The organism is Herbaspirillum sp. NPDC101396, from assembly GCF_044767365.1.
Classification (GTDB): Bacteria; Pseudomonadota; Gammaproteobacteria; order Burkholderiales; family Burkholderiaceae_D; genus Herbaspirillum.
Genome location: NZ_JBIWNT010000005.1, coordinates 515,788 through 571,652 on the forward strand (window position 1 = coordinate 515,788; position 55,865 = coordinate 571,652).

The following is a 55,865-nucleotide window of genomic DNA, read 5'->3' on the forward strand; positions in this document are numbered from 1 at the left end:
AGATTACCTACGGGACTCATACGTGGGACTGTCGAACTCCCATCGATTTCGGTGAACGGAGTGAATTACGGACCGCAGATAATCCCTTTCAAGCAAGATACCTATTTCGAATTAGGCCCGATCAACTGTTAGTCCGCAATCGGCCAAAAGCGGACCAAATATTCATGAATATTAGTGATTAAAAAATGCCTTGGTTACCAATATATTCCACTGAAGCCGACTGGATGGAGCTAGTCAGCTATCTCAATGAAAATGAGGAAGTGGCATTCATTGTTTCTGCAGGCCCAGGAAAATGGATAGCGGTCCCACGTATTGAAACGTTGAAGCCGGGATCTTACTGCCTGTGGCACATACCTAGCGGACCGTTGCCTTTACTTAAAGCCTCCACCGAAGAGGACGGGGAGATCGGCAATCCATTTGATGCGTGGACTGAAATCCGTCCCGGAACAGATACTTCCGTTCCATATTTCGGTCCAGGCCATCCCGGAGTGATTTGGATAACTATCCGCAGCACGCAAACGGATACTCGTTCTCAAATTCAAACAATAGGGCTGTCAACCTTTCAATGGATTGGGAATCACTATCGCATGATAGGCATCGCGCCATTGGACACAACCGAAAAGTTCTGGAAGACATTGAGTCGATGGGTGAAGAAACAGACGCGAAAAGTACCGCGTGGTGGACTGAGCCAATCAACACGCCCCGAAATATGGGCGTTCCCCGAGGCATTCGAGATGTTAAACAGTGGTGCCGAGGGCGCAATGAATCCTTGAGCGCAGGACGGCCACAATCGGCCAAGAACAGACGTTCATGCTTCATGAGTTCTTAATATGACAATAGAAAACTCCTCGGTCATTGATGCTGTCGGTATCGACAAAGAAACCGGGAGTGTTGTCCTCAGCATCTTTGCCCATATGCCATGGGGTAGGGATAGCCTGCTATTGCTCGAGGAGAAAATAAATCGCTATCTTGGATTTATTGAGTCAGGGGAAATTTTCGAAGCCTATCCCGCAGCCAAGGGCCGACCTTTCGTCATTGAGATATATTGCCACTTTCGACCTACTGATGAAGCCCTACGTTTTCTTGACGCCGCTCTTTTGGTGGCGAAGGAGTATGGCTCGGTACTGCAATATACGCATGCCGGCCAAGGGTACATTGACGACGTCGGTTAATATCTTTAGGCCCGCAATCGGCCAGAATACGCAATTAAATCTGAGAACCAATTACCGAATGCTATGCCCGTTAAGCTAGTTATATTTGATTTGGACGAGACGTTAGTTCATGCGTGCTTGGAGCCCTTGGCGCAGTCTGCTGATTTGAGATTTGCTGACTATTTCATCTACATTCGACCATATGCGGCTGACCTAGTTAAATTCGCATCCGCGAAATTCTCAGTCGCAGTATGGTCTTCCGCAAGCCCTGAATACGTTGAGTTTATAAGTAATGCACTTTTTGGAGAACAACATGTTCTTCTCTTTCGCTGGGATGTGCAGAAATGTGTGCAAAAAGTAGACTCCCGCACCAATGGCTATGTGCACATCAAAGACCTTCGGAAGGTAATGAAGCATGGCTATCAAGTAGAGGAAATTGTTATTGTCGATGACAGCCCTGAGAAAATTCAACGACAACCTCGTTCTCACCTCGTTGTTAAGCCATTTCACGGTGACCAGGAAGATAAAGAATTGCACTCGGTCATAGCAAAGCTAGGAGAACTGGCTGTGTAGATGGCCGCAATCGGCCAGCAGCAGCCACTCAACTTGGAATCAGATAGCCATTTTTAAAGATCAAGACATGCATCAACCTCCATTTAGATCGCTGGCCAAATTATTTTCTTGCTCCCTAATCGTTTTTTTCTGCTCAGGGGACGGTGTTAGTAATGCGCAGCAGATATCAGAAAGAATAGATGGCCATGGTCGATGCGAATATGTAGAGACTGATGATGGCATCTGCGGATGGCTAAGTCCGCTTGAACGAAAAGAGAAATATGAATTTCTAATGACGTCCGCCTATGAGCGACTTCAAGTTCTTCTGCAAGAAATGCAAAGTGCTGATTCTGAAGTGATGGCCTCGTACTACGATAGGGTCATTTCCGACCTGAATTTTGCGCAAAAGACATGGGTAACTTACAACAGTTCCGAATGCGGTTTGGCCGGCACTCTGGCATTAGATGCCCGCCAAGCGGCATTTGATTGTGAGGTGGAGGGGCTTCGAATTCGCTTCCTAAAGATAAACCAGTCATTTGCCTGCTTAAAGGAGAAATCCGTACAAGAGCGAATTACCGAGATGCCTGGATGTCTTTCGAAATTTCTTCCACTCATCTACAGTGAAGGGCGAGGTTTCTAGCCTTTCATCTTATCAATCTACGTCCGCAACCGGCCAGAAGCGGGCATCTCCATTGAGTTACTTCCAAGGCAACATTTCTTAAATAAGGAAAACACATTTGACTCTCGGTAGAGAATATTCGCTTATCGAAGAGGAGTTGCGGATTAGCGTCAGAACTTTCGCTACCTCGTCAAACCTAGCTAACGAGCGAACCGTCCTCATGGCCGAACTCGTTCGCCTGACATCTCTCTTGCCGTCATCAAATATGGCTCGCTGGGAATACGTAATCCGTCGCGAACTCTCATTCGTAAAACATACGCTTGCCACTACTAAAAAGGCCAAGTGGTGGTCGCTCTTCTCAACTTCCGCAGAGAGCGTAGAGCGTGCCCGAATTCTGAGTTGGATTGACTTGGTTGATGCCAATGGTTATACCCGTGAACGCACTTTACGCACGCTAGCCGACGCCGCACCCAATGGCTTCTTCTTTGCATTAGCTGCCCGGCGCCTAAACGACTGGGTTGCGCAAGTCAGAAGCGCCGCCAGAGAGACTGTTCCAGAAATTGCGAGGGTGACTAACCCCAAACATGTAGCTGATGCAATATGTGCCTTACTCCCGGCGTGGTCTTCCTGGGGGCGTATGGATGAGTCTGACAGTCAAACGATCCTAAATCTCATCGCCATTAGAGGAGTTGCTTCAGAACTCATGGATCGAGTGATTTCATCTCCAATCGGGCCAATGCCTCAGGTCTTTGCTCAAATTTTAAGAACTTCCACTCTAGACGAGCATTTGACGGAAATTGCTATGCGCGCAGTTCAACCTGCCGTACGTGCGAAGGCCTATAGAGTGCTACTACTCGGGGAGGCAACATGGGTCGAGGGGGCTCGTTGGAGATGGACGGATGTGAGGTACTGCGAAGGCCGAGTGGAAAAAATCCATGGAACAAGGCTGCTGACGATTGCACCTGTACTGCTGGACGTCTTGAATGCAGCCGCATCGGACCGATCGTCAATCGTACGAGGTGTAGCCTCAGAGGCCCTCGTCAGGGAAATGAATACGCCTGGAATCCCCTCGCTCGCTCTGGCTCGCCGCTTCGCCGAAGATGACTCGTCGTCAGTGGCTGAACGCGGAAAGTTCGTGTTGAAGAAGCTTGGCGAGAGTGCTATTTCGGCGTAGTTTTTCGCTCATTGTCATCTAGTGTTCCGATAGCCTGCATGTCGGCTTCCGGCCAGAAGCAGCCAAATACCTAAATAAAAAAAGGGGATTCATGTTCTTTCTGTTCATCGCCTTGCCATCCGTGCTTGCAATAGGCTTCTCGTGCGTCACTTGGAACAGCCTCAATCGACCATGGTTGTTTGTCATTCTCTCGACCGTGGTCCTTAATATCATCTATGCCTTCGTGGCACTCACCTTCGGCCCGGGCACATCTGGCTTTTTAGAGTATAGAGACCCTGCCAGCGTTTCCTTGGATAAGCCGCTGCTTGGCCCCGATGCTGTATTCATGATTCAGTGTTCAGTAGTGGCAATTCTTCTACTGCTCGTGGCGTGGTATTTCTTCCGCAAAGCTACTTAGAGAGGTCCGCAATCGGCCAGTTGCGGACATAAGCCCGAATAGCAGTTCTGAACCTGGCGGCAGTCCAGACGACTGGTCGCAGGGTATCCCTGAACGAGCGTGCAACCCGGCTATTTCAACCAGGTCATCTCCGTTGTTTTCCCATCGAGATAGTCTGCATTGAGCTCGGCAATATCGCGCACGTAGTCCCAGAGCGCCCGGATGCGCGCCAGTTCGCGGCGCTCGGGCGGCGCGACCAGCCACAGCGAGCGGGTGATGTCGACCTTGTCCGGCAGGATCGGCACCAGGTCGTCCGTCACGCTGCCGAGGAAGCAGGGAATGATGGCGATTCCCAGCCCCGCTTTTACCGCTTGCGCCTGCGCGACGACGCTGGTGCTGCGCAGGCAACGCGGCAGCGATGAACTCCATTTGTGCAAATGGAATTGTTGCGGCGAGAACAGAAGGTCATCCACGAAATCGATCCAGCGGTGATCCTGAAAATCCTCGACGCGCCTGATCGGCGAATGGTGCTCCAGGTACTCGCGGCTTGCATAGGGCAGCAGGCGGTACTCGCCCAGCTTCCTGGTGACAAAACTGTTGGTCCTGGGGCGGTCCAGCGCGACCGAGGTATCGACTTCCCTTTTTGAAATATTCAGCGATCGCGGCAGCGGCAGGACATCCATGTTCACGGCCTGATGGCGCTGGCAGAAATTGGCGAGGTGCGGCATCAGGAAGAAGGTGCCGAAGGCTTCCGTGGCGCCGATCCTGATCTCTCCGCTCAGCTCCATGCGATCGCCCTGGGAGACCTGCGACTCGATCACGGACAGCGTGCTTTCGAGCTTCTCGGCGTGCTCCAAAAGATGATGTCCGGCCGTGGTCAGACGCAGCCCCTGGGCGCTGCGATCGAAGAGCTTCGCGCCGACGTCCTTTTCCAGTTTTCCCAGTCGCCGCGAAACGGTCGACTGACTCATCTTCAGCAGGTGGGACGCCTCGAGCCCCGACTGGGTGCGCGCTGCGGCAAGAAATACCCTGAAATCATCCCAATCGAAATTGCTCATTTTTTATCTCCCATGGCTATCCATATTTGCATAACCATCTTCCGTTTTCGTCTGTAGCAAATGCAAAATTTGCAAACTATGATGATTATCACTTTTTAAGAAAAAGCGGCAAGAAGAAAAATTTTCACAGACAGAGGCCGCGCAAAAACTGTCATCGACAGCACGCCGAATGTTTATTCAGCGATCTCTGAAGATCCTTATTTTGTTTTGCCCCGGAGACAATGTGACGAACATCACTCAGCATTTTGCCGACCTCGACGAGGTCACGCTGCACTACCTCATGGCCGGCAGCGGCTTCCCCGTCGTTTTGCTGCATGGCATTCCGCAGACCTCCCATGAATGGCGGTATGTGATGCCTCACCTGGCGCAGCACTATCGCGTGATCGCGCCCGATTTACGAGGCCTGGGCGACTCGTCCCGGCCAGCCGCCGGCTACGACAAGAAGACCGTGTCGAATGACGTATGGCGCTTGCTGAAGAAACTGGGTATCGACGCCTTCCATCTGGTCGGACATGACTGGGGTGGACCGACCGCTTTTTCGCTGGCGGCGCAGCATCGGGATGCAGTGAAGAAGCTGGCGATTCTGGACGTGGCGATTCCCGGCGACGGCGCCGACTTTTCGCAGAACGGCCGACGTTGGCACCACGCGCTCTTTCGCACACCGGATCTTCCGGAAGCGCTGTTCCAGGACCGGGAACATCTGATCATCAACTGGTTCTTCGAAAACTACGGCTACCGGCCGAACTGCATCAGCGAAGAGGACCGCAGGGAATACCTGCGCACTTATGTCAAACCGGGCGCGATGCGGGCGATGTATTCCTTCTATCGCGCACTTCCTCAGGATGCCGAAGACAACCAGGTGATGCTGCAGAAGGACGGAAAGTTGCAGATGCCGGTGCTGGCGCTTGGCGGCGCCAGAGGATTCGGTCGCGGGATGGAAACGCTGGAATCCCTGCAACGCGTTGCGGAAGATGTGCGGGGCGGATTGATTCCCGACGCCGGCCATTGGGTCACGGAAGAACAACCGGAGTTCATTGCCAACGAGCTCCTGAATTTTTTTGCCGAAAACTGAGCACAAAACGAAAACGAGGAGACAGACATGGACATCAACCGACGCAAGCTCATCCTTACCGGCGCAGCCGCCGCCGGCGCTTCAATCGCCTTCCCTTCGCTGGTCTGGGGGCAGGCGCAATTCAAGATGAAATGCGCCAACATCATGCCGGCCGATCACCCGCTCAATATACGGCTGACGGAGGCGAGCGCCAGGATCAGGGAGCAGACCAATGGCCAGGTCGAGATCGGCATTTTTCCGTCCAGCCAGCTCGGTACGGATGCGGACATGTTGTCGCAGGTGCGGGCCGGCGCGATCGACATTTTCGTCCAGTCGGGGCTGATCCTGGGATCGCTGGTCCCGGTGGCCGCCATCAACGGTATCGGCTTCGCCTTCTCCGACTATGCAAAGGTATGGCAGGCGATGGACGGTCCCTTGGGGAAAAACATCCAGGCGGCCTTCCTGAAGTCCAACCTGATTGCGTTCGACAAGATGTGGGACAACGGCTTCCGCCAGGTCCTGTCGTCGTCCAAACCCATTCGCACGCCGGACGACCTGAGAGCCTTCAAAATCCGCGTCCCGCCCAGCCCTTTGTGGACATCGTTGTTCAAGTCGCTTGGCTCCGCGCCGGTGTCGATTCCTTGGGCCGAGACTTATTCTGCACTGCAAACCCGGATGGCGGACGGTATCGAGAATGCGCTGGCGACCATCTACTTCTCCAAAATGTATGAGATCTCCAAATACGTCTCTTACACCAACCACATGTGGGACGGCTTCTGGACCGTCGCCAACAGGAAGTCATTCGAGTCGCTACCGGCATCGTCGCGCGATATCGTCGTCAAGGTATTCAACGAGGCGGCGGTGAAACAGCGCACCGATGTCGAAAAGCTGAATGGCGAACTCGCCGGCAACCTGGCGACCAAAGGGGTCCAGTTCACGAAGGTCGACCGGGCGCCGTTTCAGGAGAAATTGCGTCACGCCGGCTTTTACGGCGAATGGAAACGCCGCATGGGCGACGAAGCATGGTCCCTGCTGGAAGCCACCACGGGAAAGCTGGCCTGACTGCGGATCTCTTCGATGCCGGCGCCATCCTCCGCATCGCGCCCGGTGGCCAGCTGCGATCAATCACGACAGCGCCCCGGCGTTGACCAGGCATGTCGCTTGCGATGTGCCTTTTTTTCCCGGCACACTGCCACTTGCTTGCGCCGCGAAGACACCGGAACTTGCTATCCTGTGTTCCGTTATCAATCCTTTCCTCAACCGTCATGAAAACCAATTTGCCTGTCGCGCTGGTCACCGGATCAACCTCGGGCATTGGGGCCGCCATCGCCCGGAAGTTTTCTCAGAACGGCTTTGCCGTCGTGATTCACTCGAGGGCATCATCTGACGCGGGAAGGAAAATTGCGGAGGAATTGCCTGCCGCCTTCTACGTCCAGGCGGATCTCTCGGTCGACTCCGACCGGGAACGACTCGTCGCCGAAGCTGTTGCCCGCTGGGGGCGTCTCGACGTCCTGGTCAACAACGCAGGCATCAGCCGCGTCGTCCCTCACGATGATCTCATGGCAGCCAACTCAGCCATCTGGCGCGAATTGAATGAAGTGAACCTGATCGCGCCGTTCCACCTGACCGCGCTGGCGGAAACGGCGCTCCGCAATGCCGCAACCTCAGGCCGCCCCGCTTGCGTTGTCAATATCAGTTCGCATGCCGGCGTTCGTCCAAAAGGTGCATCGATTCCCTATGCGGCGACCAAAGCGGCGCTGAATCACGTCACGAAATTGCTGGCCCTCTCCCTCGCGCCGGACATCCGGGTCAATGCGATTGCTCCCGGATTGGTGGATACGCCGCTCACCGCCGAATGGGTTGCCGCGCAAGAGCTGTGGCGCACCCGCTCGCCCATGCGCAGAGCTGCCGCTCCGGAAGACATCGCCCAGTTGGTGATGATGCTGGTGGAGAGCGATTACCTTACCGGCGAGATATTGCTTGCAGATGGCGGCCTGAATTTGACGTGAGCGCAATGGGCTCAGGGCTGGATCAGTCACGATTCGTCAGAGACTGTCTTTGTCCGCCTGCCCACCACCCCTGCCCCCTACCCTGCTTCTGCTCATGCCGCTGCGACGTGAGCGGCCGCGCGCCCGCCGTGCAGGCCAGGCAAACCTGGTCGTTCCCATAAATTTTCAATTGGCATTGAACATTCTTCGGTGTGACGCGTTCATACCTGCTTTTGGCCGGAAGATCGGTCAATGCCACTATTTCAAAGACGACAAGGTTATCAATGCGAAGACGAATGCAATCGCTGGCGGCGCTCCTGCTGCTGTCCGCTTCCGGCGCTGCGCCCCTGGCTCTGGCAGCCGACGCCGCGGCGCTCTGCGCCGCCGATCTGAAGGTGGACAAGGAAAAGCTGGCGGCGCGCCTGCTGGCCGCTTATCCGGTGAGCACCGCCTACCTGGCGGTGGGTGAACATCCGGCGCCGCTGTCGTCCTACCGGGCGCTGGCGTCATGGCTGCTCAAGAAACGCGCCGCCGAAAAACCGTCGGGCGGCGCATGCAAAGGCGACAGTTGCAACGCCGACCACATTGCTGACGACCTGCAGAATCTGCTGGATGGCAAGGACGCTCAATTCAAGCCGACCGGTGGCGCCGATGCCAACACCTTCTTCGACGCCGACAATCAAAGCAGCCTGACCTGCGTCCAGAGCGACGCGCAGCTCAAGCTGCCGCATGCTGCGTCGGCCGCCGTCATGACCGCCGCGCCGGCTGCCGGGGCGGCCGCAGCGGCTCCTGCAGCCGCTCCCGCATCCGCATCCGCCGGTACCGCAGCGCCGGCAACGCCGACGTCGCATGAACCAAGCTGGATGGATCCGGTGCGCGTTCGCGGCAACCCCGATCAGCTGTCCATCGATCGCAGCAACCAGGCTGCGTATGCATCGGTCGACCGCGCCCACCTGACGCTGGCCAATGACGACGTGGCGCAATCGCGCACCAACGATATCGTGGTGTTCACCGGGTATTCTTTCGACAAGCGTCCCATGGACGGCAACGGCAGCACCTACGAGGCGGTGCCTTACGTCGGCTTCAAGCAGAACCGCATCACCAACTACAACGGCGGCGCCATCACGGTGGACACCACCCGTACCGGCCAGGCCGGCGTGCTCTCGTCATTCCACTTCGCCCATCCGGGGTCAGCCAATACCGAAGACCTGACGGCGCGGCCGGACTACCTCGTCAACAGTTCCGATGGCAGCCGCCTGCTGACCATCAACTTTACCTACACGATGGTGCGCCCCGGCATCCTCAACGATTTCATCCGCTGGAACAACGGCCTCGCCTTCAAGCCCATCCTGGTCGGCCAAAGCCGCAACGGTACGTATCTCGACCGCGGCGAAGCGGCGGTCTACGAACAGCACCAGGACTTCATCCGCCTGGGCGCACAGGCGGGCTTCACGCTGGCCTCGACCAATCCGAAGCTGCCATTCGACTTCACCACCACCTATACCGGCCTCAAGGCCTTGCAGGGTTCGCGCAGCATCCATTACTGGAAGGGCGCGCTGACCTACAACTTCAACCAGAACGTGGGTCTGAGCCTCGATTATTCGAACGGCCTGCTGCCGGACACGGGCGACGCCGAGCGCAAGTGGGGACTGGGCATCGCCACCAAGTTCTGAGTTACCCGCGCTCTTGCGGAGCCACAGCAAAAAGGGCACATGCACTTTCGGGAAAACCGAAGTGCACGTGCCCTTGCACGCTGGTGAGGACGTCAATAACGATGAATTGAAAAAGTCTCTTTACTTGTAGAAAGCTTCGACCTTGCCTTTGACCTTCGTCAGCAAGGGATTGCCTTTGCGATCGAGCGCTTTGCCGGCGGGGACCTTGATCCATCCTTCGCTGATGCAGTATTCGTCGACGTCGGTACGCTCTTTGTCGTTGAGCCTGATGCCGACTTCGTGTTCAAAGATGGCGGCATTGAAGTAAGGGCTGCGCGGATCGATCGAGAGCCGATCAGGGAGTGGGGGGCGTTGTGTAGTATCGTTCATGCCCATAATTATCGACGATAAGATTGCGCAAAACAATTTTTTGTTTTCTTGTCGGGTGGCGCCAGAGCGGCTGCATTGCTTTCCTTCAATTTTTCTCCTCATGTCATCACTGAAATACCTGAACGCTTATTCCGAACAAACACGCGAGCAAGTTTCGCAGTTGCTGGCGCAGGATCGCCTGCGCGAGGTGCTGATGAAGCGTTACCCGAAGGCGCATGATCTGCGCACCGACAAGTCGCTTTACCAGTATGTCCAGGATCTCAAAACCGAGTTCCTGCGCAATGCCGAACCGATCAACAAGGTCGGGTATGACAGCAAGATTCACGTGATCAATCACGCGCTGGGAATGCACACGTCGATTTCACGTATCCAGGGTGGAAAACTGAAGGCCAAACATGAAATTCGCGTCGCCGCCTTGTTCAAGGACGCGCCGATTGAATTCCTGCGCATGATCGCCGTCCACGAGCTGGCGCATATAAAAGAGAAAGAACACGACAAGGCGTTCTACAAACTCTGTTCGTACATGGAGCCCAACTACCATCAATACGAATTCGACATGCGCCTGTACCTCACGGAGCTGGACAATTCCGGACGACGCCTGTGGGGTGCGGAGAAATAAAGACGCTCACGCAGAGATGCGCGAATAAAAAAGCCCGCCACCGGCATGGGCCGGTTGCGGGCGAGGCAGCCGTGTCGGGCTGCGAGGAGATACGGTATCTGAGTCAGTGAGCGACGCGCTCTAAATATGGGCGTCGCGACCATGCTGCGACAGGTCCTTGAAAATGGGAATCAGACGCAGGCGATGGTCGTCTTCTTCCTCGGCCCGCTGATCTTCGGCGTCGAGGAATTTCAGATGCTTGTCGACCGAAAAACAGGCCCACACGAGGAGCACGTCGAGAAGAATGATTCCGATGCTGGTCAAGCTGATGCTGGAGCCCATGATTGAATCCTTTCGGTCGAATGTTGCGGTAGGAAACGCTGCATTTGAATCAATCATACTCATCAGAATGTAGTCGGCATATCAGTCAAATCCTGATTTCCGAAGGGCAATGATGTTGCCTCCATGAGAACGCGGCAGCCGGTGGCGCGCAACCATGCTCACCTTGCCCCAGGCGACCGGGGGCCGAGCGTCAGCCCCCCAAAAAAAAGCCCGCATGCGCGGGCTTTTTTCCTTGCGATCTGCCTGAAGCATCAGGCGCTGCGGCGTTCATCCCTGATCTGCAAAGCCGGGTTGACCACGTTGGCGTCGACGCCCAGCGGACGCAGCGGCACGATGCGGGCGGAGCCGGACAGCGCCGGATCTTCCAGGCTGAACACGCCGACTGCCTGGTTCAGCCTGCCGGCCTGGTCCTGCAATGTGCTGACGGCGGCGCTGGCTTGTTCCACCAGGGCGGCGTTCTGCTGCGTGACCTGGTCCATCAACGCGATGGCGCGGTGCACTTCTTCGATGCCGATGCTTTGCTCGTGGCTGGCGGCGGAGATTTCGCCGACCACGTCGGTGACGTGCTTCACGCTGGCGACGATCTGCTCCATGGTTTCGCCGGCCTGGCCGACCAGCGCGGCGCCGGTGTCGACCTTCTCAACCGAGTCATCGATGAGCGACTTGATTTCCTTGGCGGCGGCCGAGCTGCGTTGCGCCAGGCTGCGCACTTCGGTGGCGACCACGGCGAAGCCGCGGCCTTGTTCACCAGCACGTGCGGCTTCCACTGCGGCGTTCAGCGCCAGGATATTGGTCTGGAACGCGATGCCGTCAATCACGCCGATGATGTCGACGATCTTGCGCGAGGATGTATTGATGGAATCCATGGTGTGCACCACCTGGCCCACGATCGCGCCGCCCTGCATGGCGATTGCGGAAGCATTGCGCGCCAATTGGTTGGCTTGCTTGGCGTTGTCGTCGTTCTGCTTGACGGTGGAGGTCAGTTGCTCCATCGCCGAGGCGGTTTCTTCCAGCGAAGCGGCCTGGTCTTCGGTGCGTGCTGCGAGGTCGCGATTGCCTTCGGCGATCTGGGCGCTGATCTCGGTGACGTCGCTGGCGGCGTCGCGTACTTCAGCGACGGTGCGGCGCAGGTTGCTGCTCATTTCCGACAACGCAGCCATGATGCTGTCGCGTCCCTTGCCGAGATCCTTGTCCTGCTCGATGGCGTGGTAGAGCTCACCGCGGTCGACTGCGAAGGCCAGTTCCTTGACTTGTGCCGGTTCGGCGCCAAGTGCGCGGCGGATGTGACGGGTGATCAATGTCGCCAGCACGACGCCGGTGGCCATGGCAATCGCCAGCAGGACCAACATCAGCGCCTGGAAGCCGTGCGCCAGGTTGCGTGCACGGGCCGATTCAGCCTGGGTCATCTGTTCTTGCAGGTCGATGAACTTGTTGATCGACGCCAGCCATTCGACGAAAGCCGGCTTGCCTTGCTGCAGCATGATCTGGCGGGCGCCCTCGGTATCACCCGAGGTGCGGGCGACGATTATGCGTTGCACCAGCGGCATGGCGCGCGCTTCGATGGCCTTGATGGCGGCGAGGTCGGCGCGTTCTTCGGCGCGGATGTTCTTGCCTTTTTCACCGGAGAAGATAGCGTCCAGCGGTTGCGCCGATTGCTGGTAGTCGTTGTCCAGTTTGCTGATCAGGCCGGTGACGTCCTTGACTTCGGCGTCGCCCACCAGGGTCAGGTCGCGCAATGCGATGGCGCGATCGTGCACGCTGCCGCGGAAGTTGATCGCGTAACGCTGCTTGACGTTGTTGTCGTCGCTGATGGTGCTCAGGCTGCCTTCGATGGCATTGACCTTCATGATGCTGAGCACGGTGAGCGCCACCATCATGGCCAACACGATGGCGAAGCTGATTCCGAGGCGGGCTGCGACGCTGATGGCAGGCCGTGGCGATTGGTTCATGGTGATGCTCCCTGAGGTTGTACGCCGTCCGGAGTCGGCGCTTTTTATCTTGTTTTGGCGGTTGTTCGCATCTTGCGGTGCACAACAACCGCTAGCTGACGCAATCTTAGGGAATATCAATGAATAGTAAAAATTGATAGTTTTCATCAGTTCAATAGTTTTTATACACGACCCTTTCCAGTGCTGGATTAGCGCCGGATTTCCAGGTGGAAATGAGGTTGGACTGGCAGAAATGGTCAGAAATCTTTTTGCAAAAATACAAGAAAGAGCAATGAATGCCTGCGCGCGCTGCTCTGCCGACACTTTATGCAAAGAAATCATCGACCGCCGCCGGCCGGGCCTTGCGCATTACAATACGTTCCTGTTTGATTTCATTGCGCGCCATGCTGACCGTTGTCTCGATTCTCACCACGACCGCCCTGTTCAGCGTGGCGATGCTGCTGGTGCTGGGATCCCTGCTGCGTTCACCGGTGGCGGGTGTGCGCGAATGGTTTTTCGCCAACCTGGCAATGGTGGTGTCGCTTCCGTTGCTGGCCTTGCGCAATACAATTCCCGATGCCATTTCCATCGTCGTTGCCAACGTCATCGTGTCGCTGGCGGGCGCCTTCTATTACGCCGGCTGCGCGCGTCTTCTCGGCCGCCCGACGCGGTGGAAGCAGATGCTGGCCGGCGTGGCGCTGGTCGGCGTCGCCATGGTCGTGTGGCGCTACGTCGACGCCAACCTGCCGCTGCGCGTTGCCGCCTCCACGAGCTTCAACGCCATCATCTGTACTGCCGTCGGCGTGATCCTGCTGCGCCATCGCCCGCGCGATCGCAGTCCATATAATTTCTGGTTCGCGGCGCTGATGGCCTTCCTGTTCGCGGCGACGCAATTGGTGCGCGGCCTGTACTTCCTGACGCTGGCGCCGGACGAATCGCTGGCCATGCTCAACAGTGTCTGGAACATCAGCTTGCTGACCGTCGGCGCGGTAGTCATGCCGACGCTGACGATGATCGCGGTGATGATCGTGCATGACGCCATGCTGGCCAAGGTCGAACACGCGCTCAACCACGACCACCTGACCGGTGCGCTCACGCGCAAACGCTTCGAAACCATCGCGCGCGATTTGCTGGCGGGAGGGCAGCCGATACAGCCGACAGCGCCGCCGGTGCTGCTGCTGATCGACCTGGATCATTTCAAGCGCATCAACGACACCCATGGCCACGCCGGCGGCGACGACGTATTGCGCGCCTTCGTGCAGATGGCGCGCGGCGTCATGCGGCCGGGTGATGCGCTGGGGCGACTGGGCGGAGAAGAATTCGGCTTGCTGTTGCCGGCCACAAGCGCAGCCGATGCCGCTGCCATGGCGGAGTCGCTGCGCGCACAGGCGGAAGCCCAGATCGTGTCGGGCCAGTTCGGCGCCTGCCGCTACAGTATCAGCATCGGGGTCGCCTTTGCGCGACGCGACGACAGTCCCGACCGCCTCAACGCGCGCGCCGACCGCGCTCTGTACGTCGCCAAGAATGGCGGCCGAAACCGGGTGGCGATGGAAGAAATACAGCCGGAAACAAAACTGCCGGCAAACGCCGGCAGGAATGTGGTGCGGGCCTGACGCTGCCTGATCAATCGGCGGCGCGCAGCTTCTTCACTTCCGCGTCCGATGGTTGCAGGCTGGCGCCGTCGACGTACACGAAGCTGCTCATGATGCCCTTGCCGTCCTTGACGCCGGTGCGGCCGACGAAAGCACCCAGCGTCGACTGGTGATCCTGCGCGCGGTAGGTGATGGTCGCCACCGGCGTCTCCACCTTCAGACCTGAAAACGCTGCCGCCAGTTTGTCCGAATCGGCGCTGCCGGCTTTCTTCAGCCCGGCCGCAATCGACATCAGCGCGCTGTAACCGACCAGCGAACCGTTGCGTGGATAGTCATTGTATTTCTTGCGATAGGCGTCGACGAATTTCTTGTGCTCGGGCGTATTGATGGCGTACCACGGGTAGCCGGTCACGAGCCAGTTGCTGGGCGCTTCCGCGCGCAGCGGGTCGAGGTATTCCGGCTCGCCCGACAGCAGCGACACCACTTCGCGTCCTTCAAACAGACCGCGTGTATTGCCTTCGCGCACGAACTTGCCGAGGTCGGTCGCGAACAGCACGTTGAAGATCGCATCCGGCTTGGCGTCCGCCAGGGCTTGCGTGACCGCGCCGGCGTCGATCTTGCCCAGCGGCGCCGCCTGCTCGGCGACGAATTCGATGTCCGGCTGCGCCGCCTTCATCAGCGTCTTGAAGCTGGCGACGGCGGATTGGCCGTATTCATAATTCGGATAGACGATGGCCCAGCGCTTCTTCTTGAGCTTGGCGGCATCCTTGACCAGCGACGCCACCAGCATGTAGGTCGAAGGACGCAAACGATAGGTGTACTTGTTGCCGTTGTGCCAGACGATCTTGTCGGTCAGCGGTTCGGCCGCGAGGAAGAATATCTTGCGCTGCTTGGCGTAGTCGGTCAGCGCCAGACCGGTGTTGGACAGGAAGCCGCCGAACAGAAGCGACACCTGTTCGCGCTTGACCAGCTCTTCGGCCACGCGTACCGAGTCGCCCGGATTGCCGTTGTCGTCGCGCGAAATCACTTCCAGCTTCTTGCCGAGCACGCCGCCTGCGGCGTTGACTTCTTCCAGCGCCATTTCCCAGCCCTGGCGGTACGGCTCGAGGAAAGCCGGCTGCGCCTTGTAGCTGTTGATCTCGCCGATCTTGATGGTGGCTTGCGCTGCGGCGTTGCCGGAAAAACCTGCGGTGGCCAGCGCCGCCGCAACGGCGGTGAACTGCAGTATGTTCGTAAAGCGGAGTCGCGAATTCATGGTGTCCTTCCCGGTAAAGACGACAAGTATAGCGAGCGTCGGGAATTTGCACCTGTACGCGTCCTTGTTGCAGGAAGGAAAATATTCAGCATGTCAGCAACGGCGGACCCGGACGGCCGCATTGCAGGAAGCCATCTGCGCACGTATCATGGCGGAGTTTTGGTGCTCGCGGTCAGATTCCTTGACCGCAGTTAAACGGGAAACACGCGCTGTGTATTAGTTGTTGCAGCGGCAAACGTGTGCTGTCCCCGCAACGGTAAAACAGGCGTCGCGCATTGATGTAGCGCGACAGGTTTCCTCCATAGTCCACTGTGCCGCTTCAGATTTCAGGCATGGGAAGGCGAGGCGATCGGCCCTGTTAGCCCGGATACCGGCCAGAACGGATGGAAGCGAGCGGCCGGGGTATGTCGTGAACTGCGAAGCACTGCGCACTGCATACCGAATCCGTCATCCGCTCGACCGCCTCCGTTTGCGAGAGCTGTCGTCGCTTGCCGCATTCGTGCGTCCGCCGTCTTCGCACTTCACTCACTCACCGTTTTGCCCGTTTCCTTTGATCACAGCGCGCGGGGATGCGCGCCGTACAAAAACAGACCGCCACCATACACCACGCACCACGGATATGGCGGTCATCAAAGGGAAGCTCACATGAAACACTCTGCATCGCTGCGCACCGGCAAACCGCGCCTGTCTCATTTGCCGTATGCGCTGGCCGGCGCGTTCGGTACCTTTGCCGCCCTCCAGGCCGGCGCCGCCTTCGCACAAGCGACCGAGGCCTCGCTGCCCGAGATCACGGTATCGACCCAGGACGGCGGCAGCCTGAAGGCGCCCTCGACCGCCGGCGGCCGTCTCAACCTGACGCCGCTGGAAACCCCGGCCAGCGTCGCCGTCATCATGGGCGACACCATCCGCGACCGTGGCTACCAGACCCTGCTCGACGCCGAAACGCGCGCGCCCGGCGTGACCTCGGTGCCGTTTTCCGGCAACGGCAACAACTCGCTGTCGGCGCGCGGCTTCTACGGCCCCAATTCGATTTCGCAACTGTACGACGGCTTGCAGTTGTACAACGCCGGCGGCGTCGTGACCTTCCCGGTCGATCCGTGGAATGTGGAACGCGTGGAGTTCCTCAACGGCCCCGCTTCGGTGCTGTACGGCACGGGCTTCGTCGGCGGCGCGGTCAACGTCGTGCCCAAGCGGCCCGACCTGAATCTGAAACAGCAGTCCAATGAGGTGCAGTTTTCGGCCGGCTCCTTCGGCACCTATCGCAAGGCCTTCGACAGCACCGGCCCGCTCAGCGACACGCTGGCCTATCGCCTCGACGTCAGCCACGTCAATTCGGACGGTTGGATGGACCGCGGCCGCAGCGACAGCCTGACCGTGTCCGGTTCGCTGCTGTGGAAAGCCACGCGCGACCTGACTCTGACGCTGGCCAACGACTACGCCGATATCCATCCGGGCAGCTACGAAGGCACGCCCATCGTCAACGGCGCCATCGTACCCGGCACGCGCTTCAAGAATTACAACGTCGATGACGCCCAGGTGCGCTTCACCGAAAACCGCACCTATCTGCGCGCGCGTTACGAGCTCAACGACAAGGTCGTGCTCAACAACGACGTCTACCTGATCAAGCACGACCGCCGCTACAAGGAAACCTATACCTACACGTACAACCCGGCCACCGGCAACGTCGCGCGCTCCAACTACCGCGACATCGTCGGCGCACAGACCCAATACGGCGATCACGGCTACGCCACCATCGACAGCGAGCTGTTCGGCAACAAGAACCAGCTGGTGGTCGGCTTTGACCTCAACCGCTCACTCTACGACCGCAACGACAACACCAACGCCGCGGGCAACTTCGCCGGCAGCACCACCGTCAATGCGCTCAACTTCAATCCGGGCACGTTCGCACAGGGCAACTCGCCGGCCATCCGCGCCTTGTATCGCGTTACCGTCGACCAGGCCGGATTGTTCCTGCAAGACCGCTATCAGCTGAACAAGCAATGGGCCGTCACCGGCGGGCTGCGCGGCGACAACTACCAGACCAAGCGCGATGACTTCATCACGCGCCTGACCGCCAACGGCAACCAGAATGCGGTGTCATGGAATACCGGCGTGGTCTTCACACCGGTGACCGACACCTCGCTGTACGCACAATACGCGGTGGCATCCGATCCGGTCACCTCGCTGGCCAGCATCAGCGCATCGCAGATGCAGTACGGCGTGTCCAAGGGCAAGCAGGCCGAAGTCGGCGTCAAGCAAGCCTTGTGGAACGGCCGCGTGGAATGGACGCTGGCGGCTTATCGCATCATCAAGAACAACCTGCTGGCGCCGAACATCAACAACACCGCCCTCTCCGACACCGTCGGCCAGCAATCGTCGCGCGGCCTGGAAGGCTCGCTGACCTTCAAGCTCAACGACGACTGGCGCGTCGAGGCCAATGCCTCGGTGCTGCAGGCGCGCTTCGATAACTTCGTCGCCACGGTCGGCGGCAAGGCGACCTCGCTGGCCGGTTACCGTCCGCAGTTCGTGCCGAAACGCACCGGCAACCTGTTCGTGCTGTGGAACGCCACGCCGCAAGTGGAAGCCCGCACCGGCGCCCATTACGTCAGCGATCGCTACTCGGACAACACCGACCAGTCGCGCCTGCCGGCGTACACCGTGCTCGACGCCGGCGTGGCGTGGAAGGCGACTCCGAAGCTGAAGTTCGATTTGCGCATCGACAACCTCACCGACAAGGTCTACGCCGCATCGACCTACGCCGGCACGGCGACGCAATGGATCCTGGGCGCACCGCGCACCTACACGGTCACCGGCAACTATGCGTTTTGACCGGATCATTCCGCTGCAGCAACAGCAGCAGCCCCAACGACGACGGCTGTTGCGGCTGTTGCTGCTGTCGCTGGGGCTGCCGTTGCTGGTGCGGGCGCCCTCGGTCCATGCCGCAGACACCCTTCACAGCCTGACGTTCAAGGACGACGTCGGTCGTGAACTCACCCTGAAGACGCCGCTGAAACGCGTGGTCGTCTTCAACCGCTACACCACCGAATTCGTGCGCGCCGTGGCCGGCATGCAGCCGGTGGTGGGCGTCGACATCGACTCCGCGCGCAGCCATAGCTACTGGCCGACGGTGACGCCGGCCATGCTGGCAGGACAGGGGCAGTCGAGTCCCAATTACGAAGCCATCGTCGCGATGCAGCCGGATGCGGTTTTCTTCCCGCGCAACAGCGACTGGCAAAAGGCGGCCACCGTGCTCGGCCGCTTCGGCATCCCGGTGGTAGTGGTCACTGCCTGGGACGTGCTCAAGCATGAAGAAAACGTCACGCTGTTCGGCCGACTGTTCGAGCAACCGCAACGCGCCACCAAACTCAACGCTTTCTATCGCCGCTACCGCGACCTGCTGGCTCAGCGCTTGCAGAACCTGCCGATGGCGCAGCGCAAGCGCGTCTACATTGAAGAAGTCGGCGCCTACAAGACCCTGTTGAAGGGCTCCGGCTGGCACGACATGGTCGAGGTCGGCGGCGGCGTCAATGTGTTCCGCGACGTCAGCGTCCTCAGCCAGCCGTCGGCGCGCGGCAGTGTGCAGGGCTTCAGCGTCGATCCGGAAGAAGTCGTCGCGCGCATGCCCGACGTCATCGTCAAACTTGAACCAGGCCAGTACGAACCACATAGCCGTGCGTTCTCGCTGCAAGTACTGGAAGCGGTCGCCGCGCGCCCCGGCTTCGATCGCATTCCGGCGGTGCGCAATCCCCCTGTGCAGGTGTATCACATCAGCTATTACCTGGCAGGCGGTTGTTCCAAGATCATCGGTGCATTACAGATCGCCAAATGGCTGTATCCGGATCGCTTCAAAGACATTGATCCCGACCAGGTCATGCGCACCTGGCTGGAGGATTTTCAACAGGTGCCGGCGCCGGGTGGTTACACCGCATCGCTGGCGGAGCTGCGCAAATGAACAAGACTCTTCTCATGCAAGCGTTGCAGCGTCATCAGCGTCGCAATGCGCTGGCGATGGTCGCCGGCGTCGCTCTGCTGATCGCCGCGATGGCGCTGGCCGGATCGCTGGGCGCGCAAAAATTCGGCATGGCGACCAGCCTCCGCGCTCTGTTCGCGCCGCTACTGCCGGCGGCGTGGCTGAGCGACATTCCGGCGTGGCAAATCTCGCTGCTGCAACAGCTGCGGCTGCCGCGCATCGTCATGGCGGTGGTGGCCGGCGCCGGCCTGGCGCTGGCTGGCGTGGCCATGCAAGGCATCACGCGCAATCCACTGGTGAGTCCCTACACGGTCGGTATTTCGCCGGCGGCGGCGTTCGGGGCGTCGCTGGCGATCTTGTCAGGTGCGACGGGCATCGCGGGCGCCTGGAGCGGCCTGTATCTGACCGTCGCGGCCGCCTTCGCCAGCGCGGTATTGTGCGCGACGTTGGTGTTGGCCTTCTCGGCGTTGCGCGGCGTCAGCGCCACCATGCTGGTGCTGGGCGGCGTCGGCCTGACCTATTTGTTCAGCGCGTTGACCGCCAGCGTGCAGTTCGTCGCCACCGAACAGCAACTCGCGGCCATCGTGCAATGGACCTTCGGCTCGCTCAACGGCAGCACCTGGAATGAAGTCGCGGTGGCCGGCGGCGTCTTGCTGCTTGGTGCGCCACTGCTGCAATGGCATGCCTGGGCGCTCAATGCGTTCGCCGCCGGCGGCGACGACATTGCCGCCTCGCTGGGCTTTGCGGTCGGCCGCGTGCGCACCGTGGTGACCGTGGTGGCGGTAATGATCACCGCTGCGGTGGTCAGCTTCACCGGCGTGATCGGTTTCGTCGGGCTGGTGGCGCCGCATATCGCGCGCCTGCTGATCGGCGGCGACCATCGCTGGTTGTTACCCTTCTCCGCCATCGTCGGCGCGTTGCTGGTGCTGTTGTCGGACATGGCCGGACGCCTGTTGTTCGCGCCGGTGATCATCCCGGTCGGCATCGTCGTCGCCTACGTCGGCGTGCCGCTGTTCCTGCATCTGTTGCTGTCGAGCCGGCACAAGGCGGGCCTGTGATGCTCAAGATCTCCGGATTGCATTACCGTCATGGCAAGCGCCTGATCCTCGACAACATCGACCTGCAAGTCGGCGCGGGAGAAATCGTCTGCCTGGTCGGCCCCAACGGCGCCGGCAAAAGCACGCTGCTCAAATGCATCAACCGCATCATGCCGTCGCAGCACGCCGGCATGACGCTGGCCGGCGACAATCTGCAGGACATGTCGCGCCGCAACCTGGCGCGCGCCATTGCGTATGTGCCGCAGCATACCGGTCCGGCCATGTCGCTGCGCGTGGCCGACATGATTGCGCTGGGCCGCGCGCCGCACCGCACCTGGAACAGCGGCGATCGTGATCGCCGCATCGTGCTCGACGCCATCGAGCGCCTCAAACTGCAGACGCTGGCGCTGCGCCCCTGCGACGAACTCAGCGGCGGCGAACGGCAACGCGTGCTGCTGGCGCGTGCGCTGGTGCAGCAGGGGCGTTTGCTGTTGCTGGATGAGCCGACCAGCGATCTCGACTTGCATCATCAGCTGGAAGCCATGACCGCCGCGCGCGAAATCGCCGACGCGCAAGGCAGCGGCGTGCTGATCGCCATCCACGACCTGGCACTGGCGGCGCGTTTCGCCGATCGCCTGGTGATGCTGAGGGAAGGCCGTGTGGTGGCGCAGGGACATTGGCGCGAGGTGCTCACGCCGCAGCACATCGAGGCGGTCTACGGCGTCAGCGCGCGCATCGGCAGCGACGGCGATATTCCTTATGTGATTCCCCTGCGCACGCCATGACCGCTGCGCGCAAACTCCTGATCGCCTTCGACCAGTCGGCTTATTCCGCCGGCACGACGCACGCCGACGCGCTGCGCAATACCTTGCAGCTGGCGCAGCACTGCGAACGGATCGGCTATCACCGCTTCTGGGTGTCGGAGCATCATAGCAATCCCGCCATCGTCGGCAGCGCGCCGGAGGTTCTGCTCGGTGCGCTCACCGCGCTGACCTCGCGCATCCGGATCGGCGCCGCCGGCGTCCTGTTGCCGTTCTATGCGCCGTTCAAGGTGGCGGAACAGTTCAATGTGCTGGAGGCGCTCGCGCCCGGACGCATCGATCTCGGGCTTGGACGTTCGCCGGGCGGTGACGGCAATGCCTTCCGCGCGCTCAATCCCGGAGGCGACGGCGACCGCCTGAAGTTTGAACAAAAGATACGTGATCTGTGTACGTGGCTGTCCAAGCAGACGCCGGGCGACGATGACAAATTGGCCGGATTGAAGACGCTGCCGCACAATCCCGGCGTCGCGCAAGCTTGGCTGCTGGTGACCTCCATCGACGGTGCGCGTTCTGCCGGCCAGCTTGGTCTGCCGATGTGTTTCAACTATTCGGCAGAACAAAGCGTGGGAATTTCCGAGGCCGCGTTCGACGCCTACCGCGCCGCGTTCCGCCCCGGTGCGTTATGCGAAGCGCCCTATACGGCCATGATGGCCTGGGCGCTGGCGGCTGATACGCATGAAGCAGCGCGCCGCCTGTTCGCCTCGCGCGGCTTGTGGCGCACGCGTCTCGACGACGGTGTGCGCGAGCCGCTAGAGTCGGTGGACACCGCGCTGGCCTATCCCTACACGGCGCAGCAGCGCGAACGCATCGGGCTGCAACTCGAACGTAATTTTGTCGGGACCGCCGACGAGGTCATGGGCAAGCTGCATCGGCTGGCCGACAACGCCGGCGCCGACGAGATCGGCATCACCGCCTGGACTTACGCACTGGAAGATCGCCTGCGCTCATTCGAGCTGCTGGCGCGGGCGCATCATCATTCTGTCCACGGCGATCAGGAGTCAGCGCTGTAGATTTCCGGCGGCATCGTCGGCCACATGCGCGAATTGACCGCTGGCGAAATGCGTTCTATACATCTCTTGATCATCTATTTGATTTTTCTCGTTGGCCCACGAAAATAACCCGGCTTCTGCCGAAGCACGCCCATCCGGAAGGAGCGGAACGCTACTATTTCCGCCCACACTGAACAGAGGCCGACATGAAGAGAATTTTCCTGCTGCTGGCATTAGCCGCACAAGCCGCCGGTGCATCGCTCCAGGCGCATGCACAAGTCCTGACCGAAAAACAGATCTCGCAGGACCTGGCCCGCGACATCGCGATTGCCGCTATTGAGCAATGCCGCAAGGACGGTTACCAGGTTACGGTCGCGGTGGTCGACAAGGCCGGGCAGGAGCGCGCCGTGCTGCGCGACGACGGCGCCGGACCAAGCACCGTGAACACAAGCCGCCGCAAGGCCTATACCGCGGTGGCCTTCAAACGCAGCACCTCCGAGACGGCCCGGCTGATTGCTGCCGACATGGTCAGCGCCAATCTCAAGGATGTCTCCGATGTGCTGATCCTCGGCGGCGGCGTGCCGGTCCTTGCCGGCGACCAGATCATCGGCGCAATCGGCGTGTCAGGCGCTCCGGGTGGGGACAAGGACGACGCCTGCGCGATGGCCGCCGTGGCGAAATTCGCCGGCAAGCTTCAATAGAGACTATTACCTTGCAGGCGAACCTCAGTTACCCATGCCGACGTGGTACTGCTTGTGCATGGTCCACACCGAGTTCTTGACCTGGTAGGTAGAGAAATTCACATCGCGCAGATCGCCGTGGGCGTCAAAAGAAATCGTACCGGTCAGGCCGTTGTGCTTGATCGCATGCAAGGCCGCGGTCACCTTGCGCGGATTGGCCGAACCGGCGCGCACGATCGCGGCCGCCAGCACCTGCACCTGGTCATACGCCACCGCCGAGTACGCGCCGGGCGCGGCGTTGTAACGTTGCTGGTAATTCTTCTCGAAGGCTTCGAACTGCTTCGACTTGCGTTGATGGGCGCCGGGCATGATTGACACCGTGCCTTCCGCACCCGGCCCGGCCGTCTGCAAATACATCGGCCCCACCAGCGAGGCCGCCGTCACCAGCGGCGCCTCGATGCCCAGCCGGTACATGTTTTGCGCCAGCATCGCGCTTTGCGATCCGAGTCCGCCAAAGAACACCGCGTCCGCCTTGCCGACCCGGATCGCCTTGAGGATGTCGTTGAAGTCGTAGGTCGTGGCGCTGACCGAATTGACGCTGACGATCTTGCCGCCGAGCTTGGTGAAGGAAGCTTCGAATTTCTCCTTGTAGTCGCGCCCGAACACGCTGTCGTCATGCACGATCGCGACGCGGCTCTTGTGCAGTTCCTGCGCGACGTAAGCGGCCAGCACGGCGGCGCGCTGCTCGTCGTAGGCGGCGATGCGGAAAGCGCTGTCATGGCCCTGCTGGGTAAAGCGCCGGGTACCTGAAATGGCGAAATGCGGGATACCGGCTTTCTGATAGATCACCGACGAGCTGACAGCGACCGCGCTGTTGAAAATACCGACCACGCCGGCGGTATCGCTCTTGGCAAAATAGCGCGCCGCGATTTCAGCGATACGCGGATTGGATTTGTCGTCCTGCACCTGCAGCTTGAGCACCAGACGGTCGCCGCCGACGCGCAGGTCGGCGCCGTTGATCTCGTCGACCGCCATCTTGACTGCATTGAGCATGCTGGTGCCGCTGGCGCTGCTCAGACCGGTGAGCGGTCCGGCGAATCCGATGGAGACGTTCTTGTCGGCAGCCATCGCCGGCGACTGCAATCCGGGCAACTGCCACCCCAGCAGCGCCGCCATGGCCAGCAGCACCATGCTGCGTTTGCCTTGCTTCTCCATATGTCCCTGTCCTTTCGACATCGCGCTGATGTAGTTATAGGTGCGCGATGGCGATAGTTATATCACTGCGCCCGGGGGCGCCATATGGGGAAAATGAAGGATAAAACCGGGCGATTTCCATCTCACGGCGGATGTTGCCGAAAATGCATCGGGATCAGCGTTGAGGCGTATCGGCCGGATCCCAGTCATCGTAGACCTGCTCCAGCGCGTCACGCAGCAAAGACATGCGCTCTTCGCCGAGCAATCCGCCCATGCGCCGTTCGGCCTGCGCGCTCAGTTCGACGGCGGCGGCGTGGAGTGCCTTGCCGCGCCGCGTCAACGTGACCAGCTTGGCGCGTCCGTCGTCGGGATCGGGCACGATATCGAGATAGCCGAAACCCTCCAGCTGCTCGACCAGGTACGCCATGCTCTGTTTGGTCATGCCGGCGCGCGCGGCCAGATCGACTACGCGGCTGCCGTCGGCGGCGATGGCGCGAAACACGGCGCTGTGCGCCACCCGCACTTCAGTGAAACCACGCGCCGCCAGTTCGCCGTACAGCCACACGGCCATGCGATCGTAGGCGCCGCGCAACAATGCGCCGAGCGTGCGATGCCGGTCCGGGATGGTCTCGGCGCGTGCGGCGACTTTGCTTTTCTTGCCGACGCCGGCCTTGTCGATCTTGCCGTCTTTGCTGCCGACAGCGACGTGCTTGCTGGTTTTCTTGGTCATGCTCCATCTTGACACATAGACAGACTATATGTCTATAATAGACAGAATAACTGACTTATTTACCAAAAAAGGGAAAGCCGCATGAACGCCATCCAACACAACCTCGACGTCGTCGACCGCCACATCCGCGACGAGGCGCGCGACGTCGACAGCGTGCTGGCGCTGTACACCGACGACGTCGTGTTCGAAGCGCCGCACCGCGCAATCCGGCTGGTCGGCAAGCAAGCCATTCGTGAGATGTATGTCGCCATGTTCGGCGCCATGGCGGAGGTGGAAATCGAACCGCTGGACCGCTTCGCCACCGAGACGCGCGTGGTGGACGACATGCTGGCGCGCTTCCGTATCGCCGGTCCCGGCATCCGCAACTGTCCGCTGTCGGTCGGCGTGCGCGTCGAGCTGCGCCTGATCCATCACTTCACGATGCGTGACGGCCTGATTGCACGTGAACAGACGTTTGAAGTGTGGAATCGGATCCCCTGAAGAAGAAGGTGCGTCAGCGCAAGGCGTCGGCCCACGGATGCCGCGCGCGATGGCCTCGTTCGAACTCGGTGATGGCTGGCAGCATCTGCAGGGTGGCGCCGACCATGTCGAGTCCGTCGACGATCATCTTGCGGTGGCGCTCGGCCAGCGGAAACCTGAAGTCCTGCGTGGCGCTGTGCACTGCGCAGGTATGCAGGTCAATCTCCAATTCATGATGACCGGACGCGACGTCCTGCAGCAAGGCGTCGATCTGCTCCTGCGGCAGCACGATCAGCAGAAGCCGGTTGTTGAGCGCATTGCCGAAAAATATCTCGCCGAAGCTGGGCGCGATCACCGCCTCGATGCCGAGCTGCTGCAAACCCCACACCGCATGTTCGCGGCTGGAGCCGCAACCGAAGTTGGGGCCGCCGATGATGAATTTCGCCGCGCGAAAACCATCCTGATTGAGGATGAATTCCTTGCGCTCGCTGCCGTCCGGATGGAAGCGCAGGTCGTACAGCACGCCGCGGTCAAGTCCCTGCTTGGTGATGATGCGCAGGAATTGCTTGGGCATGATCTGGTCGGTGTCGAGATTGTCGATCAGGATCGGTGCGGCTACGCCGCGCAGTGTCTGTGTTTGCAATGCTTCATGCATGGCTGTCTCCCGCTCCCGGATGCAAGGTCCTGACGTCGGCGATGCTGCCGGCCAGCGCCGCCGCTGCCGCCATCGCCGGACTCATCAGATGGGTGCGGCCGCCGCGTCCCTGGCGACCTTCGAAATTGCGGTTGGTGGTCGAGGCGCAGCGCTCGCCCGGTTCCAGCACGTCGTCGTTCATCGCCAGGCACATCGAGCAGCCCGGTTGGCGCCACTCGAAACCGGCGTCAATGAATATCTGCGCCAGTCCCTCCCGCTCGGCCTGGCGGCGCACCGCGCCGGAACCGGGCACCACCATCGCGCGCACCGAGGCTGCCACATGTTTGCCGCGGATGATGGCGGCGGCGCTGCGCAAATCCTCGATGCGGCCGTTGGTGCATGAACCGATGAAGACGCGATCCACCGGCAACCCGAGCAGCGACTGCTGCGCCTGCAAATCCATGTACGCCAGCGCCTGCGCAGTGGCGCCCTCATCCGATGGCGGCGTCAGCGCATCCACCGCGATAGCCTGGTCGGGACTGGTGCCCCAGGTGACGTAAGGCGCCACCTGCGCGGCGTGAAAAACGTACTCGACGTCGAAGTGCGCGCCTTCATCCGAATGCAGCGCGCGCCAGTCTTCCATCGCCTGCGCGAACGCGGCGTCGTCGAGATTGGCCGCATGGCTGCGCACGTACGCGAAGGTGGTGGCGTCGGGGCGGATCAACGCGGCGCGTGCGCCGGCTTCCACCGCCATGTTGCACAAGGTCATGCGCGCTTCGGCCGACAAGGCGGCGATGGTCGTGCCGCAGAACTCCACCGCGTAACCGCGCGCGCCCTGCGCGCCGATGCGGCCGATGATCATCAGGATCAGGTCCTTCACTGACGTTCCCGACGGCAGCTCGCCGTCGACGCGGATGCGCATGTCTTGCGCCAGGCGATAGACCAGCGTCTGCGTGGCGAGGATGTGTTCGACTTCGGAGGTGCCGACGCCGAAACCCAATGCGCCCAGTGCACCGTACGTCGTCGTGTGGCTGTCGCCGCACAGGATCACCATGCCCGGGCGCACCCAGCCGTGTTCGGGCGCGATGATGTGTTCGATGCCCTGGTCGTCGTCGGTGGTGTCGAACAGCGTGATGCCGAAGCCGCGGCAATTGCGTTTCAGGTTGCTCGCCTGCAGCGCCGACGGCGGATCGAAGATCACACGCTGCGCGTTGCCGACCGGATGCGTCGGGATGATGTGCGACACCACGGCCAGCTGCTGGCGCGGACGCAGCACCGGCCGGCCTTGCTCGCGCAGGCTGCTGAAGGCTTGCGGGCTGGTGTATTCGTTCATGATGTGAAGATCGGCGTAGAGCAGCACGTGCTGCTCGTCGAGCATGGCGACCGTGTGCGAGTCGACCAGTTTCTGGTAGAAGGTGCGGGTTGGCATGATGGTCTTCCTGTGGGCTGGCAGAGCAGGTTTCAGGCGTGGAAGAACGGCAGTACTTCGGCCAGCAGTTCCTCCGGCGCTTCTTCCGGGACGTAGTGGCCGCAGGCCAGCGCACGGCCGCCGAGCCGGCCTTCTTCCGTGAACTTTCGCCATTCCGTGAGCGGGTCGAAACAGCGTTCGATGACGCCTTGTTTTCCCCATAGCGCCAGCACGTCGCAGCGGATCTTGTTGCCGGCGGCGAGATCGTGGCGCTCGTGTTCGAGGTCGATGCTCGCACTGGCGCGGTAGTCTTCGCAGATGCCGTGGATGGTGGCCGGATCGCGCAGGCAGCGCAGATATTCGGCGTAGGCTTCGGGCGTGAACGGCTTGAGGCCGGCGCTGCGGCCGCCGATGGTGTGCTTCAGGTAATCCTCGGGATGCGAACTGAGCAGGGTCTCGGGAAACGGCGCCGGACGGATCAGGAAGAACCAGTGGTAATACGCGGTGGCGAATTCCAGGCTGGTCTGCTCGTACATGGCCAGCGTCGGCGCGATGTCGAGCAGCACCAGTTTGCGGATCGCGGCCGGATGATCAAGCGCCATGCGGTAGGCGACGCGGCCGCCGCGATCGTGTCCCATCAGGAAGAACTCGTCGAAGCCCAGCGAGGCCATCAGGTCGATCTGGTCCTGTCCCATCACGCGCTTGGAATAATTGCTGTGGTCGGGCAGGCCGGCCGGCTTGCCGCTGTCGCCGTAGCCGCGCAGGTCGGCGGCGATGACGGTGAAGCGCTCCGCCAATGCGGCGGCGACCTTGTGCCAGATCGCGTGCGTCTGCGGGTGGCCGTGCAGCAGCAGCAAGGCCGCGCCGCTGCCGCCGCGTACGTAGTTGATCGTCGTGCCGTTGACCGCGGCGACCTGGCGTTCGAATCCTGAAAACATGGCGACTCCTCGTTGGCGAGCTGGAATGGAGCCATTGTACGGCGGCTTTGCAGGCTTATAATTCACTCGAACTAAGCCTATTAGTTACTTCAATTTAATAATCGGAAACGCCATGAACCATCTCTCCGACCTCGCTTTTTTCAATATCCTGGTCAAGCAAGGCAGCCTCGCCGCCGTCGCCCGCGAACTTGGCGTGACGCCGCCGGCAGTGACCAAACGGCTGGCGAACCTGGAGCGGCGACTCGGGGTGCGGCTGCTCAATCGCACTACGCGCACCATGAGCGTGACGCACGAAGGCGAGATCTACCTGGCCGAGGGCGCGCGCATCCTGGCCGAGATCGAAGAACTGGAACAGACCGTCAGCCGCAGCCGCGCAGTCCCGAAGGGATTGCTGCGCATCAATGCGAGTTTCGGCTTCGGCCGCAAATATGTCGGTCCGGTGGTGGCCGACTTCGCCAGGCGCCATCCCGAGGTCGAGGTGCAATTGCAGTTGTCGGAGCGCGCGCTCAACCTGGCCGACCAGGCTTACGACATCGGCATCCGCGTCGGCGAGCTGCCGGACGCGCGCATCATCGCGCGCAAGATCGCGTCCAACCGGCGGGTACTGTGCGCAGCCCCGGCCTACCTCAAGACGATGGCGGCGCCGGCGGTGCCGCGCGACCTGCAAAAGCACAAATGCATCGTACTGCGCGAAAACGAAGCCGCCTACGGCGCCTGGCACCTGAGCCGCGGCAAGCGCAGCGAGGGCGTCAAGGTGCGCGGCCCGCTCAGCACCAACGACGGCGAAATCGCGCTGGCCTGGGCGCTGGCCGGGCACGGCATCCTGATGCGCTCGGAGTGGGACGTGGCGCCCTACCTGCGCTCAGGACGTTTGCGGGAAGTACTGGCCGACTGGTCGCTGCCGGACTCCGACATCTATGCGGTGTATCCGGAACGGCTGAATCTGTCGGCCAAGGTCAGCGCCTTCGTCGACTTCATCGCAGCGCGTTTCAGCACGCATCTGCATAAGGGCAACGAGCAGCAATCGGCGTGGTAGGAACGCCTTTGTTCAGGCTTGCCACACGCCATAGCCGGCTTCGCGCAGGCCGATCGCCAGTTCCACTTCCATGTCGCGTGCGCCGTCATAAGGCATCGGGTTGTACATTTCGTACAGCTTGGGCAGCAGGCGCAAGCCGAAGTCGCGCACGTAGCGGTTGGACTGGATGCCGGCCTTGTGCTTGTCGAAACGCAGGTCGACGTTAAGACCGGTCATGCCAACGTAGACGCAGGGCTTGCCGGTCACATAGTCAGGGTTGGCCTTGCGGAAGCGCGCCTCGTACAACACGTCGGTCGACAATTCGATGACGTAGACGGAGTAGTGATAGCGGCGCGCCATGGTGAAAAAATCAGGACCGGTCAGGAATGCGCTGCACCCGGACCGGCGCTCGCAGCGGACCTGCCTGGCACGGTCACCAGCAGCATGCCGGCCAATGCGACCGCGAAGGCGGCCAGCTGGATCACGGTCAATTGCTCGCCCAGCGCCAGCACACCGACCAGCGCGGTGCTGACCGGCAGCATCACGGTGAACACGCCGGCGCGCGCGGCCGGTACCGACTTGAGTCCGGTCATCCAGAGCCAGACGCTCCAGACGCTGGCGGCCAGCGCGTAGAACACCAGCAACAGCCAGATGCCCTTGTGCACGGCGGCGAAATCGAATTGCAGCGCGGTATAGAACCCGAACGGCGTCATCAGCACCAGTCCCCACAGATTGATGATAGAGCTGATGCGCTTGGGACTGAGCACGGCGGTGAGCTTCTTGCCGATCACGGCATACGAGGCTTCGCACAATACGGCGGCGAACACCAGCATGTTGCCGAGCCAGGCCTGATGGGCGGCATCGGTGCCGGCGGCATCCAGGCTTGAGGCGTGCGGATTCTTGGCCAGCGACAGCAGCCCGATGCCGATCGCACCGCAGGCCACAGCCATCCAGACGCGCGCGCCGATGCGTTCGCGCAGGAAGATCCAGCTCATCAATGCCACCGCCGCCGGGATCACCGACATGATCACGCCGGCTGACACGGCGCTGGTCATGCTGACGCCGCTGATCATGCAAATCGTGAACAGGAAATTGCCGAGGAAGGATTCGAGGAACACCAGCACCCGCGTGCGCGGTGTCAGCGGCGCTTCGTTGGCGGGCTTCTTCAGCCAGCGCAGCATCGCTACCGCGCCTATGCCAAAGCGCAGCCAGGCCAGCAGAAACACCGGCAGCGCCGCCGCCAACGGCTTGGTCAATGCGACGTACGCGCCCACCATGGACATGCTGAGGGCGAGGCAGGCATAGGCCATCAGGCGGCCGGGAGTGTAATTCATGGATGCGGGCTGGCGTCGGTTGGCTTTCTCCAGGGAAAGCAGCCCTGCATTCTAACGTGGGCGCGCCTCGATTGCAGGCTGGCGGCAGGGTGGGCCGTGATCCTCGCCAACCTGGTAAGAATTGTAAGCAAGTAATGCCGGGGCTTTTCTTCGTCCGAAAATAGAATATATTCGAATCGTGGCGAGAAATAAGATGCGCCTCAACTGAAAGGACATCATCATGATCAGCAAGAAAATCATCCCTGCCCTGCTTGTTACCGCAGTGTTGGCAGCATCGGTTTCGACTTCGGCCTCGGCACGTGACCACGGCGGCAACAACGGCCTGGCGATCGCCGCCGGTGTCATCGGCGCAGTCGCGATCGGCTCGATGATCGCCAACGCCAATTCGGGCCCTAGCTATGCACCACAACCGGTGTATCAGCAAGCGCCGCAGCCGGTGTATTACCAGCAGCCGCAGCAGGTCTACTATCAACCTGCGCCAGTTTATGTGCGCCCTGCCCCGGTCTACGTTGAGCGCGAATATCGCGAACGTCCGGTCTACCGTGAATACCGTCGCGAGTATCGCGACGTGTACTACAGCCGCTAAGCAGACTTAAGCAGCACGTCCCTTCGGGGAAGTACCGGCCGGAGACGGCAGACACAGTGAGTGTTTGCCGTCTCCGGCTTTTTATTGTCCCGACTTGTCCATCGCCGGCCTTGTGCAATCCCGATTCATTCCCAGATAGCCGTGAACTCAGGGAATGTAGAACTCATTTCACAAATGGGTGTGAGATGCGTTCTTCGCAGAAAAGGCACTGGCAAGGATGTAGCAGGGGCTTCGTGCAGCATGTTGCACCCTTGCAGGGTACAACGCGGCCAGCGCCCTTTCTTGGAAGAACCTGTAGGGAGCGGCCTGTTTGGGCGATCTGCAGCGTGACGAATCCGGGTCAAGACGCCCAGTCTTGACCCGGATTCGCGCCTTGCATCTCATCCCAAACAGGACACGCTCGCTCGCATTCACACCTATTTATGAAATGAGTTCTCTATGAACGTCCTCATCTTCGGCGCCACCGGCATGGTCGGCCAGGGCCTGCTGCGCGAATGCCTGCGCGATCCCGCCATCACCACCGTGCAAGTGGTCGGACGCACGCCGGTCGGCGTCCAGCATCCCAAGCTGAAAGAACTGCTGGTCCCTGACCTGTTCCGCTACGACGCGGTCGAAGAACAGCTGCGCGGTTTCGACGCCTGCTTCTTCTGCCTCGGCGTGTCGGCCGGCGGCAAGAGCGAAGCTGAGTACACCCGCATCACCTACGACCTCACCATGGCGGCGGCGCAAACGCTGTGCCGGCTCAATCCGCAGATGAGTTTCTCCTACGTTTCTGGTGCCGGCACCGACAGCACCGAGCGCGGCAGCGTAATGTGGGCGCGTGTCAAGGGCAAGACCGAGAACGCGCTGCTGGCGCTGCCGTTCAAGGCGGCGCATATGTTCCGTCCCGGCGCGATCCAGCCGATGCACGGCGAAGTCTCGAAGACACCCGCCTACCGCTGGTTCTACCTGTTAGCCGGACCGCTGCTGTCGCTGTTGCGCGGAATGTTCCCACGCCACATCACCACCACCGAACAACTGGGGCGCGCCATGATCAATGTCCTCAAGCGAGGTCAGGCCTCCGGCATCATCCACAACGCGGACATTGCCGCACTGGCATGACCGATCGACAATAACTTGATTTGCCGCTAATGCGTTGCGCTGTCTGCAGCGCATTTCGGCACGAAAATCAGTTGTTGTCCTACAGAAATGGCCGCCATCACGGGCCTAAAATGGATCATCTTCATTTCCGCACCGGTGATCCGTGATGAGCAAAAAGGTCGATTACCCCGTTTCCGACATCCGCCATTATCTTGAGCCCGGCCCGATTGTGCTGGTGACATCGCGCTGGCAGGACGAGACCGACGTGATGACGCTGGGCTGGCATACCGTGATGGAATTCACGCCCTCGCTGGTGGGTTGCATCATCGCCGCCGGCAATCACAGCTTCGAACTGATCCGCAGCAGCCGCGAATGCGTGATCAACATCCCCACCGCCGACATGCTCGACACCGTTGCCGACATCGGCAACTGTTCCGGCGCCGAGGTCGACAAATTCTCGCGCTTCGGCTTGCACACCAGCGCGGCCACAAAAGTCAAAGCGCCGCTGCTGGACGACTGCTTCGTCAGTCTCGAGTGCAAGCTTTACGATGATTGCCTGATCGATACCTACAACTACTTCATCTTCGAAGTGGTCAAGGCGCATGCCGCGCCTTCGCCGAAATATCCTCAGACCGTGCACTACACCGGCGACGGCCAGTTCCGTGAAGCTGGACGCAACGTCAGCCGACGCGGCCGCTTCATGCCGCAAAATCTTTAGCCGCAAAAATCCGCGCCAAACAAAAAGGCCGCACAGCAGTGCGGCCTTTTTTACGACGACTTTTTAATCACGCTCAGGCATCGACGCCATGTTCCAGGCGACGCGGTGCAGGCGACACCAGGCGCACGGCCGGCGGCGTGATGTCGATGGCGCGCTTGGCCGATTGCGAGGCGGCGGTCGTCACCAGACGCGCGGCGTCGAGCTTGAACACGCTGACCACCTGCTCCAGCGTCTCGGCCTGATCCTGCAGAGCCTGCGCGGCGGCGGCGGCTTCTTCCACCAGCGCGGCGTTCTGTTGCGTGACGTCGTCCATTTGCGACACGGCCTGGTTGACCTGACTGATGCCGCTGCTTTGCTCTTCGCTAGCGCTGGCGATCTCGCCGACGATGTCGGTGACCTTCTGCACGCTGGTGACGATATCGCTCATGGTGGTGCCGGCCTGCTGCACCAGCTTGCTGCCGGAGCCGACCTTGTCGACCGAGTCGTCGATCAGGGTCTTGATTTCCTTGGCGGCGGCGGCCGAGCGCTGCGCCAGGCTGCGCACTTCGGAGGCGACCACGGCAAAGCCGCGGCCCTGCTCGCCGGCGCGCGCCGCTTCGACCGCCGCGTTCAACGCCAGGATGTTGGTCTGGAAGGCGATGCCGTCAATCACGCTGATGATGTCGACGATCTTGCGCGAGGATTCGTTGATCGAGTTCATCGTGTCGACCACCTGGCGCACCACGTCGCCGCCTTGCGAGGCGATGGTCGACGCCGACAGCGCCAGCTGGTTGGCCTGCTTGGCGTTCTCGGTGTTTTGCTTGACCACCGAGGTCAGCTGCTCGAGGCTGGATGCAGTTTCCTCCAGCGAAGCGGCTTGCTGTTCGGTGCGCGACGACAGGTCGGTGTTGCCGACGGCGATCTGTTTGGCGGCGACGCTGACCGAGTCGGTTGAAGTGCGCACGGTGCCGATGACGTCGACGATGCGCGCGCGCAGCTTGTTGAAGGCAGTGGCGGCGTGGCCGATCTCGTCCATGCGATCGACCTTCATCGGCTGCGACAAGTCGAGCGAGGCGCTGACTTCTTCAAACGTGTTGCGGATGTTGCGCAGGCTGCCGCTGATGTTGCGGTACAGGGTCAGCGCCAGCGTGCCGGTCAACAGGAAGGCCACGACGATGACCGCGACCATGCTCTTGAACGCGAACTCGTACGCGGCGACGCTCTCGGCGCGCACGTTGTCGACCAGCTTGCCGTTGTAGGCGATGTGATCGTCGATGCCTTTCTTGACGCCGGCGGCGGACAGCGCCAACGGGCTGCCGGCCACCAGTGTGGCGCGCACGCCGTCCATGTCGCCCGCATGCGCGGCGGCGAAGAACGGGATCAGCGCCTTGCGATAGGCTTCCATGTTGACCTTGTCGGCTTCCAGCATCTTGCGATCGGTGTCGTCGAAAATCTGTTCTTTTTCATACTTGGCGACAACGTCGTCGAAGGCCTTGTTGGCGTCGGCCACGGCTTTGTCCAGTGCGGTCTTGTCGCTCAGGTTGGAGAACACGGAGAGGCGATAACCGGCCAGGCGCGTGTCGGCGAGGAAGCCCTTGGCGGCATTGAGGCCGCTGATGCTCGGGATAATGCGGTTCTGTACGGTGTCGAAGCGTTGCTGCGCGCGCTGCAGCTGCCAGAGGCCGTCGACGCCGACAAACAGGAGCGCCAGCAAGGCCACCGAGAGAGTGAGAATAAGGCGTTTGGTGATCGTCATGGTCGTGTCATTTCTCAAAAAGTGAATGGAATCCGCGGCTTCGTGGGCTGCGGTGCTGGCGTTGTCTCCTCCTGTGGGAGGCGATGCTGGCGATTCCGGTGTTGCTGTTATTGACTGCGGTGTTGCGGATTTTTGTGTGTTGCCTGTCTGGTCCTACGCCGCCATCGGAGCGCCTTCAAAGGCGTCCTGCAGCGATTCGCCGTGTTCGTGGCAAAACGCCTTGCCGGCGCGGTAGCCGACGTCGAACAACAGCTGCATGTTCGACGCCGACCAGTCCAGCACCTCCGGCCAGTGCTCGTCGGGGATGCCGCTCATGAGGTCGACCTTGAGCAGGCGGCGCAGCGGTTCGCCGGTGTCCGGATGCGTATTGTGTTCGAGTTCGAACAGGCGCATCTCGGTCTTGGAAATCTTCACCAGCGGCGTGATGATGGAACGCACCCAGGCGTCGTAGAGATTGCGCGGCTTGCGGATCAGGCGGTCCTCGCCGAGGATGTCGAGCACCACCAGCGTGTCGACGTCGTCGTGCTGTCCGCCGGTCATCAGGGGATTGAAATTGAGCGTGTCGAGCGCGGCGCCTTCAATGTAGTCGTCGCCGTCGATCTCGGTCGGCGGATACAGGAACGGGAACGACAAGGCGGCGCGTACATGGATCGGCGCGATCTCATCCTTGTCCCAGACCTGCATCTCGGCCTTGCTCATGTTGTAGGCGTTGATGTAGAACTCCGGCTTCATGCGCGCGATGGCGTCGAAGTCGATCGCCTGTTCGAGGAAGGGATGATGCGCACACAGGCCCAGGCTCTTGGACGACAGGTCCGACGGCGACATCGCCGACAGCATCAGGTGCATCCAGTCGTTCCATGCGCCCGAGGCTTCGGCGAAGCGCTGCGTGAAGACGTCGAGGAAAGGATTTGCCGGCATGCCCGAAGCTGCGGCCATGTTCGGCAAGCCGGCCAGCGGCGGCATCTGTGGCATCTGCGGCGGCACCTGGTCGCGGAAACTGCGCGCCCCCTGGCCCGGCTTGTTGAAAATCTTGTAATTGACCGGGAACATCTTGTAGATGCTGTCGGCGACGCCGACCTCGGCCCAGCGCACCAGCGCTTCGCGCGGCGTGCAGTCCAACGGCGCCTGATACAGCAAACCCATCAGCACGCCGGCGCCGGACGCCGAGATCACGTCGAACTCGATGCCCTCGTCGAGGAACGCCGTCAGCGCGCCTGCGATCAAGGTCGAATTCGGCGCGCCGCCACCGATCACCAATGCTTTTTTTCCCGCCCTGTACTGATTGGTCATGTGAGCCTCTCAGATTTCCCGTTGTGTTTTTTGGAGCAGCGCCCCTTTTGTGGAAAAGGAATGATGCACTGCAAAATTTTCTGTCTGAGGGAAATATAGCCGCAAAGAAACTGGACGGAAGGGACTGGAGAGATTTAATTAACGCATATCAGGTATTCAACGAATGGATATCGTCGGCGCGACAAGGCTTTGCACGATATTGACGATTTGACATGTACGTAATAACGGAGAACTTCTGTCACGCTGCCGTTCACATGTCATGCCTCTGTCATGGTTCAAATGAAACGGCCGCGCCTTCTTGCGAAAGACGCGGCCGGAAATTGCAGCGCAACAGCAGCGTGGATTGCCGCGTGCTTATTTACCCCAGCGCAGCACCAACGGATCGAGACGACGCGCGATCTTGATCAGGCCTTCGCGCGTGGCCGGATGCATTGCCGCCAGCGGATGGCGCACGGCGTCGGACTTGATGATGCCGCCTTCCTTCATGAGGGCTTTGCACGAGGCCAGGCCGCCCTGGCGGTTTTCGTAGTTGATCAGCGGCAGCCATTGCTGATAGTGCTGCGCGGCCAGTTCGGTGTCGCCGGCGACGTAGGCATCGAGGATGCGGCGGATGCCGTCCGGATAGCCGCCGCCGGTCATCGCGCCGGTCGCGCCGGCGTCGAGGTCGGCCATCAGCGTGATGGCTTCTTCGCCGTCCCAGGGACCGACGATGGCGTCGCCGCCGAGGGCGATGATTTCACGCAGCTTGTTGGCGGCTTGCGGCACTTCGATCTTGAAGTAGGAGACGTTGGCGATCTCCTGCGCCATCTTGACCAGCAGCGTGGACGACAGCGTGGTGCCGCTGACCGGCGCATCCTGGATCATGATGGGGATGTCGATCGCGTCCGAGACTGTCTGGAAGAATTCCTGGATGCCGCGCTCGCCGACACGGATGGTGGCGCCGTGGTACGGCGGCATGATCATGACCATGGCGGCGCCCGCGTCCTGCGCGTTGCGGCTGCGCTGCGCGCAGATGCGCGAGCTGAAATGGGTTGTCGTGACGATCACCGGGATGCGGCCGGCGACGTGCTCGAGCACGGTACTGATGAGCGCATTGCGCTCGTCGTCGGTGAGCGCAAACTGCTCGGAGAAGTTGGCCAGGATGCAGATGCCGTCGGAGCCGGCGTCGATCATGAAATCGATACAGCGGCGCTGGCCTTCGAGGTCGATGTCGCCGTGGTCGTCGAAAATGGTCGGTGCGACCGGGAAGACACCGCGATAAACAGGCGTCGGCGCTGGTTTTTTCTTGCTCATTGTTTGTCTCTCTTCAGTTTGATGCGGGCTACGCCTGCTGGTGCTCGGGTGCATGCTTTTGCGGCATCAAAACGGAAGCGGTCGCAGCTGAGGCTAACGACCTTTCAACAATTGATTGACCTGCTGGAACTCCATCGGTGGGTAGTAGTAGAAGCCCTGGAAGAACTGGCATCCGATCGCTTTGAGGAATTTTTCCTGCACCAGTGTTTCGACGCCTTCGGCGACCGTGGTGCAGGAAAGAATCTTCGCCAGCGACACCACTGCACGGATAATCAGCTCACTCTTCTCGCTGATACCGATCTGCGCCACAAAAGACTGGTCTATCTTAATACTTTTCGTCGGGAAGCGACTGAGCTTCTGCAAAGACGAGTAACCGGTGCCGAAATCGTCGATGGTGATTCCGTAACCTTTGGCATTGAGCGCCTCCAGATGGCTGATGGCGAGGTTCTCGTTGCCGACCAGCCCGGTCTCGGTGATTTCGAACTCCAGGTGATCGGAACTGACGCGGTATTTCTGGCACGCGGCGTTGACCAGGTCGAGCAGATCGGCGCGCACGATGTCGATGGCCGAGAGATTGATGGCGATCGGCAGGCAGCGGCGGCCCGAGTCCAGTGTCTGGCGGATATACGCGCACACCTTGTCGACCACGAAGGCGGTGATGAAATGAATCGCGCCGCTGGCTTCCGCCACCGGGATGAATTCGGCCGGCGAGACGTCGCCCAGCGTCGGCGAGCGCCAGCGGATCAGCGCCTCGAGGCCGACGATGTCGCCGTCCTGCGTGACCTTGGGTTGATAGACCAGGCGCAGTTCGTTTTCACGCAGCGCCATCACGATCGACTGCTCGATACTCAGGCGCCGCCGGATCAGCGCGGCTGCCTCGTCGTCGAAGACGGTGATGTCCTGGGTGCCGGAGCGGCGTGCCGAATCCAACGCCAGTTTGCCGCGTTGGATCAACTCGTCGCCGCCGGTTTCGCCCGGCCGCGAGAAGGCCATTGCCATCGACACCTGCACCGGATGACGCTCGCCGCCGACCAGCAATTCTAGCGGCAGGCTGCGCCGGATGTGCTCGATCTGGGGGATGGCGTCGCGACTGGCGTGACTGGTCTCGACCGTGAAGCAGAACACCACGCTGCGCAGCCGTGCGATCAGGCTGCCATCCGGCAGCAGCCGGCGCAGCGCATCGGCGAAGGCCACGATCAGCGCATCGCCGGCAGCGCTGCCGTGGGCGTCGTTGACGTACTTGATGCTGTCAAGACGGATCACCACCAGCGCCAGCTGGCGACGCGGCGACATGGCGCCCATCAGCTCCTCGAGTTGCCGTTGCAGCAGGTCGCGGTTGGGCAATCGCGTCAGCTGGTCATGGTTGCTGAGGAAGGTTTCGCGCTCCTTGCTGCGGTCGAGCGCTTCTTCGATGCGGCGCTGCTGCGAGATATCGCGCAGCAGCACGATGTAATGCTGTTCGGAGGTCGTCGAGATATTTTCTATCGCGATGAGACGGCCATCCTTGGCGGAAAATTCCTGGCCGCGCTTGAGCGCCAGGATGTCGGCCGCCTTTTCGGCGGCGCTGCGACATTTGTGCTCGAGCAGCGCGAACAGATTTTCATCCTGGTCTTTTTGCGCTGATTTTTCAGGTGTGCGGCCAATCAGATTGTCGGCCAAGGTATTGGCCTTGAGTATGCGCCCCTGTACATCGCACAGCACGATCGCGCCACCGGCGTTTTCAAAGATTTCCTGGTACTGCGCATGGCTGCTTTCGAGCTCACTGCTGGCCGCGCGATGGCGGCGGACCGAGGCGTCCAGCGCGTGCAACAGGCGGAATACACCGAGCGGCACGCAGATGTTGAAGAACAGGAACAGCAGCGACTGAATGTAGGCGTGCGCATTGGCCAGCGGCGCGGCGAGTCCCGGGTAGACCGGCAGCGGCTCATTGCGCAGCAGCAGCATGAACGGGAAGACGTTGATCGTCATCAGCACCAGCGCCAAGCGCGAACCGAAGAAGATGCGGCCGATCAGCGGCGCCGTGTAGACGAACATGATGCCGTACTTGGCAATGTCGGAGTCATTAATGAAATACACCATGCAGAATGAAGCCGCATAAATCGTCGCGATCAGGATCGCGCTGCCGATCACGGGACGCCGTATCGATGCCAGCACGCCCAGCATCAGCGCGATGAAGAATCCGACCACGACGGCGATGATGTAGTACGCGCCGACCTTGAACGCGTCGATGGCGCTGAGCAGGCCGATGCCGAGTTCCAGCAATAGGCCGGACACCAGAATGATACGCAGCGCGCTCTCTTTCCAGACCGTGTTTTCCGCCGCGCTCAAGGCGTTTTCTTTAAGCAGTAGCCACTGGAACATTGTATTTTTTCTTTGTGTAGGTGTGGTCATGTGGAGCATGCGGAAGCACGTGCGTCGGACGCATGGCTCCCGTTACTGCCGTCGGGCACTGGTTCCTGCTGCGCTTACCTTGGCGAATGGCTGAGGAGTGGCATGCCATCGTGATCGCGGGCGGCAGCAGCGCAAGGGTAGTGCGTGCGTTGCCGGCGTCATCGGTTTGCCCGGTCGAACCCGGTTGGAAATTCGCTCTGATTGAAACCCCGTTAGTTACTAACAAAATCTAGTCCGATTTCGCATAGTCTCACAAATAATTTCCATTCGGCAATGAGAATTCACATGAGGCGATACGCTTGTCTCATTATCGACTCGCATAGAGGGGCGTGAAAGTAATTGACGATCGGGACGAAAATCACTCGCTGTATACCATTGACGGGGATACACAGCCTGAGCGCGATATGGCGTGGCTGATTGTAGGCTCGCATTCCTGACAGGTACATTACGCGCGATTACGCGGGGTCCGAACGTTGCACGTAAAAAAGCCCGCAACAGACGTCACGGGCTTTTTAGGGCTTGCCGGCCGGGAAACTGCGGCACTTCCTTCCCGGCCCGCGTTGTTGTCGCAATCTCAGCGTCAGCGCCTGAGCTTGAACACGCTGACCACCTGCGTCAGCTTGCCGGCCTGCTCCTGCAGCGACTGTGCGGCGGCAGCAGCCTGTTCCACCAGCGCGGCGTTCTGCTGCGTTACTTCGTCCATCTGGGTAATGGCGCGGTTGACTTCTTCGATGCCGGTGCTCTGTTCGGTGCTGGCCGCGCTGATCTCGGCGACGATGTCGGTCACGCGACGCACGCTGGCGACCACTTCCGCCATGGTGGCACCGGCTTGCTCGACCAGCTTGCTGCCCGAGCCGACCTTTTCCACGGAGTCGTCGATCAGCACCTTGATCTCCTTGGCTGCTGCTGCGGAACGTTGCGCGAGGCTGCGTACTTCACTTGCCACCACCGCGAAACCACGGCCTTGCTCGCCCGCACGCGCCGCTTCAACCGCAGCGTTCAGCGCCAGGATGTTGGTCTGGAACGCGATGCCGTCAATCACGCTGATGATGTCGACGATCTTGCGGGAGGACTCGTTGATCGAGCCCATGGTGTCGACCACTTGCCCGACCACCGCGCCGCCCTGTTGCGCGACTTCGGACGCGGAGACGGCCAGCTGGTTGGCCTGGCGGGCGTTATCGGCATTCGCTTTCACGGTAGAGGTAAGCTCTTCCATCGCTGATGCAGTCTCTTCCAGTGAGCCCGCCTGTTGTTCCGTGCGACTCGACAGATCAAGGTTGCCGCTGGCGATTTCGGTCGATGCAGTGGCGATGGTGTCGGTGCCGATGCGCACTTCGCCGACGATGCGCAACAAGCTGTCGTTCATCATCTTCAGCGAGTGCATGAGCTGGCCGGTTTCATCCTTGCTGTCGGAACGGATGTCGGCACCGAGGTCGCCTTCGGCCACGCGCTGGGCGACATCGACAGCCTTGTTGAGCGGCACCGAAACGATGCGCGCGACCCATACCGCAAGCGCCATGGCGATCACGACAATCGCAATCAGCAGGCCGAGGATCCAGTTGCGCGCTTCGTTGAAAGTACGGTCGGCATCCGTGTTGGAACGCTCGGTGCCGTCGTCGTTGATCTTGACCAGGCCACCGAGTTGCTCGACCGCCTGACGGAACAGCTTGTTCGATTCGCCCTTGAATTGCAGGCGCGCCTCATCCTTCTGGTTGGCGCGCGAGAGCTCCATGATTTTCTTGTTCTCGGCGAGATACTTTTGCATGGTTTGCTGGAACTGCGGATAGAGCACCTTCTCTTCCGGTTCGGAGATCATCTGCTCGTACGACGCCTGGTCTTTTCGGATGATTTCCATGCGCGTCTTCATGGCTTTTTCGGCGTCGTCGTAATCTTTTTCTTCCGTCGCCAGGATGTGCTGCAACTCCGAGATACGGAAGCGCGCCATCGACGCCTGCAGTTGCAGGCCGACCTTGACGCTCGGCATCCAGTTGGTGGCGATGTCGCTCGAGGCCCGGTTGACCCTGATCAGTTCGACGATCGAGAAAGCGCCAAGTCCTGCGGTGAGGATGATGACGGCCAAAAATGACAGGACCAGCTTTTTTGCGATTTTAAGGTTGTAGAACCAGCGCATGTGATTGCCTCGGATGAAGATGGTGAAAATGGTGCGCAGCGGAAAGGACGCGCAAAGACGGCGTCGTCAATGACGGCATCGTCCCACGATGGTACGCATGCGGGCGCCTTCTTCATCGCTGAAGAAGGCGGTTGTTTACCGTTCATTTTTGCGGGAAGTCTGCTCGTAAGGGCCGTGGTTGCTGGCCTGCGAAGCGATTCAGAATTGGCGGCGAAGCATTTTCACATGGCAATGTGATCGGATGATGACGTCGTGACAAGACATCGGCGAACGCGTTGCGGTCAGACCCCGTAGATGCGGAAGAAGGCATCCAGCGAGCGCTCGACGGACTCCTTGATCTTGGCCGGCGGCATCGAAGTGATCACGCCGAGGATGCGGCCCTCGGCCCACTCCGCCTCGACCAGCACGCGGAACTGGATCGCTGTCAGCCAGGGGTCAGCTTCGCGCAGCTCGCCGCGGTCCATGGCCCGCTTCATGAATTCGGAAATCACCTGCCAGCCGCGCTTGGGTCCGTTCTCGTAATACATGCAACCGAGATCGGAACGTTCGGCGTTGTAATACAGCAGACGGCGCACCGCGATCACTTCCGGGGACAGGATCAGATGCAGATATTTGTTGGCAAACAGGCGCAGCGTGTCGCGCATGTCGGCGCTGCCGTCGTCCTGGATCAGAATGGCGAACAGCGATTCGAACTGCATGCCGGCCTGCTGCTTCATGACCTGCAGAAAGATCTCTTCCTTGGAAGAAAAATAGTTGTACAGCGTCGCCTTCGAGCCGCCCAGGCGCGCCGAAATTTCCGCCATGGAGGCGCGATCGAATCCGATCTCGTTAAATATTTCCGCCGCGACATCGATGATCGATTGCCGCCGCTCTTCACTCTTCTTGCGCATGTGATGTCTTTGCCATTGCGGCGAAACCTTTGCTTGCCTGGCTTCGCCTGATTTTCCCCGGGGGATGTTGCTTTTTTGTGCGCTTGCAGCATTTACGCCGCATTGTGCCGTTTTCCGTGCCCCATTTTCCCCTAGTTTTGCTTGACGCTCTTTAAAAGTCAATACTATACTGAACTGTACAGTTTACTTATGAGTGGATTTCGATCATGCAAGTTCCATCTATTTCAGGGGATCAAGAAGCATCCCGAGTTCGCCTGCCGGGTCTGCCCCGCCTTGCAACGCTGTCGGCGCTGGCCGTCGCCGCCTTGACGCTGGCCGGCTGCGCGCAGTTTTCTGACCTCGGCCCGCGCGCCGAACCCAAGGCCATCGATGCCTATCAGTCTTCGCAATCGCTGAACACCGTCGATGCAGGCGCTGTCGCCTGGCCCGACGACAACTGGTGGACTGCCTACGGCGACAAGCAGCTCAACACGCTGATGGGCGAAGCATTGCGCGGCGCGCCGTCGATGGCGGTGGCGCGCGCCCGCTTGCTGAAAGCCGAAGGCGTGGCGCAGCAACAAGGCGCGGCACTGTTGCCGCAAGTCACCGGCAACGCCTCGCTCGATCACATGAAGCAGAGCTACAACAACGGCGTGCCGCCCGACTTCGTGCCACGCGGCTATAACAACGAAGCCCGTGTCACGCTCGACTTCAGCTACGAAATCGATTTCTGGGGCAAGAACCGCGCCGCACTGGCGGCCGCCACGTCCGAACTTGAAGCCGCACGCGCCGACGCAGCCCAGGCGCGCATCACGCTGGCGACCTCGATCGCCGCCGCTTACGCCGAACTGGAGCGCCTGTTCAGCCAACGCGACACCTCACAGGCGGCACTGCAGGTGCGCCAGGAAACCGAGAATTTATTCATGCAGCGCCGCCTCAACGGCCTCGAAACCGAAGGCAGCGTCAAGCAAGTGGTGGCGCGGCGTGCGATGGCCGAAGCCGACCTGCTGGCCGTTGACGAATCGATCGCCCTGCAACGCAACAAGCTGGCCGCGCTGGCCGGCGCCGGTCCGGATCGCGGCCTGCAACTCGCGCGTCCGGTAATCGACATGAGCAAGCCGTTCAACCTGCCGCAGGAGTTGCCCGCCAACCTGCTGGGCCGCCGTCCCGACATCGTCGCCGCACGCCTGCGCGCCGAAGCCGCCGCAAAACAGATCAAAGTGGCGCGCGCGCAGTTCTATCCGAACGTCAACCTGAGCGCCTACTTCGGCTTCCAATCGCTGGGTACCAATCTGCTGACGCAATCGGGTTCCAGCATCGGCAGTTTCGGACCGGCGATTTCGCTACCTATCTTTGAAGGCGGACGTCTGCGCGGCCAGTTCCGTTCGGCCAGCGCCAGCTATGACGAAGCCGTCGCCAACTACGACAGCGCCGTCACGCAAGCCTTGCAGGACGTGGCCGACGTCGCCGTCAGCGAGCGCGCGCTGAGCGGCCGCCTGAACCGCACCGAAGCGGCTGCGGACGCCGCCCGGGATGCCTACCGCATCGTGCGCAACCGCTACGAAGGCGGCCTCACCAATTACCTCGATGTGCTTAACGCGCAAGACACGCTGCTGACCAATCTGCGCGAATTGTCGACCTTGCGCTCGCGCCTGTTCGCCCTCGACGTGTCGATGGTCCGTGCACTCGGCGGCGGCTACCAGCACGCCAGCTGAGCGCGCGCCGCACAGCATCGACTCCCTACAGACAAATATATCCACGAAGGAAAACGCCATGTCGCACAGTGACTCCCAAGCCATTCAAACCATTTCCACGACTGACTCCACCACCGGCAACGCATCCGGCAAGCGCAAGAAGCTGTTCACCATTTTCGCCGGCGTGGTCGCCGTGGTCGCCATCGGCTACGGCACCTATTGGTATTTCATCGGTTCGCGCTACGTGACCACCGACAACGCTTACACCGCCGTTGAAATCTCGCAGGTCACGCCGGCCGTCAACGGCATCGTGTCTGAAGTCAAGGTGGTCGATACCCAATACGTCCACCAGGGCGACGTGCTGATCGTGATCGACAACCGCGACGCAACACTGGCGCTGGCGCAGGCCGAAGCCGACCTGGGTCGCGCCGAACGCCGCGTGCAAAGTTACTTCGCCAACGACACCGGTTTCGTCGCGCAGGTGCAGGCACGTGAAGCCGAACAAAAACGCTCCGCCGCGCAACTGCTGTCGGCGCAAGCTGACCTGCAACGCGCCGAACTCGACCTGCGTCGCCGCGAAGCGCTGGAAAAATCCGGTTCGGTCTCGGGTGAAGAACTGACTAACGCGCGCACCACCGTGCTGACCATGCAGGCCAACCTGAAGGCCGCCGAAGCCGGTCGGATCCAGGCCGACGCCAATCGCAATGCCACCGTTGGCGCGCAAAAGGCCAGCACCGTGCTGACCGCCAACACCACCGTCGACACCAATCCGGAAGTCACGCTGGCGCGCGCCAAGCGCGACCAGGCCAAGCTGGATCTGGAGCGCACCGTATTGCGCGCGCCGGTCGAAGGCGTGATCGCCCGCCGCCAGGTGCAGGTCGGCCAGCGCGTCCAGGCCGGCACCGCCTTGCTGTCGGTGGTGCCGACCCGCTCCATGCACGTCGACGCCAACTTCAAGGAAGGCCAGTTGTCGCAAGTGCACCTGGGCCAGCCGGTGACGATGAAGGCCGACATCTACGGCAGCGCGGTTGAATATCACGGCACCGTGGTCGGCGTGGCCGGCGGCACCGGCTCCGCGTTCGCTGTGATCCCGGCGCAAAACGCCACCGGCAACTGGATCAAGGTGGTGCAACGCCTGCCGGTGCGCATCTCGATCGACCGCAAGGAACTGGCCGAGAAACCGCTGAGCGTGGGCTTGTCGATGGACGTCTCGATCGACACGCGCGGCAAGAGTGGCAGCGGTGCCGAAAACACGGCGATGAATTCATCCGCTGCAAAGTCCCCGACTCTGTAATCAGGCGGCAACTATGTCATCCCATTTTTCCGATGCATCATTGAAGCCGCTGGAGGGGGCGCAGCTGGTCGGCGCCGGCCTGCTGCTGGCGGCGGCCAACTTCATTGCGGTGCTCGACACCACCATCGCCAACGTGTCCGTATCGACCATCTCCGGTGCGCTGGGCGCCTCGTCGAGCCAGGGCACCTACGTCATTACCTCGTATGCGGTGGCCGAGGCGATCACGGTGCCGCTGACCGGCTGGCTGGCCAACCGCTTCGGCACGGTGCGCGTGTTCATCACTTCGATGATTCTGTTCGGCGTGTTCTCGGCGCTGTGCGGCATGGCCAATTCGCTGGGCATGCTGATCGCCTTCCGCGTGCTGCAAGGCCTGGCCGGCGGTCCGCTGATGCCGCTCTCGCAAACCCTGCTGCTGCGCATTTTCCCCAAGGAGAAAGCGCCCGCCGCGGTCGGCCTGTGGGCCATGACCACGCTGATCGCGCCGATCGCCGGCCCGATCCTCGGGGGCGTACTGTGCGACCAGTACAGCTGGCCGTACATCTTCTTCATCAACGTGCCGGTGGCGCTGCTGTGCGGCTACATGGGCTGGAAGATGCTCAAGCGCTACGAGTCGCCGCTGCTGAAACTGCCGATCGACAAGATCGGGTTGATCCTCATGGTGATCTGGGTGGCGGCGCTGCAGTTCATGCTCGACGAAGGCAAGGAAAAGGATTGGTTCGCCTCCACCGAAATCGTGGTGCTGGCGCTGATCGCGGCGGCCGGCTTCATCGCCTTCATGATCTGGGAACTGACCGAACGCAATCCGATTGTCGACCTGCGCGTGTTCCGCCACCGCGGCTACACCGCCAGCGTCACCACGATCTGCCTGGCGTTCGGCGCGTTCTTCGGCGCCACCGTGCTCACGCCCTTATGGCTTCAGGGCTACATGGGCTACACCGCGACGCACTCGGGCGAGACCACCGCGCTGACCGGCATCCTGGCGGTGCTGACGGCGCCGTTCGTGGCGAAGCTGTCGACCAAGGTCGATCCGCGCAAGCTGGTGTTCATCGGCGTGATGTGGCTGGGGGCGGTGACGCTGTTCCGCAGCTTCAACACCACCGACATGAGCAACTTCCAGATCGGCTGGCCGCTGCTGATGCTGGGCATCGGGCTGCCGCTGTTCTTCGTGCCGCTGACCGGCCTGGCGCTGAGCAGCGTGGAGGAATCGGAGACCGCCTCGGCGGCCGGCCTGATGAGTTTCTGCCGCACCATGTCGGGTGCGATCGCCACCTCGCTGGTCAACACCAGCTGGGAGAACAAGTCGATCTACTACCATGCGGAACTGGCCGGCCTGGTCGATCAGTTCGGCGACGTCAGCAACACGCTGACGCAGGCCGGCATGTCGCTCGACCAGGCGCGCGCCAACATGGAGCAGATGCTGCAGTCGCAGAGCATCATGCTGTCGACCAATCACATCTTCATGATGGCGGCGATCTCGTTCGGCCTGGCGGCCGCGGCGGTGTGGTTTGCGCCGAAGCCGACGCGGGTGGCGGATACGACTGCGGCGCACTGAAGCAGCCCGCCGGAAAAAAAAAGGGATGCCGCGATCAAACGGCATCCCTTTTTTCCTTTGCGGTGTTCCCTACACTTCGGCCCACTGCCGCAGCAGGTTGTGATAGTGGCCGGTCAGGCCGAGGACTTCTTCGGTGTCGCCGATCTTCGCGCGCAGGCTGGAGATGTTCTGGTCCAGCTCGAACAGCATGCTGCGCTGCCAGTCGTCGCGCACCATGCTTTGCGTCCAGAAGAAGGAGCACACGCGGGCGCCGCCGGTGACCGGCTCCACGCGGTGCAGGCTGGTGGATGGATACAGGATCAGATCGCCAGCCGGCAACTTGACTTCATGGGTGCCGTAGGTATCGACGACCACCAGCTCGCCGCCTTCGTATTCGTCCGGTTCCGACAGGAACAAGGTCGATGACAAATCGGTGCGTATGCTCAGCGAGGTTCCCGGTACGGCACGCACCGAACCGTCCACGTGCAGCCCGTAATGTTCGCCGCCTTCGTAACTGTTGAACAAGGGCGGTATGGTGGTCTTCGGCAGCGCAGCGGCAAAGAACAGCGGACTCTTCTTCAACGCCGCCAGGACGATCTCGCCGAGCTTGACGCTGAGCGGTGAAAACTCCGGCAGCTGGCGATTGCGCTTGACCTTCGCGCCCTGCTCGCCGACCGTCGCCTTGCCGTCGACCCAGTCGGCGTCCGCCAGCTGCTGCCGGATGAACGCTACCTCGGCTGCCGTCAACACTTCCGGAATATGCAGCATCATGATTGCTCTCCAATGAAAAACCCCTCCGTGCGGGAGGGGCCGTGTTTCGTGTTCTTGCCGCGACAGTCGCCCATTATGGACCACGCGCGCGAACCGGCGGCAGGCGCCGGTTCGGCACCGCGTCAGAACTTGAGGTTGGCGGTCAGCGTCACAGCGCGCGGCGTGCCCGGGGTATAGCGATAGCCGCTCTTGTTGATCGCAGCCACGTAGTCCTTGTTGAAAATATTGTACAGATTCAACTGCAGGTCGAGGTTCTTGTTGACCACGTAGCCGGCCATGCCGTCGAACACCCAGTAGGAATCGGCATACTGCGGTGTGCCGCTCAGGACGTCGTCGCTGCCGCGCAGCAGCGAACTCACGTAACGCGCGCCGCCGCCGATGGTGAAGCCTTGCGGCAGCTTGTAGGTCGCCCACGAAGTGAAGGCTTGCTTGGGCGTGTAGGCCAGGTTGTTTTCGCCGTTGGCGGTCACCACCGCGCCGCTGTTGACCTTGGTATTCATGTAGGTATAGCCCGCGGTCAGCGACAGATTGGGCGTTACTTCGCCGGTCACACCCAGCTCGATGCCCTGCACGGTCTTTTTCCCGGTCTGGAAGTACTGGCCGGACGTCGCGTCCAGCTCCACCTCGTTGTTGACCTCGGTGCGATACAGGGCCGCGGTCAATGCCAGCTTCTTGTTCAGCACATCCCACTTGGTGCCGATTTCCGCGGTCTTGGTTTTTTGCGGCGCGAAGTTCGGATTATCGGCGCTGTTGGCGGTAGCGCTCAAGGCGAAGCTGTTGCCGCCCGGCGGCAACTGCGACGTCGCATACAGCGCATAGACGCTGCTGTTCTCGGTCGGCTTGTAGATGCCGGCCAGCTTCCAGTTGAACAAGTTGCCGTTGGTGCTGAAATTCTGGCGGAACAGCGTTCCCGCCGCCACACCGGTCGGACAGAGCGTGCCGCGTCCGGAGGTGACGCACTTGTAGCCGCTGGCGGAGTCGGTATCGTAGTGGTCGACACGCACCCCGCCATTGACCGACCAGCGATCGTTGAACTTGAGGGTATCGAAAAGGTAAGCCGAGACCGTGCTGGTTTTGCCGGACGAATTCAAGCCGGAATTCGGCGTCATCGTCCAGGTCCCGCGCCCGGCATTGGGATTCGGATTGTACAAATTGGCGGCAGGCAAGCTCCCGCTCGTGTCGTAGCCGACGTTGTCCTGCTTCTCCTGCGTGAACTCAACTCCGCCCATCAGCGTGTGCTTGATGGCGCCTGTCTGCAAGTTGGCGGTGAGGTAAGTCTGGTTGGTCAGGATGGTGTTGGTCTGGTCCTTGATGGTCGGATTCGAACGGGCGATGGTCCAGGTCGACCGATCCGCCGGATTCGGCGTCACCAGGTTGGCGGCGCTTCCCATGAAGGACGTGAGCAGGTAGTTCTGGTGGGTCCTGCCGTAACGCGTGGTGTTCTGCAGCTTCAGGTCCGGTGAGAAGTCATGCTCGACGCGCAAGGTCACCCGGTCCGTGGAGACGTCGTTGTAGTCGCTGGTGAGGCCATAGAAGTTCGACGAATTTACCCTGGGGGCACTGGTCACGTATGCACGCGGCGGGATGGCCGGGGTGGCGCCGGCAGCGGCCGTTTGCGGGCTCCGATAGCCCGGCAGGCCGATCGTCGGGACGCCGCCGTCGGGCACGTCGTTCTGCTCCATGTGCAGGTAGTCCAGGAAGATACGAGTGCCGGTGCCGAGGCCGTTGGCCAGCGAAGCCGCAATACCGCTGTGATCGTTGTTGACTTCGTGCCGACCCGGCACGCCGCTGTCCTGCTTCATCAGGTTCAGGCGCAGGGCGGTGCCGTTGTCGGCGTTGAGCAGCTTGTTCCAGTCGGCGGTGGCGCGCTTCTGTCCCCAACTGCCGTACGTGGCCGAGGCGCCGAACGAGTCGTTCAATTCCGCCTGCTTGGTGACCAGGTTGATCGATCCGGTCGGCGAGCCGCGGCCGTTGTCGGTGCCGGCCGGTCCCTTGAGGACTTCCACCTGCTGAATGTTGAACATGTCGCGCGAGACCGACCCGAGGTCGCGCACGCTGTCGACGAAGATGGCGCCGGAAGCGTCGAACCCGCGCATGTAGATGGCGTCGCCGGTGCTGGTGGAGCCGTTCTCGCCGAGATAGAAGGTGCTCACGCCGGGGCTGTTGCGCAATGCTTCAGTCAGTGTGGTGGCGTTTTGCTGGTCGATCAGCTGGCGCTTGATGACTTGCAAGGTTTGCGGCGTATCGACCAGCGGCTGGGTATATTTGGCGGACGAAGCACGCTCCGCCTTGTAGCCGCCGTCCTGCGTCGCGGTCACTTCGACACTGGGCAATTGCGATTGCTGGGCGTGAGCGGCAGCCGGCAGCAGCAGCGCGCCGGCGATCGCCGCCGTCATCCGGGTATTGAAGCGCGGCTGCGCATGTTTGCGATTTTTTATGTAGGCCATGAACGGAACTCTTGGTAAAAGTTTCGGCTGGCTTACATCTGAAATTCAGAACTGGCTGGCGGCGGGAGGAATTATTTTATTTGCTTACCGACAGATCGATGCCGTCGCCACACAGGCGCGCCAGCGGAAGAATAAAACCGGAGTGCCCGTTCGTGGTTTCTCAAAAACGACCACGAGATGGACGGTGCAACGCTGTTGGTTAGCAGCAATTCTAATTGATAATCGTTATTATTTGAATTAACTGTTACAAATTTGAGACACATCTTGACGTTGCGTCCCCGAAGGCGGGCCAACCGGAACCGGCACAGGGCCGGTCCCGGTAGTCAGCCTGACTGCCCTATTTGAGCACGATCCCGGCGTCGGGCCAGTCGCCGCCCAAGGCCTTGATCAGGAACACCGAAGTCAGCATGCGCTGTCCCAACAATTGCGCCGCCTGGCGTTCGCTGTTGAGAAGCGACTGCTGCGCCGAGATCACGTCGAGGTAAGTCGACACGCCACCTTCATAACGGCTATTTGCGAGATCAAGCACGCGGCGCGCGCTGACGATGGCCGCCTGCGCTTGCGTGTAGGCGCGGTCCAGCGCGGCGACGCCGGTGATGCCGTCTTCCACTTCCTGCATCGCGGTCAGCACCACGCGCCGATAGGAAGCCACCGATGCTGCATAGCCGCCCTTGGCGAAGTCGACGTTGGCGCTGATGCGGCCGCCGTCGAACAGGGTCTGCGCCAGCGACACGCCGAGCGACCACACCACGCTGGGCGCGTTGAACAAGGTGTCGATGTTGCGGCTGTCGACGCCGTACGACGGCGCCAGCATGATGCTCGGATAGAATGCCGCCTTGGCCACGCCAATCTGTGCATTGGCGGCGGCCATCGCGCGTTCGGCCGAGGCGATGTCGGGACGACGCTCCAGCAAGTCCGAGGGCACGCCCAGCGGCACTGCCGGCGGTGTCATCGGCACCAGTTCCGGCGCCAGCGAAAACAGCGGCGCCGGCGTGCCGACCAGCGTGGCGATGGCATGCTCGAATTGCGCGCGCGATTTGCGCAGTACGTCGACCTGGGTCAGTGTGGTGTCCAGCAAGGCCTGCTGCTGCGCGACGTCGAGACCCGACGTGGCGCCCAGGTCATGGCGTGAAGTCGCCAGTTCCAGCGCCTTGCGTTGCAATGCAATCGAGCGCGACAGCACGTCGAGTTCGACGTCCAGTTCGCGCAGGTTGAAATAGTTGCCGGCGAGATCCGCGCTCAGCAGCAGCCGGGTATTCTCGAAATCGGCGGCCGATTGTTGCGACGAGGCGCGTGCGCCTTCGACGTTGCGCTGCACGCGACCGGCCAGGTCGACTTCATAGTTGACGTTCAGGCCCAGCGCAAAATCGTTCTGCACCGTAGCGAAGTTGGGCGAGTTGTAATTGGTCAGCGGACGATTGCCGGCGATGCGCAGGCGCGACGCGCGCGTGCTGACACCGACCTGCGGATACATGCCGGCGGAGGCCACGTTGGCCGACGCGCGTGCCTGCGTCAGACGCGCGGCAGCGATGGCGAGGGTCTGGTTGCCGTCGATCGCCTGCTGTTGCAAGGCGTTCAGCTTGGCATCGCCGAAGCGTTCCCACCACGGTCCCTTGGCCTGCTCATCGGCGGGCGTGCTTTGCCGCCATGGCGCATCGAGCTGCCAGGTCACCGGCATGTCGACGTCAGGCTTGCGATAGTCGGGACCGACGGCGCAACCGGCCAGCGCAGCAGCGATACCCGCGGCAATAACAATCGAGCGCAGGCGCAGCATCACGACTTGGCCTTTTCCGCAGCGGGCTTGCCTTCCTTGTCCTTCGGTGCGGCAGTTTCAGCGGCGACCGACACTTCATCGCCTTCGGCCACGGAGTCCGACGGATTGAGGATCAGGCGCTCATCGCCGTTGATGCCTTCCAGCACTTCCACGGTCTGGCCGAAATTGCGACCGAGCTGCACGCGCTTGAGACGGATCTTGTTGCCGGCGTCGACCGACGCCACCATCGCGCCGTCGCGGCGAAACAGCAGGACATCGGTGGATACCACCAGCGCGCCGCTCGGCTTGAGCGGCAGGGCCACCTGCACGAATGCACCCGGCATCAGCGCACCGTCCGGATTGGGCAGGGACACCTCGACCTGCATGGTGCGCGTAGTGGTGTCGATCGAGGCGGCGGTGCGCGCCACCTTGCCGTCGAACTTCTGACCGCGCAATTCGGCTTGCGTGACGACCACTTTCTGACCCTGCTTGATCAGGTTGGAATACGACTGCGGCACGTTGATGTAGACGCGCAGCGGATCGGTCTGCGACAGCAGGAACAGCGCGCGTGCGGCGCCGCCGCCTGCGCCCGGATCAACCAGGTCGCCGACGTCGACGTTGCGGCGTGTAATGACGCCGGCGAACGGCGCGACAATGCGCTTGAAGCCTTCCACCTGGCGCAGGCGCTCGACGTTGGCGTCAGCGGCGGCGAGGTTGGAGCGCGCTTGCGAATAACCGCTGCGGCGTTCCTCGAGTTCCTGTTGCGAAACCGCATCCTTCTTGCGCAGGGCTTCCCAGCGGTCGACCGTGCTCTTGGCCAGTTCAAGGCTGGAGGCGGCCTGCTGGCGCGCGGCGATGGCCTGCGACAGTTGCTGGTCGATTTCCGGCGTGTCGAGTTCAGCCAGCAGCTCGCCCTTTTCGACGCGGGCGCCGATGTCCTTGTGCCAGCGTTTCAGGTAGCCGCCGGCGCGCGCCGAGATCGGCGACTGTACATAGCCTTGCAAGGTGCCGGGCAACGACAGCGTCTGGGTCGCGTCGCTGCTCTTGGCGACGGCGGTCTTGACGTATTGCTTGGCGCGCTCGGTGGTGCCGGCTTGCAGTTCGCGCGCGTTGAACACGCGGCTGATCACGGTGCGCGCAGCGCCGACGGCCAGCAGCACCAGGATGACAATGACGATGATGCGGGTGCGGCGCACGATCTGCCGGCGCTTCAACAGCTCTCCAGCCTCGCCCGGGTCGAGGGGATGGATGCCGAGTTGGGAATGACGTTCTTGCGACATTGCTTCAAATCTCCTGTTACGGCTGCTGAGGCTGAGGCGGCTGGTCGGCCGGTCCGTGCCCGTGTTGCTGGCGCGCTTCTTTGCGGCGCGCCAGTCGTTGGTGAACGCCCGCGAAAACGACGGGAACGAAGAATAAAGTCGATACGGTGGCGAAGATCAGACCGCCGATCACGGCGCGTCCGAGCGGCGCATTCTGTTCCGCGCCTTCGCCCAGGCCAAGCGCCATCGGAATCATGCCGATGATCATCGCCAGCGCCGTCATCAGCACCGGCCGGATGCGCGTGGCGCCGGACTCGAGCGCGGCGGCCAGCGGCGTGGCGCCCTCTTCGCGGCGCTGGCGTGCAAACGAGACGATCAGAATACTGTTGGCGGTCGCCACCCCCATGGTCATGATGGCCCCGGTGAGCGCCGGCACCGACAAGGTGGTGCCGGTGATGAACAGCATCCAGGCAATGCCGGCCAGCGCAGCAGGCAAGGCGGCGATGATGATCGCCGCATCGATCCACGACTGGAAGTTCACTACCACCAGCAGGTACACCAGCACGATCGCCATCGCCAGGCCGACGCCCAGCCCGATGAACGAGGACTGCATGGTCTGCACCTGGCCGCGCACGGCTATCTGGCTGCCGCGCGGCAGTTTCGGACGCATTTCCGCGACCAGCTTCTCTACCTTGCCGGCGACGCTGGCCAGGTCGGTGCCCTGCACGCTGACGTAGACGTCGATGGCCGGCAGGATGTTGTAGCGCGAGGAAATCGCCTGCTGGCGGGCCGGCTTCACGTCCACCAGGTTGCCCAGCAATTGCGTGTTGGTCGGTGCGCCGGTCGCGGTAGCGGCGCCGCCTGTGCCGACCGGAATATTGAGCAGCGCATCGAGCGAATCCACGCGATATTGCGGCGACTGCACGGCGACATTGTAGACCACGCCGTTTTGCGGATTGAGCCAGAAAGCCGGCGTCGTCTGCGAACTGCCGGACAGCGCGATCAGGACGTTCTGGCCGACGTTGGCGGCGGACAGGCCGAACTGCTGCAGACGCGTGCGATCCATCTGCATGTCCAGCGCCGGACCGTCGAGGCGTTGATGCACGTGGGCGTCGACCGCGCCGGGAATCTGGCGGATCTGCTTGGTCAGCTGCGCCGCCAACTCGGCGTTCTGCTGCAGGTTGGGACCGGTGAACTGCACGTCAATCGCGGCGGGCAAACCGAAGTTCAGGATCTGCGTGACGATGTCGGCCGGCTGGAAGAAGAACTCGATGCCCGGGAAGCGCTTGGGTAATTCGGCGCGCAGCATGCTGACCAGTTGCTCGGTCGGGCGATGGTCTTCATGCAGCGACATCAGGATTTCACCGTCCAGCGTGCCGATGGTGCCGGCGTTGCTGTACGAAAGATTGATGCCGCTGTTCGGAACGCCGATGTTGTCGAGTATGGTTTCCAGCTCGTGGGCCGGGATCATTTCGCGGATGGCCGCTTCAACCTGATCGGCGGCGCGCGCGGTTTCCTCGATGCGGGTGCCGGTCGGCATGCGCATGTGCAGACGAATCTGGCCGCCGTCGACGTTGGGGAAGAAGTCGCGGCCGAGGAAGGGATACAGCAGGCACGACAGCACGCAGAAACCGAGGAAGGCCAGAGCGAAGCGACGGCGATGCGACAGCAGCGACGACAGCACCAGCGTGTAGGCGCGGCGCACGTGTTCGAAGCGGCTGTCGAAGCCACGGTACAGACGTTGCAGCAGGCTCGGTTTGCCGCCGCTGTTACCACCCTCCGCCCCATGGACACCACCCATCAGCAGCATCACCAGCGTCGGCACCAGCGTTCGCGAGAGGATGTACGACGCCGCCATCGCGAACACCACCGCTTCGGCCAGCGGCACGAACAGGAAGCGCGCCACGCCCGACAGGAAGAACATCGGCACGAACACGATACAGATACACACGGTCGAGACGAAGGCCGGCACGCCGATTTCACCGGCGCCGACAATGATCGCATCATGCAGCGGCTTGCCCATGTGCATGTGGCGCTCGATGTTCTCAATCGTCACGATGGCCTGGTCGACCAGGATGCCGACCGAGA

At 61.3% G+C, this 55,865-nt stretch carries 52 protein-coding genes and 1 riboswitch (2 of these 53 only partly in view); of the genes, 29 read left to right on the forward strand and 23 right to left on the reverse strand.

Annotated elements, in window-relative coordinates:
• The 7 genes from ACIROY_RS19705 to ACIROY_RS19735 all read left to right on the forward strand — a co-directional run.
• On the forward strand, positions 1-132 hold the final stretch of the coding sequence (locus ACIROY_RS19705) for a hypothetical protein (RefSeq protein ID WP_402273866.1). 486 nt of this gene lie to the left of the window's left edge; only the last 132 of its 618 coding nucleotides appear in the window; its start codon lies beyond the left edge, outside the window; the stop codon is at positions 130-132.
• A 92-nt stretch (positions 133-224) separates the two neighbouring features.
• Positions 225-773 carry a hypothetical protein gene (locus ACIROY_RS19710; RefSeq protein ID WP_402343490.1) on the forward strand — a complete coding sequence of 183 codons (549 nt, stop codon included), beginning with the start codon at positions 225-227 and terminating at the stop codon, positions 771-773.
• A 57-nt stretch (positions 774-830) separates the two neighbouring features.
• Positions 831-1,172, forward strand: a complete 342-nt coding sequence (locus ACIROY_RS19715) for a DUF6572 domain-containing protein (RefSeq protein WP_402343493.1) — start codon at positions 831-833, stop codon at positions 1,170-1,172.
• A 63-nt stretch (positions 1,173-1,235) separates the two neighbouring features.
• Positions 1,236-1,724, forward strand: a complete 489-nt coding sequence (locus ACIROY_RS19720) for an HAD family hydrolase (RefSeq protein ID WP_402343496.1) — start codon at positions 1,236-1,238, stop codon at positions 1,722-1,724.
• A gap of 67 nt (positions 1,725-1,791) precedes the next feature.
• Positions 1,792-2,343: a hypothetical protein gene (locus tag ACIROY_RS19725; protein ID WP_402273854.1), complete on the forward strand. Its 552-nt coding sequence runs from the start codon at positions 1,792-1,794 to the stop codon at positions 2,341-2,343.
• A 199-nt stretch (positions 2,344-2,542) separates the two neighbouring features.
• Positions 2,543-3,496, forward strand: coding sequence for a hypothetical protein (locus ACIROY_RS19730; RefSeq protein ID WP_402343499.1), 954 nt, complete (start codon positions 2,543-2,545; stop codon positions 3,494-3,496).
• Positions 3,497-3,587: 91 nt separating this feature from the next.
• The gene (locus ACIROY_RS19735; protein ID WP_402343502.1) at positions 3,588-3,893 is read left to right on the forward strand and encodes a hypothetical protein; all 306 of its coding nucleotides are present in this window, start codon (positions 3,588-3,590) and stop codon (positions 3,891-3,893) included.
• Positions 3,894-4,003: 110 nt separating this feature from the next.
• Here the strand turns inward: ACIROY_RS19735 and ACIROY_RS19740 are convergent, their stop codons facing one another.
• Positions 4,004-4,930, reverse strand: coding sequence for a LysR family transcriptional regulator (locus ACIROY_RS19740; RefSeq protein ID WP_402343505.1), 927 nt, complete (start codon positions 4,928-4,930; stop codon positions 4,004-4,006).
• A 223-nt stretch (positions 4,931-5,153) separates the two neighbouring features.
• Here ACIROY_RS19740 and ACIROY_RS19745 point away from each other — a divergent pair, with 223 nt between their 5' ends.
• From ACIROY_RS19745 to ACIROY_RS19760, 4 genes are all read left to right on the forward strand, one after another.
• The gene (locus ACIROY_RS19745) at positions 5,154-6,002 is read left to right on the forward strand and encodes an alpha/beta fold hydrolase (protein WP_402343508.1); all 849 of its coding nucleotides are present in this window, start codon (positions 5,154-5,156) and stop codon (positions 6,000-6,002) included.
• Between the two features lie 27 nt (positions 6,003-6,029).
• Positions 6,030-7,043 carry a TRAP transporter substrate-binding protein gene (locus tag ACIROY_RS19750; protein ID WP_402343511.1) on the forward strand — a complete coding sequence of 338 codons (1,014 nt, stop codon included), beginning with the start codon at positions 6,030-6,032 and terminating at the stop codon, positions 7,041-7,043.
• Between the two features lie 203 nt (positions 7,044-7,246).
• Entirely contained in the window at positions 7,247-7,990 is a 744-nt protein-coding gene (locus ACIROY_RS19755; protein ID WP_402343514.1) for an SDR family NAD(P)-dependent oxidoreductase, read from the forward strand.
• A 263-nt stretch (positions 7,991-8,253) separates the two neighbouring features.
• Positions 8,254-9,642, forward strand: a complete 1,389-nt coding sequence (locus tag ACIROY_RS19760; RefSeq protein WP_402343517.1) for a hypothetical protein — start codon at positions 8,254-8,256, stop codon at positions 9,640-9,642.
• Positions 9,643-9,762: 120 nt separating this feature from the next.
• Here the strand turns inward: ACIROY_RS19760 and ACIROY_RS19765 are convergent, their stop codons facing one another.
• Positions 9,763-10,011, reverse strand: a complete 249-nt coding sequence (locus ACIROY_RS19765) for a DUF3297 family protein (RefSeq protein ID WP_053197472.1) — start codon at positions 10,009-10,011, stop codon at positions 9,763-9,765.
• A gap of 100 nt (positions 10,012-10,111) precedes the next feature.
• Here ACIROY_RS19765 and ACIROY_RS19770 point away from each other — a divergent pair, with 100 nt between their 5' ends.
• Entirely contained in the window at positions 10,112-10,630 is a 519-nt protein-coding gene (locus ACIROY_RS19770) for a YgjP-like metallopeptidase domain-containing protein (RefSeq protein ID WP_402279066.1), read from the forward strand.
• Positions 10,631-10,750: 120 nt separating this feature from the next.
• Here the strand turns inward: ACIROY_RS19770 and ACIROY_RS19775 are convergent, their stop codons facing one another.
• Positions 10,751-10,951 (reverse strand): hypothetical protein, encoded by a 201-nt coding sequence (locus tag ACIROY_RS19775; RefSeq protein WP_402343520.1) that lies wholly within the window; start codon positions 10,949-10,951, stop codon positions 10,751-10,753.
• Between the two features lie 251 nt (positions 10,952-11,202).
• Complete coding sequence (locus ACIROY_RS19780; RefSeq protein WP_402343523.1) at positions 11,203-12,900, reverse strand: methyl-accepting chemotaxis protein; 1,698 nt, start codon at positions 12,898-12,900, stop codon at positions 11,203-11,205.
• A gap of 383 nt (positions 12,901-13,283) precedes the next feature.
• Between ACIROY_RS19780 and ACIROY_RS19785 the strand changes: the two genes are divergently transcribed.
• Positions 13,284-14,492, forward strand: coding sequence for a diguanylate cyclase (locus ACIROY_RS19785; RefSeq protein ID WP_402343526.1), 1,209 nt, complete (start codon positions 13,284-13,286; stop codon positions 14,490-14,492).
• A 10-nt stretch (positions 14,493-14,502) separates the two neighbouring features.
• Here the strand turns inward: ACIROY_RS19785 and ACIROY_RS19790 are convergent, their stop codons facing one another.
• Complete coding sequence (locus tag ACIROY_RS19790) at positions 14,503-15,726, reverse strand: ABC transporter substrate-binding protein (RefSeq protein WP_402343529.1); 1,224 nt, start codon at positions 15,724-15,726, stop codon at positions 14,503-14,505.
• Positions 15,727-15,869: 143 nt separating this feature from the next.
• A riboswitch (cobalamin riboswitch) is annotated at positions 15,870-16,120 on the forward strand.
• A 251-nt stretch (positions 16,121-16,371) separates the two neighbouring features.
• On the opposite strand from ACIROY_RS19790, the gene ACIROY_RS19795 reads away from it, so the two are divergent.
• The 6 genes from ACIROY_RS19795 to ACIROY_RS19820 all read left to right on the forward strand — a co-directional run bounded on the left by ACIROY_RS19795 (position 16,372) and on the right by ACIROY_RS19820 (position 23,244).
• On the forward strand, positions 16,372-18,555 hold the full coding sequence (locus ACIROY_RS19795; RefSeq protein WP_402343532.1) for a TonB-dependent receptor: 2,184 nt from the start codon (positions 16,372-16,374) through the stop codon (positions 18,553-18,555).
• The gene (locus ACIROY_RS19800) at positions 18,545-19,678 is read left to right on the forward strand and encodes an ABC transporter substrate-binding protein (RefSeq protein WP_402343535.1); all 1,134 of its coding nucleotides are present in this window, start codon (positions 18,545-18,547) and stop codon (positions 19,676-19,678) included. Before ACIROY_RS19795 ends, ACIROY_RS19800 begins: the two co-directional genes overlap by 11 nt.
• The gene (locus ACIROY_RS19805) at positions 19,675-20,754 is read left to right on the forward strand and encodes a FecCD family ABC transporter permease (protein WP_402343538.1); all 1,080 of its coding nucleotides are present in this window, start codon (positions 19,675-19,677) and stop codon (positions 20,752-20,754) included. The genes ACIROY_RS19800 and ACIROY_RS19805 overlap by 4 nt, the downstream gene beginning before the upstream one ends.
• On the forward strand, positions 20,754-21,518 hold the full coding sequence (locus tag ACIROY_RS19810; protein WP_402343541.1) for an ABC transporter ATP-binding protein: 765 nt from the start codon (positions 20,754-20,756) through the stop codon (positions 21,516-21,518). The genes ACIROY_RS19805 and ACIROY_RS19810 overlap by 1 nt, the downstream gene beginning before the upstream one ends.
• Positions 21,515-22,564, forward strand: coding sequence for an LLM class flavin-dependent oxidoreductase (locus tag ACIROY_RS19815; protein WP_402343544.1), 1,050 nt, complete (start codon positions 21,515-21,517; stop codon positions 22,562-22,564). The genes ACIROY_RS19810 and ACIROY_RS19815 overlap by 4 nt, the downstream gene beginning before the upstream one ends.
• Positions 22,565-22,749: 185 nt before the next feature.
• Positions 22,750-23,244 carry a heme-binding protein gene (locus ACIROY_RS19820; RefSeq protein ID WP_402343546.1) on the forward strand — a complete coding sequence of 165 codons (495 nt, stop codon included), beginning with the start codon at positions 22,750-22,752 and terminating at the stop codon, positions 23,242-23,244.
• Positions 23,245-23,268: 24 nt separating this feature from the next.
• Here the strand turns inward: ACIROY_RS19820 and ACIROY_RS19825 are convergent, their stop codons facing one another.
• Positions 23,269-24,438 carry a branched-chain amino acid ABC transporter substrate-binding protein gene (locus ACIROY_RS19825; RefSeq protein ID WP_402343549.1) on the reverse strand — a complete coding sequence of 390 codons (1,170 nt, stop codon included), beginning with the start codon at positions 24,436-24,438 and terminating at the stop codon, positions 23,269-23,271.
• Positions 24,439-24,592: 154 nt separating this feature from the next.
• The gene (locus ACIROY_RS19830; RefSeq protein ID WP_402343551.1) at positions 24,593-25,147 is read right to left on the reverse strand and encodes a MarR family winged helix-turn-helix transcriptional regulator; all 555 of its coding nucleotides are present in this window, start codon (positions 25,145-25,147) and stop codon (positions 24,593-24,595) included.
• A gap of 81 nt (positions 25,148-25,228) precedes the next feature.
• Here ACIROY_RS19830 and ACIROY_RS19835 point away from each other — a divergent pair, with 81 nt between their 5' ends.
• Positions 25,229-25,627 (forward strand): nuclear transport factor 2 family protein, encoded by a 399-nt coding sequence (locus ACIROY_RS19835; RefSeq protein WP_402279041.1) that lies wholly within the window; start codon positions 25,229-25,231, stop codon positions 25,625-25,627.
• 13 nt (positions 25,628-25,640) lie between these two features.
• On the opposite strand, the gene leuD is transcribed toward ACIROY_RS19835, so the two are convergent.
• The 3 genes from leuD to ACIROY_RS19850 are packed head-to-tail and all read right to left on the reverse strand — an operon-like array spanning position 25,641 to position 28,586.
• Positions 25,641-26,261 (reverse strand): 3-isopropylmalate dehydratase small subunit, encoded by a 621-nt coding sequence (leuD, locus tag ACIROY_RS19840; RefSeq protein WP_402279039.1) that lies wholly within the window; start codon positions 26,259-26,261, stop codon positions 25,641-25,643.
• Complete coding sequence (leuC, locus tag ACIROY_RS19845) at positions 26,254-27,669, reverse strand: 3-isopropylmalate dehydratase large subunit (protein ID WP_402343554.1); 1,416 nt, start codon at positions 27,667-27,669, stop codon at positions 26,254-26,256. The genes leuD and leuC overlap by 8 nt, the downstream gene beginning before the upstream one ends.
• 32 nt (positions 27,670-27,701) lie before the next feature.
• Complete coding sequence (locus ACIROY_RS19850; RefSeq protein WP_402343557.1) at positions 27,702-28,586, reverse strand: alpha/beta fold hydrolase; 885 nt, start codon at positions 28,584-28,586, stop codon at positions 27,702-27,704.
• 112 nt (positions 28,587-28,698) lie between these two features.
• Here ACIROY_RS19850 and ACIROY_RS19855 point away from each other — a divergent pair, with 112 nt between their 5' ends.
• The gene (locus ACIROY_RS19855) at positions 28,699-29,622 is read left to right on the forward strand and encodes a LysR substrate-binding domain-containing protein (RefSeq protein ID WP_402279034.1); all 924 of its coding nucleotides are present in this window, start codon (positions 28,699-28,701) and stop codon (positions 29,620-29,622) included.
• A 12-nt stretch (positions 29,623-29,634) separates the two neighbouring features.
• Here ACIROY_RS19855 and ACIROY_RS19860 read toward each other — a convergent pair whose 3' ends face one another.
• Together ACIROY_RS19860 and ACIROY_RS19865 are read right to left on the reverse strand one after the other, a co-directional pair.
• Complete coding sequence (locus ACIROY_RS19860) at positions 29,635-29,961, reverse strand: hypothetical protein (RefSeq protein ID WP_402279032.1); 327 nt, start codon at positions 29,959-29,961, stop codon at positions 29,635-29,637.
• A 20-nt stretch (positions 29,962-29,981) separates the two neighbouring features.
• The gene (locus ACIROY_RS19865) at positions 29,982-30,935 is read right to left on the reverse strand and encodes a DMT family transporter (protein WP_402279030.1); all 954 of its coding nucleotides are present in this window, start codon (positions 30,933-30,935) and stop codon (positions 29,982-29,984) included.
• Between the two features lie 220 nt (positions 30,936-31,155).
• Between ACIROY_RS19865 and ACIROY_RS19870 the strand changes: the two genes are divergently transcribed.
• From ACIROY_RS19870 to ACIROY_RS19880, 3 genes are all read left to right on the forward strand, one after another.
• Complete coding sequence (locus tag ACIROY_RS19870; RefSeq protein WP_402279028.1) at positions 31,156-31,521, forward strand: hypothetical protein; 366 nt, start codon at positions 31,156-31,158, stop codon at positions 31,519-31,521.
• A gap of 438 nt (positions 31,522-31,959) precedes the next feature.
• Complete coding sequence (locus ACIROY_RS19875) at positions 31,960-32,622, forward strand: NAD-dependent epimerase/dehydratase family protein (protein ID WP_402343560.1); 663 nt, start codon at positions 31,960-31,962, stop codon at positions 32,620-32,622.
• Positions 32,623-32,767: 145 nt separating this feature from the next.
• Positions 32,768-33,319: a flavin reductase family protein gene (locus ACIROY_RS19880; RefSeq protein WP_402279024.1), complete on the forward strand. Its 552-nt coding sequence runs from the start codon at positions 32,768-32,770 to the stop codon at positions 33,317-33,319.
• A gap of 73 nt (positions 33,320-33,392) precedes the next feature.
• On the opposite strand, the gene ACIROY_RS19885 is transcribed toward ACIROY_RS19880, so the two are convergent.
• From ACIROY_RS19885 to ACIROY_RS19905, 5 genes are all read right to left on the reverse strand, one after another.
• A complete protein-coding gene (locus tag ACIROY_RS19885; protein WP_402279022.1) occupies positions 33,393-35,054 on the reverse strand; it encodes a methyl-accepting chemotaxis protein in 1,662 nt (553 codons plus the stop codon).
• Between the two features lie 153 nt (positions 35,055-35,207).
• A complete protein-coding gene (locus ACIROY_RS19890) occupies positions 35,208-36,344 on the reverse strand; it encodes a patatin-like phospholipase family protein (protein WP_402343563.1) in 1,137 nt (378 codons plus the stop codon).
• A gap of 354 nt (positions 36,345-36,698) precedes the next feature.
• Complete coding sequence (locus ACIROY_RS19895) at positions 36,699-37,637, reverse strand: dihydrodipicolinate synthase family protein (protein ID WP_402279018.1); 939 nt, start codon at positions 37,635-37,637, stop codon at positions 36,699-36,701.
• A gap of 93 nt (positions 37,638-37,730) precedes the next feature.
• Positions 37,731-39,998: a putative bifunctional diguanylate cyclase/phosphodiesterase gene (locus tag ACIROY_RS19900; protein ID WP_402279016.1), complete on the reverse strand. Its 2,268-nt coding sequence runs from the start codon at positions 39,996-39,998 to the stop codon at positions 37,731-37,733.
• Positions 39,999-40,608: 610 nt separating this feature from the next.
• Positions 40,609-42,159 (reverse strand): methyl-accepting chemotaxis protein, encoded by a 1,551-nt coding sequence (locus ACIROY_RS19905; protein WP_402279015.1) that lies wholly within the window; start codon positions 42,157-42,159, stop codon positions 40,609-40,611.
• Between ACIROY_RS19905 and ACIROY_RS19910 the strand changes: the two genes are divergently transcribed.
• Positions 42,160-42,396 (forward strand): hypothetical protein, encoded by a 237-nt coding sequence (locus tag ACIROY_RS19910; protein WP_402343566.1) that lies wholly within the window; start codon positions 42,160-42,162, stop codon positions 42,394-42,396.
• Positions 42,397-42,440: 44 nt separating this feature from the next.
• On the opposite strand, the gene ACIROY_RS19915 is transcribed toward ACIROY_RS19910, so the two are convergent.
• Positions 42,441-43,049, reverse strand: coding sequence for a TetR/AcrR family transcriptional regulator (locus tag ACIROY_RS19915; RefSeq protein WP_402279012.1), 609 nt, complete (start codon positions 43,047-43,049; stop codon positions 42,441-42,443).
• A gap of 206 nt (positions 43,050-43,255) precedes the next feature.
• Between ACIROY_RS19915 and ACIROY_RS19920 the strand changes: the two genes are divergently transcribed.
• The 3 genes from ACIROY_RS19920 to ACIROY_RS19930 are packed head-to-tail and all read left to right on the forward strand — an operon-like array spanning position 43,256 to position 47,568.
• The gene (locus tag ACIROY_RS19920; protein ID WP_402343569.1) at positions 43,256-44,743 is read left to right on the forward strand and encodes an efflux transporter outer membrane subunit; all 1,488 of its coding nucleotides are present in this window, start codon (positions 43,256-43,258) and stop codon (positions 44,741-44,743) included.
• Between the two features lie 58 nt (positions 44,744-44,801).
• Positions 44,802-46,016, forward strand: a complete 1,215-nt coding sequence (locus ACIROY_RS19925; protein ID WP_402343572.1) for an HlyD family efflux transporter periplasmic adaptor subunit — start codon at positions 44,802-44,804, stop codon at positions 46,014-46,016.
• Between the two features lie 13 nt (positions 46,017-46,029).
• Complete coding sequence (locus ACIROY_RS19930) at positions 46,030-47,568, forward strand: DHA2 family efflux MFS transporter permease subunit (protein WP_402279006.1); 1,539 nt, start codon at positions 46,030-46,032, stop codon at positions 47,566-47,568.
• A gap of 69 nt (positions 47,569-47,637) precedes the next feature.
• Here the strand turns inward: ACIROY_RS19930 and ACIROY_RS19935 are convergent, their stop codons facing one another.
• Positions 47,638-48,318, reverse strand: a complete 681-nt coding sequence (locus ACIROY_RS19935; protein ID WP_402279004.1) for a Fe2+-dependent dioxygenase — start codon at positions 48,316-48,318, stop codon at positions 47,638-47,640.
• Between the two features lie 122 nt (positions 48,319-48,440).
• Complete coding sequence (locus ACIROY_RS19940; RefSeq protein WP_402343575.1) at positions 48,441-50,765, reverse strand: catecholate siderophore receptor Fiu; 2,325 nt, start codon at positions 50,763-50,765, stop codon at positions 48,441-48,443.
• On the opposite strand from ACIROY_RS19940, the gene ACIROY_RS19945 reads away from it, so the two are divergent.
• A complete protein-coding gene (locus ACIROY_RS19945) occupies positions 50,764-51,006 on the forward strand; it encodes a hypothetical protein (protein WP_402343578.1) in 243 nt (80 codons plus the stop codon). The two genes, ACIROY_RS19940 and ACIROY_RS19945, sit on opposite strands and share 2 nt — an antisense overlap.
• A gap of 96 nt (positions 51,007-51,102) precedes the next feature.
• Here ACIROY_RS19945 and ACIROY_RS19950 read toward each other — a convergent pair whose 3' ends face one another.
• The 3 genes in view from ACIROY_RS19950 to ACIROY_RS19960 are tightly spaced (at most 16 nt apart) and all read right to left on the reverse strand, a layout consistent with a single transcriptional unit that may run on beyond the window.
• Complete coding sequence (locus tag ACIROY_RS19950; RefSeq protein WP_402279169.1) at positions 51,103-52,539, reverse strand: efflux transporter outer membrane subunit; 1,437 nt, start codon at positions 52,537-52,539, stop codon at positions 51,103-51,105.
• Positions 52,539-53,798 carry an efflux RND transporter periplasmic adaptor subunit gene (locus tag ACIROY_RS19955; protein ID WP_402343581.1) on the reverse strand — a complete coding sequence of 420 codons (1,260 nt, stop codon included), beginning with the start codon at positions 53,796-53,798 and terminating at the stop codon, positions 52,539-52,541. The genes ACIROY_RS19950 and ACIROY_RS19955 overlap by 1 nt, the downstream gene beginning before the upstream one ends.
• A gap of 16 nt (positions 53,799-53,814) precedes the next feature.
• A protein-coding gene (locus ACIROY_RS19960) for an efflux RND transporter permease subunit (RefSeq protein WP_402343584.1) crosses the window boundary here: on the reverse strand, positions 53,815-55,865 show its 3' portion. The gene runs 1,180 nt beyond the window's last position; the window shows 2,051 of its 3,231 coding nt (coding positions 1,181-3,231); its start codon lies off the right edge, out of view; it ends in the stop codon at positions 53,815-53,817.

What these genes read in the sequence shown, in the direction of transcription:
- ACIROY_RS19710 (WP_402343490.1), top strand. Translation starts at nt 225, where the DNA reads ATGGAGCTAGTCAGCTATCTCAATGAAAATGAGGAAGTGGCATTCATT.
- ACIROY_RS19715 (WP_402343493.1), top strand. Translation starts at nt 831, where the DNA reads ATGACAATAGAAAACTCCTCGGTCATTGATGCTGTCGGTATCGACAAA.
- ACIROY_RS19720 (WP_402343496.1), top strand. Translation starts at nt 1,236, where the DNA reads ATGCCCGTTAAGCTAGTTATATTTGATTTGGACGAGACGTTAGTTCAT.
- ACIROY_RS19725 (WP_402273854.1), top strand. Translation starts at nt 1,792, where the DNA reads ATGCATCAACCTCCATTTAGATCGCTGGCCAAATTATTTTCTTGCTCC.
- ACIROY_RS19730 (WP_402343499.1), top strand. Translation starts at nt 2,543, where the DNA reads ATGGCCGAACTCGTTCGCCTGACATCTCTCTTGCCGTCATCAAATATG.
- ACIROY_RS19735 (WP_402343502.1), top strand. Translation starts at nt 3,588, where the DNA reads ATGTTCTTTCTGTTCATCGCCTTGCCATCCGTGCTTGCAATAGGCTTC.
- ACIROY_RS19740 (WP_402343505.1), bottom strand. Translation starts at nt 4,930, where the DNA reads ATGAGCAATTTCGATTGGGATGATTTCAGGGTATTTCTTGCCGCAGCG.
- ACIROY_RS19750 (WP_402343511.1), top strand. Translation starts at nt 6,030, where the DNA reads ATGGACATCAACCGACGCAAGCTCATCCTTACCGGCGCAGCCGCCGCC.
- ACIROY_RS19755 (WP_402343514.1), top strand. Translation starts at nt 7,247, where the DNA reads ATGAAAACCAATTTGCCTGTCGCGCTGGTCACCGGATCAACCTCGGGC.
- ACIROY_RS19760 (WP_402343517.1), top strand. Translation starts at nt 8,254, where the DNA reads ATGCGAAGACGAATGCAATCGCTGGCGGCGCTCCTGCTGCTGTCCGCT.
- ACIROY_RS19765 (WP_053197472.1), bottom strand. Translation starts at nt 10,011, where the DNA reads ATGAACGATACTACACAACGCCCCCCACTCCCTGATCGGCTCTCGATC.
- ACIROY_RS19770 (WP_402279066.1), top strand. Translation starts at nt 10,112, where the DNA reads ATGTCATCACTGAAATACCTGAACGCTTATTCCGAACAAACACGCGAG.
- ACIROY_RS19775 (WP_402343520.1), bottom strand. Translation starts at nt 10,951, where the DNA reads ATGGGCTCCAGCATCAGCTTGACCAGCATCGGAATCATTCTTCTCGAC.
- ACIROY_RS19780 (WP_402343523.1), bottom strand. Translation starts at nt 12,900, where the DNA reads ATGAACCAATCGCCACGGCCTGCCATCAGCGTCGCAGCCCGCCTCGGA.
- ACIROY_RS19785 (WP_402343526.1), top strand. Translation starts at nt 13,284, where the DNA reads ATGCTGACCGTTGTCTCGATTCTCACCACGACCGCCCTGTTCAGCGTG.
- ACIROY_RS19790 (WP_402343529.1), bottom strand. Translation starts at nt 15,726, where the DNA reads ATGAATTCGCGACTCCGCTTTACGAACATACTGCAGTTCACCGCCGTT.
- ACIROY_RS19795 (WP_402343532.1), top strand. Translation starts at nt 16,372, where the DNA reads ATGAAACACTCTGCATCGCTGCGCACCGGCAAACCGCGCCTGTCTCAT.
- ACIROY_RS19800 (WP_402343535.1), top strand. Translation starts at nt 18,545, where the DNA reads ATGCGTTTTGACCGGATCATTCCGCTGCAGCAACAGCAGCAGCCCCAA.
- ACIROY_RS19805 (WP_402343538.1), top strand. Translation starts at nt 19,675, where the DNA reads ATGAACAAGACTCTTCTCATGCAAGCGTTGCAGCGTCATCAGCGTCGC.
- ACIROY_RS19810 (WP_402343541.1), top strand. Translation starts at nt 20,754, where the DNA reads ATGCTCAAGATCTCCGGATTGCATTACCGTCATGGCAAGCGCCTGATC.
- ACIROY_RS19815 (WP_402343544.1), top strand. Translation starts at nt 21,515, where the DNA reads ATGACCGCTGCGCGCAAACTCCTGATCGCCTTCGACCAGTCGGCTTAT.
- ACIROY_RS19820 (WP_402343546.1), top strand. Translation starts at nt 22,750, where the DNA reads ATGAAGAGAATTTTCCTGCTGCTGGCATTAGCCGCACAAGCCGCCGGT.
- ACIROY_RS19825 (WP_402343549.1), bottom strand. Translation starts at nt 24,438, where the DNA reads ATGGAGAAGCAAGGCAAACGCAGCATGGTGCTGCTGGCCATGGCGGCG.
- ACIROY_RS19830 (WP_402343551.1), bottom strand. Translation starts at nt 25,147, where the DNA reads ATGACCAAGAAAACCAGCAAGCACGTCGCTGTCGGCAGCAAAGACGGC.
- ACIROY_RS19835 (WP_402279041.1), top strand. Translation starts at nt 25,229, where the DNA reads ATGAACGCCATCCAACACAACCTCGACGTCGTCGACCGCCACATCCGC.
- leuD (WP_402279039.1), bottom strand. Translation starts at nt 26,261, where the DNA reads ATGCATGAAGCATTGCAAACACAGACACTGCGCGGCGTAGCCGCACCG.
- leuC (WP_402343554.1), bottom strand. Translation starts at nt 27,669, where the DNA reads ATGCCAACCCGCACCTTCTACCAGAAACTGGTCGACTCGCACACGGTC.
- ACIROY_RS19850 (WP_402343557.1), bottom strand. Translation starts at nt 28,586, where the DNA reads ATGTTTTCAGGATTCGAACGCCAGGTCGCCGCGGTCAACGGCACGACG.
- ACIROY_RS19855 (WP_402279034.1), top strand. Translation starts at nt 28,699, where the DNA reads ATGAACCATCTCTCCGACCTCGCTTTTTTCAATATCCTGGTCAAGCAA.
- ACIROY_RS19860 (WP_402279032.1), bottom strand. Translation starts at nt 29,961, where the DNA reads ATGGCGCGCCGCTATCACTACTCCGTCTACGTCATCGAATTGTCGACC.
- ACIROY_RS19865 (WP_402279030.1), bottom strand. Translation starts at nt 30,935, where the DNA reads ATGAATTACACTCCCGGCCGCCTGATGGCCTATGCCTGCCTCGCCCTC.
- ACIROY_RS19870 (WP_402279028.1), top strand. Translation starts at nt 31,156, where the DNA reads ATGATCAGCAAGAAAATCATCCCTGCCCTGCTTGTTACCGCAGTGTTG.
- ACIROY_RS19875 (WP_402343560.1), top strand. Translation starts at nt 31,960, where the DNA reads ATGAACGTCCTCATCTTCGGCGCCACCGGCATGGTCGGCCAGGGCCTG.
- ACIROY_RS19880 (WP_402279024.1), top strand. Translation starts at nt 32,768, where the DNA reads ATGAGCAAAAAGGTCGATTACCCCGTTTCCGACATCCGCCATTATCTT.
- ACIROY_RS19885 (WP_402279022.1), bottom strand. Translation starts at nt 35,054, where the DNA reads ATGACGATCACCAAACGCCTTATTCTCACTCTCTCGGTGGCCTTGCTG.
- ACIROY_RS19890 (WP_402343563.1), bottom strand. Translation starts at nt 36,344, where the DNA reads ATGACCAATCAGTACAGGGCGGGAAAAAAAGCATTGGTGATCGGTGGC.
- ACIROY_RS19895 (WP_402279018.1), bottom strand. Translation starts at nt 37,637, where the DNA reads ATGAGCAAGAAAAAACCAGCGCCGACGCCTGTTTATCGCGGTGTCTTC.
- ACIROY_RS19900 (WP_402279016.1), bottom strand. Translation starts at nt 39,998, where the DNA reads ATGTTCCAGTGGCTACTGCTTAAAGAAAACGCCTTGAGCGCGGCGGAA.
- ACIROY_RS19905 (WP_402279015.1), bottom strand. Translation starts at nt 42,159, where the DNA reads ATGCGCTGGTTCTACAACCTTAAAATCGCAAAAAAGCTGGTCCTGTCA.
- ACIROY_RS19915 (WP_402279012.1), bottom strand. Translation starts at nt 43,049, where the DNA reads ATGCGCAAGAAGAGTGAAGAGCGGCGGCAATCGATCATCGATGTCGCG.
- ACIROY_RS19920 (WP_402343569.1), top strand. Translation starts at nt 43,256, where the DNA reads ATGCAAGTTCCATCTATTTCAGGGGATCAAGAAGCATCCCGAGTTCGC.
- ACIROY_RS19925 (WP_402343572.1), top strand. Translation starts at nt 44,802, where the DNA reads ATGTCGCACAGTGACTCCCAAGCCATTCAAACCATTTCCACGACTGAC.
- ACIROY_RS19930 (WP_402279006.1), top strand. Translation starts at nt 46,030, where the DNA reads ATGTCATCCCATTTTTCCGATGCATCATTGAAGCCGCTGGAGGGGGCG.
- ACIROY_RS19935 (WP_402279004.1), bottom strand. Translation starts at nt 48,318, where the DNA reads ATGATGCTGCATATTCCGGAAGTGTTGACGGCAGCCGAGGTAGCGTTC.
- ACIROY_RS19945 (WP_402343578.1), top strand. Translation starts at nt 50,764, where the DNA reads ATGAACGGAACTCTTGGTAAAAGTTTCGGCTGGCTTACATCTGAAATT.
- ACIROY_RS19940 (WP_402343575.1), bottom strand. Translation starts at nt 50,765, where the DNA reads ATGGCCTACATAAAAAATCGCAAACATGCGCAGCCGCGCTTCAATACC.
- ACIROY_RS19950 (WP_402279169.1), bottom strand. Translation starts at nt 52,539, where the DNA reads ATGCTGCGCCTGCGCTCGATTGTTATTGCCGCGGGTATCGCTGCTGCG.
- ACIROY_RS19955 (WP_402343581.1), bottom strand. Translation starts at nt 53,798, where the DNA reads ATGTCGCAAGAACGTCATTCCCAACTCGGCATCCATCCCCTCGACCCG.